Consider the following 57,671-nt stretch of genomic DNA (forward strand, 5'->3'; position numbering starts at 1 on the left):
CCCGTTGCGGGCGTTCAAGGTGAGCGGGTGGGTAGTGCTATGTCGCAAAAAGACCTGGAAACTTAATTTACGGACTAGTAAGTTCTAGGTTCATATATTTTCAGATATAACGGTTCACACCCTTGCACATAAACGGTGATCTACGCTTACTGTACCACAACCCGCAAATCAGAGCAAATTTTCGATTCTCATCATAGCAACTGCACCACCACATCCGCCCCGGCCTGCGCTTGCGGGCGGTGGCTGATCAATAATGTCGTGCGCCCCTGTTGGAGTGTGGCCAGCGCCGCTAGAACCTCGCGTTCAGCCACTGCGTCGAGGTGGGCGGTGGGTTCGTCGAGAATCAGGATGGGCGCGTCTTTGAGCAAAGCCCGCGCAATCGCCAGCCGTTGGCGTTCGCCCCCACTCAGGCGCATCCCGCGCTCCCCTAGCCAGGTCGCATAGCCCTCCGGCAACCGCGCAACTACCTGGTCGAACCCGGCCTGCTGACATGCCCGATCTAGCTCGGCGCGGCTGGCGTCGGGCCGCGCAAGGCGCAGGTTCGCCTCGACTGTCCCGTTAAACAGGTGGGTCTGTTGGGCCACAACGCCGATCATCTGGCGCACATCCTCGCTACGGTAGCTGCGTAGGTCGTGGCCACCAATGCAGATACTCCCCTGGTAGCCCTCCCAGAAGCGCAGCAGCAGGTTGGCCAGCGTGCTCTTCCCGGCTCCGCTCGGCCCGACAATCAGCATGCGTTGGCCCGTGGCTACCCGCCCCGACACCCCCTGGAGTACCGGACGCGGCGCGCCGGGGTAGCTGAAACTCAGGTTGCTGAACTCGATGCTGCTATCGAGTGGCGGCGGCGATTCGTCTGGCTCGTGGCTGATCTGGGGCGCTGTAGCGCGGATTTCAACCAGCCGCCGCCACGCCGCTCGGCTCACTTCGAGGCTTTGCAGGGCTGGCCCTAGCGGGATGAGTGCCTCGAAGCTGGCGAGGGCGCTGAGTGCGATCAACCCCAACATGACCCCATCTATCTGGCCGCTGCGTACCAGTGGGATGGCGAGGATGAGCATCGCTACCGCTGCCCCCTGGCCCAGCATGGCAAATAGGCCGTTGCTCAGGCCGCGTAGCTGCGCCAGTCGTTCCTGCGCTTGCGCGAGCACCGCACCCTGCGTGGCGACCCGCTGGCTAAGGGTGGCTTCGGCCCCCAACGCGAGCAGGTCGGGCAGCCCCTGGATCGCCTCGACCATGGTGGTGAGCAGTCCCGCCCGTTGCTCGACGACCACCCGCGCCGCGTTGCGGCTGAACTGGCGAATGAGTAGGGGCAGCATGAGGCCCGCCAGCAGTTGCAGGATGAGCAGTGCAAGGGCAAGGCCGGGGTCAAAGAAGGCCAGCAACCCGCAACTCAGCCCCATCACCAGCAGCGCCACTAACGGCGGTGCAACCACGCGCAGGTAGAATTGCTCCAGCGTCTCGACATCGCCCACGGCGCGCGCCAGCAGATCGCCGCCTTGGTGATCAATTAGCCCGGCGGGGGCGCGTGGCTCGATCATGGCGAAGAACCAAGTGCGTAGGCGCGCCAGCAGGTGGAACGTGGCGCGGTGGGCGACGTAGCGTTCGGCGTAGCGGAAGAGGCCGCGTGCAATGCCGAAGAAGCGCACGCCGACTATCGCCACGCTCAGGACGGCAATGCTGGGCATCAGCGCAGCCATAGCAATGAGGTAGGCGGAGGTGGCGATCAGGCCGATGCTGCTGCCGACGGTGGCGAAGCCGAGTAGGATGGCGAGAGCGAAGGGGATGGCGCTACGCCATGTGGGCTGTTCCTCCCCTGCCCCATGTGGTGGTATGTGTAGGGGCGCGTCGCGACGCGCCCTCTGGCGCGATGATCGTGTCTGCGCATCGCTGGAAGCCACGGGGGGCGCGTCGTGACGCGCCCCTACATGTTCCTGAACTTGATGCATGTGGAGGTGAGAGCCGATCACCTCCACATGATCGGCAACCCGCAGCAGTTGCGGGCTATGCGCAATGATCAGGGCGCTCCGGCCTTGGAGCAGCGCTGGTAGCGCCTGCTGTAACGCCGCTTCACTGGCGCGATCCAGATGTGCGCTGGCCTCATCCAGAATCAGCAGATCGGCTTGCTTGAGCAGGGCACGCGCTATCGCCAGACGTTGGCGCTGGCCCCCCGAAAGCCGCGCCCCCCCGGCCCCTATCGGAGTCTGGTAGCCCTGTGGCAACTCGACAATAAAGTCGTGCGCCCCGGCCTCCCGCGCTACCCGTTCGACCTCGGCGTCACTGGCATTGGGCCGCGCCAAGCGGATGTTCTCGGCCACGCTGCCGGCAAAGAGCGCCGGGTGCTGGCTCACCCAGGCCACCCGTTGCCGCCACGCCCGCCCATCGAGGTCAGATAGGGGGACGCCATCAACCCGGATCTCGCCTACATCCGGCTGGAGAAAGTCCAGCAAGAGCCAGGTGAGGGTACTCTTGCCCGCCCCGTTTGGCCCGCTGAGGCCAACGATATGCCCCGCTGGAAGATCGAGGCTCACTCCGCGCAACGCTGGCCGCGTGCCTTCGGCGTAGGCGTAGTGCAGGTTGCGGATGCTGATCGCCACGCCCTGCCCGACCTGCTGCGGGCAAGGTTCAATCGCCTGTTGCGGCGCTTCAGCCTCCAACAACGGCCCGATCCGCCCCAACGCCTCTTTGCCCGCCATGGCTGCGTGGTGGCGCTGGCCGAGCAGGCGCAGTGGCAAATAGAACTCCGGGGCCAGAATGAGCAACGTCAGCGCCGGGATAAACTCCATCCGCCCAGTCAAGAGGCGCAGCGCGATCTCGACGGCCAGAATCGCAGTGCCCAAGCTGGCCACTAACTCCAGAATCAGCGCCGAGAGGAAGGCGACCCGCAGCACCTCCATGGTGAGATCACCAAAACGGCGGCTGATCGCGGCGACTGCCTCCAGTTGCTCGCGGCTACGCCCAAAGAGTTTGAGTGTTGTTATACCTTGCAGTGTGTCGAGAAAGTGGGCACTCATGCGCCCCAGATCGGCCCAGCGCTGCGCTGTTTGGGCCTGAGCGTGGCTGCCGATTAGCCACATAAATACCGGGATGATCGGTGCGGTGAGCAGCAGCACCAGCCCGGAGAGCGGGTCGAGCGGGAAGACATAGACCAGAATGATCAGTGGGGCCAACCCGGCCAGGATGGTCTGGGGCAGATACTGGCTCAGGTACTCATCGAGCGCCTCGATCCCTTCTACCATCGTGGTGGCCAATTCGCCACTGCGCTCGACATCCAACGCCGCTGGGCCACGCGCCAGTAGCGCCGCCACCAACCGCGCCCGCAGTTCCAACTTGACCCGACTGGCCAGCCGTTGGCTACTCGCCTCGCCCAGCCAGGTCAGCCCGGCGCGCAGCAGTGCCAGCCCGCCAACCCCGGCGAGTGGCCCCGTCACATCACTGAGGCTGGCCTGCCCCAGAAAGACCACCCCGATCACATACGCCAGGAGCGCCGCAAGACCCACCGCCGTTACCGCCGAAAGGGCACCGGCAACGACGGTGAGCCAAAACCAGGGGATTCTATTGACAGAGTGGCGGAGGTTAGGTATCAATCTACTCTAGTATATTTGGTTTTGACGCAAAGGCGCAGTTGATGCAAAGGCACTTTTGGTTTTGACGCAAAGGCGCAGTTGATGCAAAGGCACTTTTGGTTTTGACGCAAAGGCGCAGAGGCGCAAAGATTTTTATATATTTTGCGTCGTTGCGTCGTTGCGTCGTTGCGTCGTTGCGTCGTTGCGTCGTTGCGTCGTTGCGTCGTTGCGTCGTTGCGTCGTTGACCTAATACGTCAACTCGCTCTTGATACTGACCCGATGGCGGAAGACCCAATAGCTCCATGCCTGATAGCCCAAGACAATCGGCAAGAAGATCAGCGCCACAAACGACATGATCGTGAGTGTCTTGGGGCTAGACGACGCATTGTAGATCGTCAGGCTCCACTCCGGGTTGAGGTTAGAGACCAACACACGGGGGAAGAGCAGCATAAAGATCGTGATCACCGAAAGGCCAATATTGAGTGAGGTCATCACGAAGCCCCAACCGAGGCGCTTGGTGTTGACAAAATAGGCCGCGCCGAAGAGTGAGAGCAGCGAAGCCATCGGCACAAAGCCGGGGTCAACCCCCAGATGCTCAATTGCATCGGTGAAGAAGTAGGTGGCAATGATGAACGCCACTACGATCACCGTCGCCACCGGGCCAACCCGCAGCGTCATCTTCATCGCCCGCTCACGCAACGCATCGGTAGTCTTGAGATCAAGATAGACCGCGCCATGGAGCGTAAAGAGCGTGAAACTCGCCAGACCACCCAGGAGTGCATAGGGGTTGAGCAGATCGAAGAAGGTGCCGACATAGTTCATCTCGGCATCAATCTTCACCCCATAGACCATGTTCGCAATCGCGACTCCCCAGAGCAGCGCCGGTACCGCACTCCCAAAGAAGATCGCCCAATCCCATACCATCCGCCAACGCGGATTCTCGTCCTTGCTGCGGTATTCAAAGGCAACAGCCCGCACGATCAGGCCCAGCAGCAACAGGAAGAGCGCCATATAAAAGCCACTGAAGAGCGTGGCATACCAGTGGGGGAAGGCGGCAAAGATCGCACCACCAGCGGTCAGCAACCAGACCTCATTCCCATCCCACACCGGGCCAATCGTATTGATGATCACCCGCCGTTCGGTGTCATTCTTACCCAAAAAGGGCAACAGAATACCCACCCCGTAATCGAAGCCCTCCAGGATAAAGAAGCCGACAAAGAGAACCGTGATCAAGATGAACCAGAGGATATTGAGATCCATGGAGCGACTCCTTATCCAGCATGCACCGTGGCGGTCTCACCCGGCACCCGCGTCGCGTACTTGAGCATGAGGTAGGCGGTAGCCGCCATCAGCACGAGGTAGACCAGCGTAAAGCCGATCAGGGTGATGAGCACCATCCCCGTACTGACTGTCGGTGAGACCGCATCTTCGGTGCGTAACACACCATAGACGATCCAGGGCTGGCGACCCATCTCGGTGAAGATCCAGCCGGTGGCATTGGCAAGGTAGGGCAAGCCGAGCGCTGGCACCAGCAGCGCCAGCATGCGCGGCGATTGTATTTTGTCACGTGCCAACATATAGAGCGCCATCGCCGCCAACCCCAGCATCAAGGTACCGGCCCCGACCATCCCTCGGAATGACCAGTAGTTCAAAAAGACACTCGGTATATAGTTGCCGGGGCCATAGGTTGCCTCAGATTCGGCCTGAAGATCCTTGATCCCACGCACTTCACCCTCAAAGCGATTGAAGGTGAGAAAACTGAGCATCCCCGGAATCTTGATCGCAAACAGATCGCGCTGCTCAGCCTCACTCGCCACCGTAAAGAGCGAGAGCGCCGCCGGATCTTCACTCTCCCAGAGCGCCTCAGCCGCTGCCATCTTCATGGGTTGCACCTTGATGATGTACTGCGACTGGGCGTGCCCGGCCAAAACTACCCCCAGTGTCGAGACGATGCCGATCAGCGTGCCGATCTGGAACGAACGGCGAAACAACTCCTTCGCCTCATCTGCCAACGGGCGACGCAGGTGGTAGGCACTGATCCCCAGCACAAAGAAGGCGGCGGTAGAGATCGCCGCAAACATCGTGTGTGGCCACTGCACCCACAAGTGCCCATTGGTGAGCAGAGCACTGAAACTCTCCATCTCGGCGCGCCCATTGTTGATCACATAGCCCACCGGCTGGTGCATGAAGGAGTTAGCGGCCAGAATCCAGAAGGACGAGATCGTGCTGCCAATCGCCAATAACCAGATACTCACCAAGTGTTGCAATTTAGTGAGCTTCTCCCAGCCAAAAAGCCAGAGGCCCAAGAAAGTCGATTCGAGGAAGAAAGCCATCAACGCCTCAATCGCCAACGGTGCCCCGAAGATATCACCCACAAAGCGCGAGTAGTCCGACCAGTTCATACCAAACTGGAACTCCTGCACAATGCCAGTGGCCACACCAATCGCAAAATTGATCACCAGCAACTTGCCCCAAAACTTGGTCATCGTCTTGTAGAGCGGGTTGCCGGTACGCACATAGATCGTCTCCATAATGGCGACGATGAGCGCCAGACCGATTGAGAGCGGGACGAAGAAGAAGTGGTAGACCGTGGTGATGGCAAATTGCCAACGGGCAAGGATCAGTGCATCCATACAACCAACTCCACACCCCGCTACCGAATGGAACAACGGGGTATAAGCCATGACAAACCGACATCCCTTTGAATGTGACTTCTCTCACAGGCTAGACTATACCAGATAACGAGCATCTTCAAGTTGAAATTATATTACCGTAGAGTCACAATATCTTGCGACTCTACGGTTTGGGGCGTAGCCCCAAGCCCCATGTTTGGTTGATTTTTGGCCGCTTCGCCGCCAAAAATCAACCAAACAAGATCTTCGGAGGCGGCAAGCCGCCCCCGATCCCCCACCGGCGGTAGCATAAGCCCGACTTTTGGTATAATAGCTCAGAATATACATGGCGACCCGCTAGATGGCTCGCCGGAGAGGACAGTTATGACCAAGCCCATAGTGGCCCTGGTTGGCCGCCCCAATGTGGGCAAGTCAACCTTTTTTAACCGGCTGATCGGCGAGCGCCGGGCAATTGTTGAGGATATGCCGGGTACCACCCGTGACCGGATCTACGGTGACACCTTCTGGAACGGGCGCGATTTTATGGTGGTGGATACGGCAGGGTTGCTCTTTGGTGGCGATGACCCCAGTTTGCCAGCAGCCGAGATGAGTCGCCGTACTCGTGAACAGGCCAATGTGGCGATTAGTGAAGCCGACGCGGTCATCTTTATGGTGGATGGCCGCGAGGGTATGACCGCCGCTGATAACGAGGTCGCCGAAGTGTTGCGCGGTACCTCCAAACCAGTAGTGTTGGCGGTCAATAAGTGCGACAGTGTCGAGCGCAATCTGGATGCGGTGGAGTTCTATGCGCTCAACTTGGGCGAACCCATCCCGATGAGTGCCTTCCACAGCCTGGGTACGGGTGATGTGCTGGATCGGCTGGTGGAGGCATTCCCACCCTACCAAGCTCCTGAGGATACCGAACATCATCTGCATATCGCTATCGTCGGGCGGCCCAACGTCGGCAAGTCGTCACTGCTCAACAAACTGCTCGGCCAAGAGCGCAGCGTTGTCAGTGCGGTACCCGGTACCACCCGCGATAGTATTGACACCGAGATCACCTTCTATGGCGAGCGGGTGACGCTGATTGACACGGCGGGGATTCGCCGTTCCGGGCGCATTGAACAGGGTATCGAGAAGTATTCGGTGATGCGTACTCTCCGTGCGATTGAGCGCTGTGATGTGGCGCTGCTGCTGATTGATGCCGAAGAGGGTATCACCGCGCAGGATACCCACATTGCCGGGATGGTGCTTGATGCCAAGAAGGGCATCGCCCTGCTCGTCAACAAGTGGGATGTGATCGAGAAAGATAACGAGACCTACCAAGAGTATGAAGATCAGGTGCGCAACGCCTTCAAGTTTATTGATTACGCCCCGATCCTGTTCATCTCGGCGCTGAGTGGCCAGCGGCTCAATCGGGTTGTCCAGTTGGCGCAGGAGATCTATGATCAGCGCCAGAAGCGCGTGCCCACCGGCGAACTCAACAACTTCCTGCGTCAAGCGGTGCTCGATCAACCACCGATGGCGGTGCGTAAAGGTGCCCACCTACGCCTCTACTACGCCGTGCAACCCCAGATCGATCCGCCAGTCTTCCTCTTCTTTGCCAACGATGGCGATCTGGTTCATTGGTCATACGGGCGCTACTTGGAGAACCGCCTGCGCGAGCAGTACGGCTTCGGCGGAACCCCGATTGTGATCGTCTTCCGCTCGCGTGAGGAGAAGGCCGAACCGGCCAAGCGCGGGCGAAGGAAGAAGCAGGAGGATTGAGTAGGGGCGAAGCATCGCCCCCACTAATGATGGGTATTCCCCGATCTCATACTGGGGCGATGCTTCGCCCCTACACGCCCCAAACAAAGATACCGCCATGGAATGGCTTGAACCCACACAGCACGATCCGGCCCCATTCCGCCACGCGGTCGCAACGCGCAGTGCCTATCGCCCGTTGTATGTGAAGATCAAACTTACCTTCGCATGCAACCTGCGCTGCGCGATGTGTCGCCACTGGCGCGAGGAACGCCCGCCGCCCTTGCCCCACACCCACTGGCAATACGTCATTGATGATCTGGCTGCGCTGGGCTGCCGCAAACTTCACTTCTCCGGCGGCGAGCCACTCCTGGCTCCCTACCTCCCCGATCTGATCGCCCAGGCCACCCGCCTGGGTCTTCGCGTCACCCTCACCACCAACGGCACGCTCGTGGAGAAGTCGCTGGCCCGCCATTTGGTCGAGGCCGGATTGCGCGGAGTGAACATCTCACTCGACGCGCCCATCCGCAAGATCCACGACCGGCTGCGCGGGGTGCCGGGGGCATGGAAGGCGACGCTGCGCGGGGTGCGCCAGTTGGTGCGCGCCGCCCCACGCGGTAAACTCGCCATCCGCCTGAATACGGTGGTCAGTCGCGGCAACTACCGCAGCCTGCTGGGGTTGCCCGATCTTGCCGCCAACCTGGGAGTCGCGGCCATCAACCTGATTGCGGTGGATGCCCAGGATAGCCCCGGCCTTGCGCTGCGCAGCCGCGATCTGCGCGATTATAACGCACGCATCGCGCCACATCTGGCCCAGCGGGGCATGGAACTGGGCCTCATTCAACATCCCGATCAGGTCTATGTCTTTGGCAATGAACATGCCGATCCCGCCCACGCGCTCAACGGCCACTATGCACGTGGCTTCTACCAGCACCACCCCTGCTATGCCCCATGGGTACATAGCCTGATTGACTTTAATGGCCGCGTCTACCTCTGCTGCATGACCCGCGAGAGCATGCACGCAGTCGGCGATCTGACGCAGCAACGCTTCAGCGACATCTGGCAGGGCGCGGGCTATGCCCAAGCCCGCCAGATGATGCACCCGCCCGCCTTGCCACAATGCCAGTGTTGCGATAACTTTATCGCCATCAATCAGGCATTGCAGCCGGTCTTCTAACTCACATCCGAGAAATCCTCACCGCGATCATCCTCGCTCACTTGGTCAAAGTAGTCTAAATTACTACTTGAGTAGTAGTAAGATTCGGCATAGCTGCTAGAATGGTTCGGATCGGCGCAACGCGCACAGATTGGCCCCGCAGGTTCAATACGCAGATGTTGATCACAGAATGGTTGCCCACACATCCGACATGTACCAATCGCGGGAAGATCGCAGCGGTGCGGGGTCAGTACACCCACCGGCTGAACGCAGCGTTGCCCCAGCGCCGAGGTGGCCCCGGTATAGGCAGGCGGCGCAGCGGCTTCGGCTTGCAGGGCGGCTCCACATGAGATACAAAAGCGGCTCCCCGCTGGGAGCGCACGGCCACAGACAGGGCAGGGTTTCTCCACGGGTTAGCTCCTTGGTTAGATGATGACACGGTGAATCGTTGTTGGCAATGACGTATGCCTATGTGTTAGCTGAGCGTGTCGAAGCTAACACCCCTCCGGGATGATCGAGGAACTATTATGCCATACCATTTGGCCCTCCTCAGCGACACCTTCCCCCCCGATCCGGGCGGGTTGGCCATCTCCGCCGCCCGACTGGCCCACGGCATCGCCGCCCACGGCCACCAGGTCGAGGTCTTTGCCCCCACGCCCCACCTGCCTCCCGGCGAGGTGCGCGGGTTTCGTCAGGATGCCGTGCAGGTGTGGCGCTTCGGGGCACAGCGCAAGCCCGATGCGACCCTGGCCGAGTGGTTCGATCTGCTGCTCACCCGCCATGCCGAGACGCCCTTCGACCTCTTCCATGCCTACTTTATGGCCCGCAGCGGCTTTGTGGCGGTCTACGCGGGGCGCTCGGTGGGGGTGCCAAGTATTGTCAGCGCCCGTGGCAATGATCTGGATCGCGCCGTCTTTGATCCGGGTAAGGCGGCGCATATCCGTTACGCACTCGAATATGCCGAGCGGGTGACGGCCAACACGCAGCAGTTGGTGGCGCGGGCGAGGGCGCTGGCTCCGACCCGTTCGATCCACCTCATTCCCAATGGAGTCGAGAACGACATCTTCACCCCTGGCCGCACCGATGCCGCGCTCGCCCAACGCTTCGGGTTGAAGACCGGACAACCGGTGCTGGCCTTTGTCGGCGAGGCGCGCGCCAAAAAGGGGCTGGCGCTGCTGCTCCTGGCCTTCCGCGAACTCGCCCACCGCCGCCCGCTCAGCCTCTGGCTGCTCGGTGGGGTACGTTCTGGCCCCGACCACGATCTGGTGGCGCTCTTCCAACGCCAAAACCCCGATCTGGATCTGGTGGTGACGCCCGCCCGCGAGCATCAACAGATGCCCGCCTGCTACCGCCTGATCGATCTGCTCGTTCTGCCCTCACTGCACGATGGGCTACCCAACGCACTACTAGAGGGCATGGCCACCGCTCGCCCCATCGTCGCCAGCCACGCCGGGGGCATCCCCGACGCCTTGCGCCACGAACAGAACGGCCTGCTCGTACCGCCCGGCCAAATCGAACCGCTCATCGCCGCCATCGAGCGCATGCTGGATGATAGCGTGTTGCGTGTACGCCTCGGCAGCGCCGCACGAGCGACGGTCATCCACGAGTTTACCCCGACAGCCGAGATCGCCACCAATCTGGAGCTTTACCATGATCTCTGCGCAGATCGCGCCTAGCTATGCGACGGCGGCCCCATCACCACAGGCGACATGGGAACATGCACGGGCGCTTATCTTCCGCTATGGGTGGAACAGCGTCGCCTACCAGATCCTCAACCCCGGCATTCAACACTGGTTCGCGCCCAATGGCGATGCCGTAATCGGCTATGTCAATGCGGCGGGCTACCGGATTGTCGCAGGCGCACCGATTGCCCGCGCCGAAGATCTCGCCGGAGTCGCCAGCACCTTCAGCACCGAGGCGCACCGGGCGGGTCAGCGGGTCTGCTACTTTGGTGTCCAGGATCACTTTGTTGCCGCCATGGCCGATCAGCCGCCCATGGCGCGCCTGCTCCTCGGCGGCCAACCCGTCTGGAATCCCCACGGGTGGCCAGAGATCCTAGCCCACAAGGCATCGCTACGCGCCCAACTCGCCCGCGCCCGCAACAAGCAGGTGACGATCAGCCCCTGGCCAACCGAAAAGGCCAGTGCACATACCGAGCTACGCCGTTGTCTTGCCGAGTGGCTCCAGGATCGCCACCTGCCCCCGATGCACTTCCTGGTCGAACCCGACACCTTCGGCCACCTGCATGACCGCTACGTCTGGGTGGCATGCCGCGAGCAACAGATCGTCGGCTTTCTGGTTGCCTCGCCCATCCCGCAACGACGCGGCTGGTTGGTGGAGCAACTGGTGCGCTGCCACGCCGCCCCCAACGGCACCGCCGAACTGCTGGTGGATGCCGCCATGCGCCACTTCGCCGCCAGCGATGTAGAGTATGTCACGCTAGGTCTCTCACCGCTCGCCTGCCGCACCCCCTGGGCGGTCACCCCCCAACCGGCATGGATCAGCGCGATGCTGGCCATGATGCGCGCCTACGGGCAACGCTTCTACAACTTCAGCGGCTTAGATGCCTTCAAGGCCAAGCTCCAACCCCATCTGTGGGAGCCGGTCTACGCGCTGAGTAACGAGCGCCGCTTCTCACCGCGAACCTTCTACGCGATCATCGGGGCCTTCGGTGGCACCTCGCCGCTACGCTACCTGAGCCGGGCGCTGTGGCGGGTGATACGGGAGAGAGTAAGGGCAATAACGCAACGGTCAAGCTGATACGCCCCTTCTGAAACCATGTCTAATGCATAACCTAAAAGGATGACATGCTAATAGGCTTAACCCATACAGTCTGTATCACAAGCCTTCGAGTGCTGATCAACCGCACCTCAATGTGCGCCATGCGGTCGCTCGCACGCGGGATGCCGCACAGGATGCGGAGGTGCCCAACGGCTGGAGTTTGGCCAACGAGGAGCCGCGTGCGCTGACCAGCGGGATGCACGAGATTACACTCCCAGGCAACCGGAGCCGATGATTGGTAGGCCAGATCGATCACATACCCCCCCGCCTGGAGCGGGTTGGGCGGGCGAACCGCCAGCCACGCTACACCGCGCTGTAACGTCAGATCATCCAGGGTGAGCGGGCGCAGTGGCGGGAGAAACCAGCTACTCAACCCCAGCACGAGCAGCACCAGCCCCACCCACGCCCCCACTAGTAGCTCGCGCTGGCGGCGCAGCAGCGCGCGGCCACTGAGCGCCAGAGTTACCAGGAAGGCCAGCGCGATCCAGTTGGTAGAGGAGTGGCTAAAGCTCGCCAGATCGCGGAACGAGGGCAACCAACGCGCACGCTGCCAACTACTCAGATCGAAGAAGTCGGCATAGGGGTTGCTCTCTATCCAGGCAGCGGCAGAGCGCAGCGGCGTGGTGTAAGTGTAGCTGGTGGGGATGAGCAACTTCGCCAGCACAATCCCCTGCACGGCGAAGAGCAGCAGCAGCGCCACCACCCCTAGCCATGCACGTTGGCGCTCCACGAGCAGCCGGATCATACTCACCAACGGCAAGACCCACACCAGCGCCAGCGCCCAGAAGAAGCGCCCCGCAAACGAAGCCCCGCCATACCAGTTGGTATGCGCCGCACTCGGCAACAACAGCGCCAAGTAGATCGCCGCCGCAACCAGCGCCAAGCGCCAGTTGCTGGCCACAAACGGTGCCAGTCCTACCACCCCCACCAAGAAGAGCGGCACATGCATGAACAGCCCCTGCATGCGATCCAGGTGCAACCCCAGCGCCACCATCACCACCCCACGCACATCCTGGGCCGCATCCCCGGACTGGTACGGGCCTAACGGGGTGCCAAAGGCGTGCTGGTTGAAGACCCCCAGTGCCAGCAACGAGACGAGCAGCATAATCGGCGCTCGCCAATCGCGCCGCCTCAGACTCCACAGCGCCAAGATGAGCGCAGGCAGCCCGAATTTGAGGTGTAGCCAGGGCAGCAGGGCGAGCAGGAACGGGGCGAACGGGAACGCCGACCAGAGTAGCGTGAACAGGATCAACCCGGCCAGCAGATCGGGGTAGATCTGGGTGCTCCCCAGCAAAAAGGGCGGGCTGAGGCTAACCAGCAGCGCGATCAGCAAGGGCCATGGCGTGTCGGGAAGTTGGGTCTGCGCGTAGGCATAGACACTGAACGGGAGCAGCGCGAGCAGCAGCACCATTCCAATTTTAGCACCGAGTACGCCACCGAGCGTGTACGCTGGCAACAACAGCACCGGCAAGCCCAACCCATGGATGCTGTAGCCATTCAGACTGTGCGTATCATCCCCAAACTGGCGCCCCGGCGGCATCGCCCGCAACACCGGCGTGTCAATCTGATGGTTGTTCACCACCAACACATCCCCATCACGCAGCAGCGAGTCGCTGGTGAGCAGGTAGTGTGGCTCATCGCCGGTGATCTGGTTGAGGGATTGTTGCTGCCATGTCAGGATGATCAGCAGGGCAATAATAGTCGGTAAAATCAGGATGAATAGAGGGTGTTTATATTGCATATTTTCATTATCGGTGCATTGATAAACAACAAAAGTAGCCACATACTAACCACATTGAGTTAAATATCTACTCTACTGTGAAGCGAACCCTCCTATAATCAAATCTGGAATTCTATCGCATATAGATGTCACACAGGCACATTATGTCACTTCCGCCTGGAACCCTCGTAAACCAGCGTTACGAGATTGTGCGACAGGTTGGACAAGGTGGGATGGGCGCGGTCTACGAAGCCCGCGATACTCGCCTAGGACACCCGGTTGCCCTCAAGCAGACTCTGGTTACCGATGCCCAATACGCCCACGCCTTTGAGCGTGAAGCGCGCCTGCTGGCTTTCCTGCAACACCCCAATCTGCCACGGGTCACCGACCACTTCCACGATCAAACTGGCCAATTTTTGGTGATGAGCTTTATTCCCGGTGAGGATCTGGCGAGTCTGTTGCATCAACGCAACGGCCCCTTCCCACTGGATATGGTGCTGGGCTGGGCCGATCATCTGCTTGACGCACTTGACTACCTGCACACCCAATCACCGCCGGTGTTGCATCGCGATATTAAGCCCCAAAACCTGAAACTGAACCCGCGTGGTCAACTCATTCTGCTCGATTTTGGGCTGGCCAAGGGAGCCTTGTGGCAGACCCGTGTCACCAGTGGTGGCAGTGTGATGGGCTATACGCCCGCCTATGCGCCCATGGAGCAGATCCAGGCGAGTGGCACCGATGAACGCAGTGATCTCTATGCGGCGGCTGCAACACTCTACCACCTGCTCGTGGGTAGCCCGCCGCCAAGTGCGCTCGAACGCGCCGCTGCACTGATGAAGGGCCAGCCTGACCCGCTGCTGCCAGTCTATCACCATGTGCCAGGGATTCCGGTAGCGATTGGTGATCTGCTCCACCAGGCCATGCACCCCGACCCTGATCAGCGCCCAGCCACGGCGGCAACGATGCGCTCAGCCCTACGTCAGAGCAACCCGCACCAACCTAGCCCAACACCGAGTGGCCCACTCAATGCGGTAGGCACGCCAACCATTGCCGCCGCCACCGTCCAACCCCGTCTGGCGAACCCGCCACCCATCCCGGTGATCGCGACAGGCGCACCACCAGCAAGCCCTGCCACAAAGCCACGTTTGCCGATCAAGCTGCGTACCAAACATCTGCGCTGGGGGCTGCCACTCATCGCCATCCTCATCGCCGTCATCACCATCCTCGTGCTCAATATACCCTCCGGTGAGCTTGAACACACCTTAGAGGGTCATACCCGTACCGTTGAGAGTGTAGCCTTCTCGCCCGATAGTACCCTCGTAGCCTCTGCGGCCTGGAATGACCCCATCCATCTGTGGCGGGTGAGCGACGGGGAGTTGGTGCGTGAGTTCAATACAGGTGATCCTGGCGGATTCAATCACATCGCCTTTTCTTCCAATGGGCAGACTATTGCCGGAACCTCCGGTGCATATGTCTATCTCTGGCGGGTACGTGATGGCGAACTCCTCTACAGCTTGCACCACAGTTATGTGGGGTTTCTCTTCATAACTTCCGATCTGCAAGTTAAGAGTATCGCCTTCTCTCCCGATGGAGAACTGCTGGCGGTCGGTTGTAACCAGGGCATCTGGTTTTGGCGCACGAGCGATGGATCCCAAACCACCCGCCTCGCTAATACAGAGGAGGAGAGTGTCTCGTTCTCAAGCGTGGCTTTCTCACCCGATAGCAAACTTCTCGCTGGAGCCGATTCAAACAATGTGATTAGAGTGTGGCGGCGTGAGGATAATCGCCAGATTGAAGCACTGAGCGTCCATACCAAATCAATCTACCGTGTCATCTTCTCACCTGATGGCCGTCTGCTGGCGAGTGCCTCCGCCGATGGTACCATCCGCATCTGGGAGGTGAGTGATCCACAGTATCTGGTGGTCAGCCACCCCCTGCTCCAGACGATCAGCCCCAACATTGGTCCAATCTATGATATCGCCTTCGCACCCGATAGCCAGACTCTGGCCTCGGTGGGCGATGATGGTCTGGTGCGCTTTTGGGATGTGCGTACTGGAGATGCCCTGGCCCAATTCAAGGGTCATCAGTCGAATGGCGCATCCAAGTTCACCCGTGCCGTCGCCTTTGCGTCCAATGGTCGCAGGGTTGCCTCAAGTGGAAGCGATAATACGGTGCGCCTGTGGCGCTATAACCCGTAGGAGTATGCATGTTTGTACCAGGAACACTGATCAACCAGCGCTATGAGATTGTGCGGCAGGTTGGACAGGGCGGGATGGGGGCAGTCTATGAGGCCACTGATACCCGGCTTGGGCATCGCGTGGCAATCAAGCAGACGCTGGTGAACGACCCCCAATACGCGCATGCCTTTGAGCGCGAAGCCCGTCTGCTGGCCTTTCTGCAACATCCAGGTTTACCACGTGTCACCGACCACTTTAGCGATGCTGATGGTCAATTTCTGGTCATGGATTTTATTATTGGCCAGGATCTCGCCGATCTGTTCCAGCAACAGGCTGGGGCATTCCCGGTGGCGACGGTGCTGGATTGGGCTGATCAACTGCTTGATGCCCTCGACTACCTGCACAGCCAATCACCACCAGTGATTCACCGTGATATTAAGCCCCAGAACCTCAAACTGAATCCGCGTGGCCAACTCATCCTGCTCGATTTTGGGCTGGCCAAGGGAGCCTTGTGGCAGACCCGCATCACCAGCGGGGGCAGTGTGATGGGCTATACCCCGGCTTATGCACCGATGGAGCAGATCCAGGCGAGTGGCACCGATGAACGCAGCGATCTCTATGCGGTTGGCGCGACGCTCTACCACCTGCTCGTGGGTAGCCCGCCGCCAAGTGCGCTCGACCGCGCTTCCGCACTGATGAAGGGCCAAGCCGATCCTCTCGTGCCCGCCCATCAGATCAACCCGGCGATCCCGGTGGCGGTGAGTGAGGCACTCCACCAGGCCATGCACCCAGACCCCAATCAGCGCCCGGCCAGCGCCGTGATCATGCGGGCGGCGCTGCAAGCAGCGTCCCGCCAGCAACCCAGCCGCTTACCGAGTGGCCAACTCTATACCGTCAGTCCACCCGCTGCTCATGTAGATGCGCGTGCGGCTATGCCTACGCCAATCGCCAATGTGGCAACCGTGGGCCAACCAACCATCCTCGCTCCACCACCCCCACTCAATCCTGCTGATTGGCCGATACAGATGCGCAGCCGCTGGACGCTCTACCACGTCGGTATCTTTGCGGTGATGGCAGCAATTCTGAGTTATGAGGTCTGCTCGTGGACCACCTTCTACCTCTCAATGCTGGTATCACTCCTAATGGTATACTCCCTGGTTGATCTTTGGCCTGTGGGAGGTAATTGGAACACCCAGTGAATGGTGGATTGCAACTCCCTTCCTCGCAGCCATGGGCTTGGGTTGGGCACAATCACTCATGCTGGCCGAAAGGGTGCAGCGATCCTCAAACCTCATCGGTGCCTACATCTTCATCAGCGTGATCGCGAGTGTGCCCCTCTTCGTGATCATCTTCCCAATAGGGTTCGCCTCAGGTGAAGGCTTCTTCACCTGTACCCAATTCTTTGCACTATTCACCACAGCCAAACCAGCCCAACTGGGTGGGCTGGTCATTTCAACTATTCGCGGATTGATCGGAGGTAGCCTAGTTGGCCTGATGGTCGGGGGCTTTCTGAACGGCGTCTTCAAACGGCTCTTCTTCCCCCGGCCACCCAAACAACCCAAGGCCACCCGCTAACGCTCACTCCACATACTGCGGCTCGGCCACACGCTGGCTGCTGCGCAGCCCATTGAGCGTCGCTGCGGGTTGCAGCGCGGTCTGCAAGACCTGATCGAGCGTATCAACTGGCACAAAGGTCATTTCGTCAAAGACCTCGCGGGGCAGATCGTCCAGATCGGCCTCGTTGCGGCGTGGCAGGATGATCGTGCGGATACCGGCACGATGCGCCCCCAGCGCCTTCTCCTTGATCCCACCAATCGGGAGCACCCGCCCGCGCAGCGAGATCTCGCCCGTCATCGCCACGTCATCGCGCACCAGCCGCCCGGTGGCCGCCGACGCCAACGCGGTCGCCATCGTGATCCCGGCGGAGGGGCCATCCTTGGGCACCGCGCCCGCCGGCACATGGATGTGGATGGCGTGATGATCGAAGAAGGCCGGATCGATCCCCAACTCGCGCGCCCGCGAACGCACATAGGTCAGCGCGGCTTCGGCACTCTCACGCATCACCTCGCCCAACTGGCCAGTGATTTTCAGTTCGCGGCTGCCCTCCATCACCACCGCCTCGACAAAGATGATGTCGCCGCCCACCGGTGTCCAGACCAACCCCGTCGCCACACCGGGCTGATCAATGCGCTCCTTGGCTTCGTTGAAGAAGCGCTGGCGTCCCAAGGCCGTGCGCACAAAGGCCGGATCAACCAGAAGTGCATGATCACTGACCTCGCTCTGCTCAGCCAAACGACGGGTCACTTTACGCAGCACGCCACCAATATGGCGCTCCAGGTTGCGCACCCCCGCCTCGCGGGTATAGTCACCGATGATGGTACGCAGCGCCGCCTCGTTCACCTCCGCTTCGCTGGGGCGCAGCCCGTTGGCGCGCAACTGGCGCGGCACTAGGTGGGTCTGCGCGATCTGCACCTTCTCGTCCTCGATGTACCCAGAGAGCTCGATCACCTCCATGCGGTCGCGTAGCGCCGGGGGCACATTGTCCCAACTGTTCGCCGTGGCAATAAAGAGCACCTGGGAGAGATCAAAGGGCAGATTCAGGTAGTGATCGGTGAAGGTGTTGTTCTGCTCTGGATCGAGCACCTCCAACAAGGCCGAGGCCGGATCACCACGATAATCGTTACCCAGTTTATCAATCTCATCAAGCAGAATGACCGGATCGGAGCTACCCGCCCGGCGCAGTTCTTGGATCAAGCGCCCCGGCTGCGAACCGATGTAGGTACGCCGGAAGCCGCGCAATTCGGCCTCATCGCGCACCCCGCCGAGGCTCATACGCACGAAGTTGCGCCCCAGCGCACGGGCAATGCTCTGCCCCAGACTCGTCTTGCCCACCCCAGGCGGCCCCACAAAGGCCAGGATCGGCTCGCGTCCGGCGCGCCCGCTATCCTCGCCGAGTGCGGCACGCCGCTGCTTGACCGCCAGATACTCCAGGATGCGCTCCTTGATCTGGGTCAGCCCATAGTGATCCTCGTCCAACACCTGACGCGCAAAGGCGATATCAATTGGCGAACCGGTGGGTTTATTCCAGGGCAACTCGGCCAGCCACTCCAGATAGGTACGCACCATCTGGTATTCGGGCGAACTCTCATTCAAGCGTTGCAAGCGACTCAACTCGCGGTCAGCCTCTTTGCGCACCACATCAGACATCTGCGTCCGGGCCAACTTGGCGCGCAGGTCATCCAGATCGCTAACCTCCTCTTCCTCCTCGCCCAACTCCTTCTGGATGGCACGGATCTGCTGACGCAGGAAGAAATCACGCTGCTGCTTAGCTGCGTTCTCTTGCACCTCGTGGCGAATACGGTTCTGCACCTCCAGCAGCGCCAACTGGACACGGTAAAAATCGCGCACCTTGGTTAGCCGCGCTACCAGGTCGAAGGTTTCGAGCAGATCTTGGCGCTCGGCGAAGGTATAATCGGGCGAGTAGCCGGTATTATCGGCGAGGTGGCCGGGGTCTTCGATGGCGCGCACAACATTACGCACCTCCTGGCTCACCCCTGGCCGCAACTCCAACACCGCATCAACCACCGCCCGCGTCTCCAAAATCAGCGCATCGAGTTCGGGCGATGGCAGCACCTGATCTGGGCGCAGTTGAAAACTGAAGCGCCAAGGATGATCGGGGTCAAGCGCATCACCAATCTCGGCCCGGATCATGCCGCGCACCACAATGCCGTTGGTTCCATTCGGCAACATCCCCGACTGCTCAATGCGGGCCACCACGCCAATATCAAAGATCTGCGCCCGCAAGGGAATATCAGAATCGGGATCACTCTCTGGGCGACGAGCCACCAGCAACAAGCGCCGATCCCCCTTCAGCGCCGCATCCACAGTGGGCAGCATGGCCTCATCCACCGCTAGGCTGACCACGGTATGCGGAAAGACCACGACGCCCTCTAGTGCGAGCAGCGGCAGGCTGAACGTGGGCCTGGGCGTGGCTTCATAGGAGTGGATTGGATCGCTCATGGTGCTGCTCCATCTATTACAATTGCGGAATAGTTATTCCGTCGTATAAAGAATTATGAAACCGCAACTTTTGTTTGTCAATGGCAAAACAATGATTCTAAGATTCCTCTTACATGAAGTTTAGGGCTACCGCCCTAAAACCCATGGTTGGGGCTACGCCCCAAACCTGCTTTTTTCTCATAAGTTGGCGGCTTCGCCGCCAACTTACGAGAAGAAAAAATCTTCGGGGGAGGCAAAGCATCCTCCGAACCCCACCGGAGGTAAACCCAACAAGTTGTGCTACACTATGGTTATACAGCATCAAAGGGAGGGGTGGTACTATGACAATGATCACCTATGATGAGATACTAACAGTCGCCCGCTGCCTACCACTGACAGATCGGTTACGCCTTGTTAGCACGCTCGCGGATGAGGCTATTGGCGAGATCGCCATACCGTCCATCCCTCCAATGTCATCTACTCAATCTATTGCTGCACGGGAGGAAATACGGGCCGCATTCGCTGCGCTTCCTACTCCACGCCGATCCTTAGGTGAACAGCTAGAAGCAGACCGTCAAGAGCGGGATCATGCGCTAGTAGGGCGTACCCTGGAGGACGGTAATGTGGACGCTTGATGCTAGTGTGATCGTGCGAAGTTTTGACCCACTTGATGCTGAATATGCTATTGTCGTGGAGTTTCTTAATCGCCTCGAACACGATGCGCTTCCTATTATCGTACCGCGCCTCGTGCTACCTGAAATCGCCGGGGCAGTGCGTCGCCTCCTCCGTGATCCTATCCGCGCACGACTCGCCGTAACTGTCTGGGCGACATTACCCCACGTACAAATTGTGACGTTGAGTGATTCACTTCTCGATGAAGCAGCAGAGATTGCGGCGGATCGTGCGCTACAGTGAAGCTCTACATTTTCTATCAGATATCTCATACCTATGAATAACCAACCCCTCCCCGCCCACGACTGGAAACTCTGGATCTACACCAACTACGACTGCAATCTGCGCTGTACGTATTGTGTCGCCCGTTCGACCCCCGAAACTCCCCGCCGGGCGATTGGGCTAGAAAACATCCAACGTCTGGTTGATGAGGCGGTGGAACTGGGCTTTAGTGATCTCTTCTTGACCGGCGGTGAGCCGCTGATTTTGGATGAGATCTACGCGATGATTGACTATGCCACGCCGCGCATCCGCACGACTCTGCTCACCAATGCGATGCTGTTGCACGGAAAGCGCATGGAGCGTTTGGTAGAATGTGCCAGCCCCAACCTGATCGTGCAGGTGAGCCTGGATGGAGCCTGTGCCGAGGATCACGACGCCTACCGGGGCGCGGGCACTTGGGCCAAGACGGTCGCCGGGATTGAAGCGCTCCTTGAGCGCGGCTTCCATGTGCGGCTCTCGACCACCGAAACCCCCGCCAATACCGCGCACCTCGCCGACATCTGCGCCTTCCACGAGCGGTTGGGCATCCCCGAATCTGATCACTTCGTGCGCCCCATGGCGCGGCGCGGCTTTGCCGATTCTGGAGTCGAGGTCTCAATGCTCAACCTCGCCCCGGAACTGACGGTGGATGTGGATGGTATCTTCTGGCACCCGCTCTCTACCGATAAGGATATGCAGGTAATCAAGTGTATAGATTCACTGGCAAAAGCCGTGGATCTGGTCAAAAAGCAACTCGACACCATCGCCCGCACCGGCCAAGCCCCACTGATGACCTTTACCTGAGGGTAGCGCCGCCGCCCCCGTGTGGGGCAACCAGAAATAGCAGCACGCCTATGCAGCCCAACGCACTCTTTGTCGTCGCTAAGCGTCCGCTTGCTGGGCACACCAAGACGCGGTTATACCCACCGCTTAGCCCACAGACGGCGGTACTGTTATATGAAGGGTTTCTGCGCGATACGCTGGAGTTGATGCGGCAGGTTCCGGGTGTCCGCCATGGGATTGCCTACCTGCCCCATGATGCCGAGGACTATTTCCGCAACCTCGCCCCAGATATGGATCTCATTCCGCAGCGAGGTACTAACCTTGGCGAACGCCTCGACAACTTGTTGAGTGATGCACTCAATACGGGAACGAAATGTGCCGTTGTGATCAATAGCGATAGCCCGACCCTCCCGCTTACCTACCTGCACCTCGCCTTCGACCACCTCAACGCCGGATCGGATCTGGTGCTTGGCCCCTGTGATGATGGTGGCTACTATCTGATTGGGCTACGCCAACCCCACCCGCGCCTGCTGCGTGAGGTGACGATGAGTACCCCCACGGTATTACGCGATACCCTGGCCATTGCCGATGAACTCGGTCTACACAGTACGCTCCTGCCTATTTGGTACGATGTAGACACTGTTGCAGAGCTGGCACGCCTACAACGCGAGTTGGCTAATACTGATCCCGCGATTGCTCCACATACGCGGCGTTGTTTGAAGGTGTAGAGGCGAAGCATTGCCACCAGGGAATGGGCAAAGTCACCTCCGGTGGAGGTTCGGGGGCGGCGAAGCCGCCCCCGAAGATCTTTTTTGTTGTGTTTTGGCGGCTTCGCCGCCAAAACACAACAAAAACTGAGGTTTGGGCACAGCCCCGGCGAAGCCGCCAACAATGGTTGCCCGCAACTACGGTTAGCGGTACAATGGCGCGATACATCTATTGAGGAGCGCGCATGTTGACCTATGACGATCTGGTGAGTGGGCTTGAGGATGCCTGGCGAGCGGTGGGGTTGCACGAGCATACCTTCATTGAGAGCGTCATTCCGATGACGCATGACCGCAGCTTTAAGGTCGAACTCTTCCCTGAACACGATGAACCACTCACCACTGAGAATATTCCACCTTGGCTTGAACTGGGTTTTACTTGGACCGCCGTGCATCAACTGATCTGTGAGGGGCGACCACTGCCGACCGAATCTCTCGATCTGATGTGGTCGTATACGGCAACCTTGGGGAATAATCTGGAACGCAGCGATACTGAACTGGTGCGAATGTTTCAACGCGCCGTCCATAGCGCCTTTGCCCGCTACTACCCCACCGAGGCCATGGAGATGGAACCTGTCTCGGTTGAGGTACGGCGGCTCTACCAGAATGATGGGCAGAAGCTGCAACTGGAGTCGATCCAGTTGGTGAGTATCACCGTCTCGGATCTCTTTGAGCAGTGGACCGAGCGCGATCTGACGGGGCTGCGCACGATTCTGCTGATCGAGATGCAGTTGGCAAGTGCGATCATCGCCAATCTGAGCGACATGTTCACGCCGCGTGGTCGTGGAGGTTATCGCTCAGTAGACGCAGCCTAATCAGCGCCGATCCCCCGCCGCTAACTCCTGGCGTCGGTACTTGCAGTGGTCACAATAGAGAATGCGGTAGCCCGCCACGTTAGCGCGTTGGAGCGGGCGACCGCAGTTGGGGCAGGTGGCATTCAGCACCGCGCCAGCCCCGGTGACCATCGGTGGGGTGGGGGTGGAGGGTGCAAGCGGGGGCGTGGCTGGCCCCAACTGAATCCGGGCGCTCATCTGCTCAACCAACCGGGCATAATCGAGCGCTCCACGCGAGCGCGGGTCAAACTCGTAGATAGTCTTCCCCTGCGCGGTACACTCGGAGAGCCGGACATTGACCCGAATCGGATCAAGCACCAGATCGCCATAACGCTCGCGGAGGGTATCGAGCAACTCAACTGATTGACGGGTACGTGTATCGTAGAGGGTGGGCACAATGGCACGCAGAGCGGCGGTGTTGCCCTTGATACGCTTGAGTTGCTGGATCAGCACTTCCAGTCCCTTCAGGGCGAAGGGTTCGACGGTCGTAGGCACGAGGATGTCGGTGGCAGCATTGATCGCATTGACATTCAGCACCGTAAGCGAACCACCCGAATCGATCAGAATCACATCATAGTGTGAGCGCAACGGCATGAGCGCCTTATCGAGCACCCGCGCCCAGTCAGGGCGACGGGAGATTTCGGGTTGGGCGGTCAGCAGGCTGGCATCAGCGGCAATCAGATCGAGGTTGGGGCGCGCCGGGCTAATACAATCGCTCAGTTTGGCACCATCCACCAACACATCATACAGGGTACGACGCGGCTGAACCCCCAAAGCCATGGAGAGATTCCCTTGGGCATCGGTATCCACCAGCAGCACCCGTGAGCCACGCAGGGCAAACCCCGCACTCAGATTGACGACAGTGGTTGTTTTACCGATGCCGCCTTTCAGGTTGGTAACTGCAATGACGCGGCCCATAGGGGTTCCTTGTTTGGTGAGATTAACAGATCTCAGCCGCCTCGATCTTGTCGAGTACAAAAGTACGAATATTCTGGCGCAGTTCACAATAGGCGCGCAGACAGATCCCATACGGCTCGTTCGTCAGGTAGATCGGGCGCACGGTGCGGGTCAGACTTTCGGGGCTACTCCGTGAGCGGTAACGGATCGTGAGCGCCCGACCTTCAGCCAACGCACGCGCAATCAGCGGCGGGGCATTGGGTTCGACCACTCCAGGGGCAAGTCCCCGTTCAAGGCGCAGCGCATCATGCAAAGTCACCACCCCCAACTCCGCCATAGTCACCTGAAGGTGCTGGAAGACGCCACGCAGCGCCAACACATCGGCCAGCGCACGGTGGGTGGGGCGGGGCAACCCAAAATATTCGGCCAGTGCCGCCAAACTGTACGAAGGTCGGCGCAGTAAGCGTCGGGCCAGCACCAGCGTATCGAGGGTGAAGCACGCCAGCGGCGGACGCCCAATCCGGGCCAGTTCGGCATTCAAGAAGGCCATGTCGAAGGGTAGGTTGTGGGCAATCAGCACCGCCCCGTGGGCCATCCGCTGCACACGCCCAGCAACACTCTGAAAGCGCGGAGCTAGGCGCAACTCAGCATCATGAAAGCCATTCACCGCCGCAGCTTGAGGATCGAGCAGGCGGTCGGGGCGCAACGGGCTACCCAGGTAGTCCTCGACAAGTGCGCCGCGCACCCGTAACAGCGCCACTTCACACACCCGATGGCCAGCCCGGAGATCCAGGCCGGTCGTCTCCAGGTCAAAAAAGACCAGCGGGAGATCATGGAGCGCACCAGAGATCGCAATCGGCAAACGTGGCCTCCTGAGTACGTGTTCACACATGTTGACGCAAAGACGCCAAGGCGCAAAGTTTTGAATAGCATGACTAATCGCAACCTTTGCGCCTTCGCGCCTTCGCGTAAGAATTAGGGTGCCACCGGCACCTTCGCGGCCACATCAGCGGGGATACCAAGCAGACGTGCAGGCACCCAGCCGCTATTCCCGCGCACCGTCTCGATCTCGTACCAATCGGCTGCGGCGGTCTTCTGCTTGAGATTGACGACTTCATTCAGATTAACTTGGTCCACCGGGTTACTCGTAGTGTTGGCCTCGGCATAGACCGTACCATCAGCAAAGACGGAGACAATCGTTGCCACGGGCACCTGGGCCTTCAGTTCAGCCGAAATACTCAGCAGCGAGGCACTGATCCAGCCATCTTTTTGCTGACCATCATCGGTATTGATGAAACTGATCCGGTACCATTCGCCGTTGGGGGTCTGTTCGATGATCCGCACTTGGTTGCCAGCATCAACCCCACCCACACGATTATTGGGCATCACAAAGGGCAGTGCACGGACATTCCCACCATTTGCAATGGTTGCTTCTGTTCCAACCAAGGTAACAAGGGTCGGGGTTATCTCCGGGGTCGCCGTCTCTTCCGTGGTAACAAACGGGGTTGAGGTCGGTTCCAATGTTGGAGTCGGTTCAAGTTCTCCGGCACCAAAGATATCAGGCGCATAGCTTGCCGGAATACCGAGCGGCCACTCAGCACTCACCTCGCCACCACTGGTCGTCGCACGCACCATATAGACCACCCCATTAAGCAGTGGATCAGCGCCCTCCAGCTTCGTTGCCTTAATATCAATCCGCCCCGCATTGACCCGCCCGATGCTCAGGTCAGGATCAAAATAGGCCACTGGAGCGCCATCAGCGAGCAACTCCACGCTGACTTCGGTCGTATCCGGCAAGCCGGTAGTTGTCCCCACCACACTCAGCGTAATCGGTGTCACGCGGATAATATCGGCCTTGGTAAGCGTGAGCGAGATCGGCTCAGGCGTTGGCGACGGGAGTGGCGGAGGCGGGGGCAGTTGGTTGCCACCCAAAAGAGTCAGAATCAGAACGAGCAGACCCAGCACCACCAAAATCGGCACCAGAATGAGGAGAATCTTACCCGCCAGCGAGAGTTTCGCAAAACGATCCCGCCAGCCAGTTGGCTCTTCATCCAGAGGCAATGAGGTATAATCCACGGTTCCCCCCAAGGTTGGTGTTACACTGACCGATTCATCGAGAGACGGTTGTCCACGCCGCAAACGACGGGCAAGAATCACGACGACCACCAACGCGATCACGCCGGCAACGATCAAGATGATCGCGATTATCGGGTTGAGGCGACTGAGCAGGTCTTGCATGCCAGCGAGATTCCTTATTCAGAGATGGCCCGGTCACAACACTATCTACCATATAATATGACAACGAGAGGCGCTTTGCAAGCGGATAGATCGGCGAAAGCGCCATAGGGGTGTAACTGGTTTAGAGGGTGTGTGCTATAATTTGACACTTAAGCTTCCCGGAAGCTTGGGTATCATAATTTTAGCCTACCTCTCCTGTTGTTGTGATTGAATATGAGGTTGCTATGCCTGAGCATATTCTCGTGGCTGTGGCGTGGCCCTATGCCAACGGCCCACGTCATGTTGGCCACGTTGCCGGATTTGGAGTGCCATCCGATATTTTTGCCCGTTTTCAGCGCATGCGCGGCAACCATGTCTTGATGGTGAGTGGGACGGACGAACATGGAACGCCGATCACGTTAGCCGCCGACAAAGAGGGTGTTACCCCGCGTGACATTGCTGATCGATATAACGAGGTAATCGGTGATGATCTGCGTAACCTGGGCCTGAGCTACGACACCTTCACCCGTACAACTACTCAAAACCACTACCTTGTCACGCAGGATCTCTTCCAGACGCTCTACCACAAGGGCTACATTCTGCGCCAAGAGACGCTAGGGGCCTTCTCGGCGACAACCGGGCGCACGCTGCCGGATCGTTATGTCGAGGGCACCTGCCCGATCTGTGGCTACAAGGATGCGCGTGGCGATCAGTGTGATCAGTGTGGCAACCAACTCGATCCGATTGACCTGATTGAGCCACGTTCCAAAGTTGATGGCAGCACCCCGATCTTCAAAAAGACTGAGCACTTTTTGCTTGATCTGCCCGCCTTTGGTGAACAATTGCGCACCTGGATCGAGGCGCAAGATCACTGGCGTCCGAATGTGCGCAGCTTCTCACTCAACTTTATTAAGGATCTCAAGCCGCGCTCAATCACCCGCGATCTGGACTGGGGCGTGCCAATTCCGCTACCTGAATATGCAGATCGCGACGATAAGCGCATCTATGTCTGGTTTGATGCCGTGATCGGCTACCTCTCGGCGAGTATCGAGTGGGCCGAAAATCGCGGGACGCCGGAGGCATGGCGCGAGTGGTGGCAGAGTCCGCAGGCGCGCCACTACTACTTCATGGGTAAGGATAACATCGTCTTCCATACCGTCATCTGGCCGGGGATGCTGCTGGGCTATGGCGCAGGTGGCTCCTATGGCGACGGGCGCGCCAAGTTGGAGTTGCCCTACAACGTTGTGTCGAGTGAGTTTCTGACTATGGAGGGCAAGAAGTTCTCCAGTTCACGCGGGGTCGTGATTTATGTCAACGAGGTTCTAAGCCGCTACGATGCCGACGCGCTGCGCTACTTCCTCTCCATCGCGGGGCCAGAGAACCAGGACACCGACTTCACCTGGGCCGAGTTTGTGCGCCGCAACAATGACGAACTCGTGGCAACGTGGGGTAATTTGGTCAACCGCGCACTAACCAATGTCTACAAGAATTTTGGCAGCGTACCGCAGCCGGGCGAACTGAGCAGCACCGATCAGGATCTGATCGCCCAGGTTGAAGCGGGGGTCGCGGTCGTTGGTGAGGCACTCGATGCGGCGCGCTTCAAGGCAGCGCTGAGCGAGGCCATGCGGCTGGCAGGTCAGGTGAATATCTACCTGAGCGACCAGGAGCCGTGGAAGGTGATCAAGGTGGATCGTGAGCGAGCGGCGACGATCTGGTATACCACGTTGCGCTGCGTAGACACGCTGAAGATCCTCTTCACGCCCTTCCTACCCTTCAGCAGCCAGCGCCTGCACGAGTACCTGGGGTATGAGGGCTACATCGCCGGGCCGCTGGAATTCCGCGACTATACCGAGCCAAACGGACGCAGCCACCGCGTCCTCACCGGCGACTACGAGTCCTGGGTGGGGCGCTGGGAGGTCAGTGCGCTGCCGGTGGGCCAGGCGCTGCGTGAACCCAAGCCACTCTTCAAGAAACTGGACGAGAAGGTGATTGAGGAAGAGTTAGCGCGCCTTGCATAGCACCTACGCATTGTAACTGGTCACAGTTCTCCTAGCATTCCGGTTTTGACGCAAAGACGCCAAGGCGCAAAGCCTTCACTATAGGCTCGATCACAACCTTTGCGCCTTGGCGTCAAAACGGGTATTCTGTTTACCCCAAGTATGAACAATCTCTCTTGCGTAATTATCTGACATATATACAATAGAGATACGCAAAATCTTCTAACCATAGAAAGGCAGAGCCATGCAGTACCCTGTGGAGCTTGCACTCGAAGATTACCTGACCGTGATCTTCTCAGGCATTGGGCTGATCCTGCTCACCAAGATGGTATTCGAGATGGATCGCACCTTGGGGCGAATGGCGCTGATCGGCAGCATCCTGACCATTTCGGGTGGTGCGCTGAAGGCGACAGGCAAACTGGTCATGTCAATGGATGGGCCAGACCTTCCCTACCTGAACTTAGGTCTCTTCCCATTGATCGCACCGGGATTCACGCTGGTGGGTTGGTCACTCTTCCAGGTACGCAAGATCATGCAGGGCAGGCCGGTTTCGCGCCAGCCATGGCTGGTTCCAGCGATTGTGTTGGGGGTCTTCGCACTGGGATCGGGAGCACTCTTCACAGTAGGTGGGCCGTGGCGCGTGCCACTAATCCTGCTCAGCAGCGTGGCCAACATCAGCCTGCTGGTCATGTTGGCGATTGCGGCATGGAAACGCGATATGAAGATGGCCAGCGTCTTCTACATCACCACCCTAGTCGTAGTGCTCGTCATGTCGCAGATGGCCCAAATCAAGTTCGACAACTTGGGGGTGATCTGGTTTGAGCAACTCAGCCAGACTTTCGCGCAGGCGCTCTTCGCGTTTGCCTCGTGGAAGTACGGACATGCAGCAGTAGTGAGCTACCGCAGTAGCCCAGCCTTGCAGATGGCGTAGGACAAGACGTATGGGGCGCGTCGTGACGCGCCCCTACGCGGTATTCCATAAAGCGAATGACTATGCGGCGAAGCCGCTCCCGAAGATCTTTTTTGTTGGTGTTTGGCGGCTTCGCCGCCAAACACCAACAAAAATTGGAACTTGGGGCGTAGCCCTAATGACTTTGCACATGCCCTGGGGAGAGGGGGGTATATCTATAACATCCGTCTTAAGAATGATCTTCCTCTCCGCCGGATAGCCACCTCAACACTAGCCCATTGACCCGTGTATTGCTGACAGATTGTGGGTATGCTACGCCTAGCCACAAGAGAGAGTGCAATACGTGGGAGAGACAGATGGGCACGACCCCAAGTGTAACCGAACGCCACCGTGAGTATGAGGTACGCCGTCGCGAACGGGCAATAACGCTGGCCCGCGAGGCAGATTACATGTACCAGAAGGTGCAGCGTATGGCGTTACTACGCCACTTCTGGTGTCGCCTGCGAGGCAAACCGCACGATCTACCCAAGGGCGAAGAGCTATTGGCGCATGCAATCCCCTTAGCCGTGGCGGTGAGTGGGGTGGTTCATATTCCGCTGCGCCAGATCATTGGCAGCGAGGATCGCGGCGAAGATTTCGACTGCACCTTTGCGCCGCTGCAACGCCATACCCGCGAGCGCTGGTGCCGGGTTGCGCTGGCGTGGTTGGAGGGTACCGCCCTAGAGCCGGTTCAACTGATACAGGTAGGTAACTTCTACTTCGTGCGCGACGGGCACCACCGCGTGTCGGTGGCGCGGGCCTTTGGCGCGGTGACGCTGGAGGCGGTGGTGGTGCGGTGTTTTGCGGTGGCCACGTCGGTGCAGTGGGTGGGTGTGGTGGAGTAGGGAGCCATGTCATACCTTCAGTAGCGTGCTTTTGGTATACTAGATACCACCCTACCGTGACTATTGGTGAGTATCTATGTCTGATGCCGAGCTTGAAATTGCCATTCGCCACCATGGAGATGGCTATGCTGCCGATGTACGTTTTAGCTCGCCAACCCATGATGTACTACCCGCCACGAATATACACCTGATTTTCGATCTGGATATGTTGCGCTCCTTAAGTCTCGATCCAGATAGCTATGGCGAGGCGCTCAGTGCGACGCTCTTCGCCGATCAGCGGCTGCGAGCCGCATGGCAGCAGGCACGCGCCGTCGCGCAGCAGATGGGTGTTCTGCGCTTTCGGCTGCGTCTCGATATGAGTGCTCCCGAACTGCACGCCCTCGCCTGGGAGTTGCTGCGTGATCCGGAACAGCATGCGCCATTGGCGCTGAGTGAGCAGGTGCGGTTTTCGCGCTACCTGGAGAGTACTGACTTCTCACCGCTGCATATTCCGCTGCGACCTGCGTTGCGTGCCTTGGTGGTGGTGTCCAACCCCAGCGACTTGGGGCGCTTCCAACTAACCGAGATAGATGTAGAGGGTGAAGTTGCCCGCGCCCAAGCAGCCCTGGGGGATATACCGACAACCATTGTTGGTGCGCATCCGGCAGCCCAACACGGGCATGCAACTCTAGCAGCGATCACGGCTGCGTTACGTGACGGCCCGCAATTGGTGTTGCTGATCGCTCACGGTACGCTGGTCAAAGATGAGGCGTATCTCTGGTTGGAAGACGAGGGCGGTAGGGCTGATCGGGTGAGTGGAACGGTCTTTGTTGAAGCACTGGCACAGTTGCCGTGTCGTCCGCTGTTGCTGGTATTGGCGGCGTGCCAGAGTGGTGGGAATAGCAATGTCAATACCTTGGCCGCATTGGGGCCTCGTCTGGCTCGCGCTGGAGTTGCTGGAGTACTGGCCTTCCAGGGCTATCTGCCGGTGAGGAGCCTGCGCCGCCTGTTACCGCCGCTCTTTGGTGAGTTGCGCCGCGATGGGCGGATTGACCGGGCGTTGGCGGCGGCACGCGGGGCACTGCGCCAGCATGCGGAGTGGTGGTTGCCGGTGCTCTGGTTGCGGGTACGTGATGGGCAACTCTGGTACATGGAGCCGCCACCAGCACCCGCCGCACCGATGATCGCAACAGACCCGCTACCACTGGAAGCGCCGGAGGGGACGATGCACACCGAATCGCGCTTCTATGTGGAGCGCCAGCCCGCCGACCGCGTCGCCCTCACGAGTGCGCACGCCCAGTACGGTAGCACCCTGACGATCAAGGGGCCGCGTCAGGTGGGGAAGAGTTCGTTACTCATTCGGGTGATGGCGGCGGCAGGGCAAGCGGGCAAGCATGTGGCCTACCTCGATTTCCAGCAGTTTGATGAGGCGGCACGGGCTGATGCCGATACCTTCTTTCTCCAGTTTGTACGCTGGTTGGGTGATGAGCTAGGATTGGCTGAACTGCGCACGGCTGATTGGCCGCTGGCGTTGGGTACGATGCAGCGCTGCACGCGCTATGTCGAACGTACCCTCTTGCCCGCGCTGGATGGGCCACTGCTGCTGGCAATGGATGAGGTGGACAGTATTCTCGACTGCCCCTTCCGCACCGATTTCTTCGCCATGCTGCGGGTCTGGCACAACAACCGAGCCATGCCCAACCGACCGATCTGGCGCAAACTTGATCTGGCGCTGGTAACATCAACCGAGCCATACCAGTTGGTCGAGAATCTAAACCAGTCGCCCTTCAATGTGGGTGAGGTGATCGAGCTAAGCGACTTTGATGCAAATCAGGTTACGCAACTCAACGCACTCCACGGCCAACCGTTCGTAGTGAATGATGCAGCACGGATCTATGAGCTACTGAACGGACATCCCTACCTCACCCGCCGGGCGCTCTATCTGGTCGCCGATGGGCGTCTCAGCACCGCCGAATTGTTCGCGCAGGCGGACAGTGAGAACGGCCCCTTTGGTGAGCACCTGCGCCGCCACCAGCAGCGCCTAACCAAGCGCCCCGATCTGGCTCAGGTCTTCCGGCAGATTCTGCTCACCCAGCGCACTAGTGATGATCAGGCATTCTGGCGCTTGCGCGGGGCAGGGTTGGTGCGGCGGGATGGGGAGCGCAGTCTGGCGCGCTGCCGCCTCTACGCCGACTACTTCACGGAGCGGTTACGATGAGTCCCACAAACATCTACACCGTTGGCGGTACGGTTCAGGCCGGGCAGGGTATCTACATCCCGCGTCGGGCCGATGATGAACTACTGGGACTGTGTCGGGCGGGCACCTTCGCCTACATCCTCACCGCCCGCCAGATGGGCAAGTCGAGCCTGATGGTACGCACAGCCGAGCGGCTGGAGCAAGAGGGGACACGCACGGCCCTGATTGATCTGACCAAATTGGGAGCCAAGGCGAGTGCTGAACAGTGGTACCTCGGTTTTCTGGTCGAACTGGCCGACCAGCTTGGCCTCGCCAGCGACGTACTCGACTGGTGGCAAGCGCAGGCCCACTTGCCGATGGCCCAGCGGATGAGCCTCTTTTGTAGCACAGTGGTACTGGCCGAAATGACTGAGCCGGTGGTAATCTTTGTTGATGAGATTGATAGCACCCTCAGCCTCGACTTCACCGACGACTTCTTTGCCGCCATTCGCGCCCTCTACAACGCCCGTGCGGGCGACGAACAGATACGCCGCCTCACCTTCGTACTGATCGGTGTCGCTACCCCCGGCGACCTGATCCGTGACCCGAAGCGTACCCCGTTTAACATTGGTGTCCGGGTTGACCTAGAGGATTTTAGCCCCCAAGAGGCTGCACCCCTGGCCGCCGGGTTGAACCTACCTGCCGACGAGGCTACGCGGGTATTAGGCGATATACTGCGCTGGACGAATGGACACCCCTACCTGACCCAGCGGCTCTGTCGGGCGCTGAGTACCCACGAGCGGGAGAGTTGGGACGCAGCGGCGCTTGAGGCCACGGTGAGCGCAACCTTCTTTGGCGAAGAGAGCGAACGCGACCACAACCTACAATTTGTGCGCGACATGCTGGTCGAGCGTAGTCCAGATCGCATCGGCGTGCTCAAGCTCTACCAAACCATTCGGCTTGGGCGGCGACCAGTACCGGACGAGGAGCAATCGCTAAACCACGCCCACCTCAAGCTGAGCGGCATCGTGCGGCGCAGCGAGCGCCACCTCCAGGTACGCAACCAGATCTATGCTACCGTCTTCAACCCCACCTGGATCAAGCAGCACTGGCCGCTCAGTTGGTGGCAGGGCATCCCGGTGGGGGTGCGGATTGCCGGGGGGCTGGCGCTCATCTCACTGATCGTACTATCCGTCGTCACCAGCCTGCTATTTCAGGCACTACACACCGCCGATGAACGCCTACGCATCTCCAACGCCCAGCGGCTCGCCTTCGCCGCACAAAGCCTGCCAGAAGAAAAGCAAGAACCGGCTCTGCAACTAGCCTACTACGCATATAGACTCGACCAGAATAGTATTACCGAGCAAGTGCTCCATGACCTCGTTAATCAGCGATCATGGGGACCCACTGTCCTCTCTGGACACACATCTTCTGTCAATAGCGCGGTCTTCAGCCCTGATGGTATCCGCATTCTCACTGCATCAGATGATGGCACAGCACGGCTGTGGGATGCCCAGGGCCAAATAGCAACCCTCTCTGGACACACGAGTAGTGTCTGGAGTGCCGTCTTCAGCCCCGATGGAACGCGCATCCTCACTGCATCAGCAGATAGTACAGCGCGGCTGTGGGATGATCAAGGCCAACTTCTGGCAACCCTCTCTGGACACACAAGTAGTGTCTGGAGCGCAGTCTTCAGCCCCGATGGAACGCGCATTCTCACTGCATCAGATGATGGCACGGCGCGGCTGTGGGATGCCCAAGGTCAACCACTAGCAACCCTAGAGGGACACACAGGTGGTATCAGGAGCGCCGTCTTCAACCCTGATGGTACCCACATCCTCACTGCATCATATGATCGCACGGCACGGCTGTGGGGTGTTCAGGGCCAACCACTAGCAACCCTAGAGGGACACACAGGTAGTATCAGGAGCGCGGTTTTCAGCCCCGATGGCACTCGCATCCTCACAGCCTCAGCAGATGGCACGGCACGGCTGTGGGATACCCAAGGACAATCACTGGTGACCCTCTCTGGACACACTGATGCTGTCTGGAGCGCGGTCTTCAGCCCGGATCAAACCCGCATCCTTACTGCATCACGAGATGATACGGCACGGCTGTGGGATGCCCAGGGCCAACCACTAGCGACCCTCTCTGGTCACACGGAGCAGGTCAATAGCGCGGTTTTCAGCCCCGACGGCACCCACATCCTCACTGCATCAGATGATGGCACGGCACGGCTGTGGGTTGCGATAGAAAAGCCGTTGGCTACTCTCGACAATTATCCATCTGGTATCGAAAGCGCGGTCTTCAGCCCGGATCAAACCCACATCCTCACCACCTCACGTAATCACACAGCGCAGGTATGGAATACACAGGGTAAACTTCTCACAACCCTAGATGGAACTACGAGCGCAATCTTTAGCCCCGACGGCACTCGCATCCTTACCGCCTCGGATGATCGCACGGCGCGGCTGTGGGATAATCAAGGCCGTTTGCTGACAACTCTCTCCGGTCATACAGATTCGGTTAATAGCGCAATCTTTAGCCCCAACGGCACTCGCATCCTTACCGCCTCGGATGATCGCACGGTGCGGCTGTGGGATAATCAAGGCCAACTGATGATGACACTTCCTGGCCATACGAACTGGTTCAAAAGCGCCGTCTTCAGCCCCGATGGTACCCGCATCCTTACCACATTAGGAGATGATAAGACGGCGCATCTGTGGGACACGACAGGAAAGCCACTGGCTACGCTGACTGGTCACATGGCTCCTATCAATAGCGCAGTCTTCAGCCCAGATGGGCGGCACATCCTCACCCTATCTTTCGACAACACGGTACGCCTGTGGGATACAACAGGAAAGCCACTGGCTACACTGACTGGTCACACGGCTCCTATCAATAGCACAGTCTTCAGTCCAGGTGGGATTCTCATCCTTACTACATCATCCGATAACAGAGTGTACCTATGGAACACGACAGGAAAACTACTAGCTATACTGGTCGGGCACACAGGTGATATCAACAGCGCAATCTTCAGTCCCGACAGCACCCTCATCCTCACCGCCTCTGATGATCGCACAGCGCGGCTATGGGATGCAACAGGAAAACCACTAGCTACGCTGGCTGGACACGCATCTTCTGTCAATAGTGCGGTCTTCAACCTCGATGGGCGGCGCATCCTCACTGCCTCGAATGATGGCACGGCACGCCAGTATTTTGTCTACCCGGAGGATCTGCTAAATGCGGCGGCATGCCGGATCGGGCGCGACCTGACGAGTGCGGAGATTGCCCTATACAACGTCCCCGATCTGCCGCCCATCCCCCTGGAGGAACGGGTGTGTCCAACGCTGGGGGAGCCGTAGCATTTCATCAAACGTTAGCTACGGAAATTCGGCACGGTGGCTGAGCTTGTCGAAGCCACCCGCTGTCTTCGACAGGCTCAGCCAGCGAAGATGCCCGCTGGCGGTAGCTGAGCTTGCCGAAGCCACCGGCGGGTCGTTGAAGGTAGCACCGGCTTCCAGCCGGTCGGTGGCGCATCGTGACCGGCTGGAAGCCGGTGCTACCCTGTGCGGATGTAGGGGCGCGTCGTGACGCGCCCACGGGATGCACCGCTATGGTGGGGCACACGGGCCGGGCGCGTCACGACGCGCTCCTACGCGGTATTCTTGAAATGGAGTTTAGGGCACCCCTACATCCTCTGCGTTCCTCTGTGTCCTCTGCGGTCAAAAACTAGGGCGCATCACGATGCGCCCCTACTCCACCGTCACGCTCTTGGCCAGGTTGCGCGGCTGGTCCACGTCGCAGCCGCGCCGTACCGCCACTTCGTAGGCCAGCAGTTGCAATGGGATGACGGTGAGGATAGGCTGGAGCAGCGGGAGGGTGCTGGGTACGGTGATCACATGGCTGGCTTTTTCGGCCAGCAGGTGATCGCCTTCACTGCCAATCGCGATGACTTGGCCACCACGCGCCTTGACCTGCTCGATGTTGCTGAGCATCTTTTCGTAGATGCCGTCTCGCGGGGCGATGCAGATGACCGGCATGCGCTCGTCAATGAGGGCGACGGGGCCGTGTTTCATCTCGCCGGCGGGGTAGCCTTCGGCGTGGATGTAGCTGATCTCTTTGAGTTTGAGTGCGCCTTCGAGGGCAATCGGGTAGTTGGCTTGCCGCCCCAGAAAGAGTGCGTTGGTGGCGTGGTGGTAGCGGTCTGCGAGGTGGGCGCAGATGGGGGCGGCGGTTTCGAGTACGTGCGCCACTTTGCCGGGTAGTTCGATCAGCGCTTGGAGGTGCGGGCGGATCTGGTTGGGGGTGAGGGTGCCGCGTGCCTGACCGAGATAGAGTGCGAAGAGGTAGCTGGCCGCCAGCATTGAGGTGAAGGCTTTGGTTGAAGCAACGCCGATCTCTGGGCCAGCATGCAGGTAGAGCGGCCCGCCGTCGGCGACACGCGCCGCTTGGCTGCCAATCGCGTTGACCAGCGCGATGCTGGGGACGCCTTGGGTGCGCGCTTCTTCCATCGCCGCGAGGGTGTCCACCGTCTCGCCACTCTGGGTGATCGCCAGCAGCAGCGCATCGGCACCGAGCACCGGCTCGCGGTAGCGAAATTCGCTGGCATAGTCCACTTCGACCCGCACGCGGGCGAGGTGTTCGATCATGAATTTGGCCATCAGGCCAGCATGCCATGCCGTGCCACATGCTGTGGCGTAGATGCGCTCAATCCGGCGCAGCGCGTTGGTGTCGAGTTTCAGATCATCAAGGAAGACCTGGCCCGCCTCCTGATCGATCCGCCCGCGCAGCACATCGGTGAGGGCACGCGGCTGCTCGGCGATCTCCTTCTGCATAAAATGTTTGAAGTCGCCTTTGGCCGCTGCGACCGGGTCCCAACTGATGTTGGTGATCGGACGGGTGACGGGTGTGCCATCGAGGCGGCTGATGCGGGCACCCTCGCGGGTGATCACGGCCAGATCGCGGTCTTCGAGGAAGATCAGATCGCGGGTGTAGTCGAGGATAGCGGGGATGTCAGAGGCGATGAAGGTCTCGTCTTCGCCCAAGCCGATCACCACGCCGCCAGCATTGCCGAGGCGCGCCGCGACAAGTGTGGCGGGTTCGTGGATGCAGAGCGCGACGACCGCATTGCCCCCGCGCAGATCGGCCATGGTGCGGCGCACGGCAGTTTCGAGCGAACCCGTCTGCTGGTAGTAGAGCCCGACGAGATGCGCGATCACCTCGGTGTCGGTCTGGGAGAGAAAGGTGTGGCCCGCCTCCATCAGACGACCCTTGAGTTCCAGGTAGTTCTCAACAATTCCGTTTTGGATGACGACAATCTCGCCGCTGGCGTCGCGGTGGGGGTGGGCGTTGATCTCGGTGACGCCGCCGTGGGTGGCCCAGCGCGTATGGCCCATGCCAACCGTGCCAGCCGCAGGTTCGCTGGCTAAGCGGGTGATCAGGTTGGCCAGTTTGCCCACGCTGCGCCGCAGTTGCAGCCCCTCGGTACCCAGGATGGCGATACCCGCCGAATCATAGCCGCGATACTCTAGCCGTTGCAAGCCACCAACAACCACGTCAGTGGCGTTGCGTTGGCCAATATATCCAACAATACCGCACATAAGGGGTTTGCTCCTGTGTCTGTTTGAAGTGGCGGGATTATAGCATAGTGGTGTCCTATGTTAGCTGAAAGCGGGGTGATACAAAGCATAGAGAGATTTGTTGGGGCGTAGCCCCAAACCCCAATTTTTAAGGAGGGCATAGCCCTCGGTGGTACACCATATCAACCGCAGAGGACACAGAGGTACGCAGAGGGATGGGTTTCACGCTACCTATAATTCTTCCTCTGCGTTCCTCTGCGTCCTCTGCGGTCAAAAAACAGGGCGCAAGAGGACGCTTAACCGAACACCTATGCGGCTTGCCGCCCCCGAACCTCCAAAAACTTGCGCATCCATACCTGCGTGGGCTACAATCGAGACTGGTACCGCACACGGCGAAAGGATCTATGATGACCAATACTCCCCACACATTCCCAGACACCTTGCCGGGCCAGCACGCCAGTGCCCTGGTAGCGCGTGACAATCAGGTCATGGTGCCGATGGGCCGGGTCTACCCGTTGGTGATTGATCACGCTCAAGGCTGCGAGGTCTGGGATGTGGATGGCAACCGCTTCCTGGATGCCACCGCCGGGATCGCCGTACTCGCCGCTGGCCACTGCCACCCGCGCTTGATTGCGGTGGCGCAGCAGCAACTCACCCGCTTTACGCACATGGCGGGCACCGACTTCTATAATGAGCCGATGATCCGCGCCGCTGAGAAGCTGGCCGCCCTGATGCCCCAGGGGCCAGCATGGCGGGTCTTCTTCACCAATAGTGGCACCGAGGCTATCGAGGCGAGTATCAAACTGGCCCGTTATGCGACTGGTCGCCAGAATATTATCGCCTTCTACAGCGCGTTTCATGGCCGCAGCTATGGCAGCCTCTCACTCACCGCCTCGAAGCCCCGCCAGCGGCGCGGCTTCTTCCCGCTGCTGCCCGGCACCTTCCACGCCTTCTACGCCAACCCGCAGCGCCCCCCGCTCAAGAGTGATCCGGCTAAAGTGACCGAGACGTGCCTCAGTTTTATTGAACAGACGCTCTTCCAGACCACCTGCCCGCCCGATTCGGTGGCCGCGATTGTGGTCGAGCCGATCCAGGGCGAGGGCGGCTATGTCGTTCCAGCCCCTGGCTTTCTAGCGGGCTTGCGCCAGATCTGCGACCAACATGGCATCATGCTGATTGCCGACGAGGTGCAGAGCGGGGTGGGCCGCACCGGCAAGATGTGGGGGGTTGAGCATGAAGGTGTCGTGCCGGACATTATCGCCTCGGCGAAGGGGCTGGGCGGCGGTTTGCCGCTAGGTGCGATGATCGCCCGCAGTGAGGTTGCGATGCAGTGGCAGCCCGGTTCACATGGCAACACCTACGGCGGCAACGGGCTTACCTGCGCAGTGGCGCACGAGTTGCTCACCATGGTTGAAGAGGAGTTGATGGACAACGCGGCCCATGTCGGGGCGCACCTGATGGCGCGGCTTCAGGAGGTGGCCAGCCACTTCCCACAGATCAGCGTGGTGCGCGGGCGCGGCCTGATGATCGGAGCCGAGTTTGTTGATCCGGCCAGCGGCAACCCGAATGGGAAGCTCGCCGATGCGGTGATGGAGATGTGTTTCCGCAAGGGGTTGCTGGTGCTCACCTGTGGGGCCTCGACCATCCGGTTCTGCCCGCCGCTCACCATGAGTATGGCCGAGGCGGATGAGGTGGCCGAGCGCTTTGCGGTGGCAGTGCGGAACATCCTGTAGGGGCGAAGCATCGCCCCAGTGCGCACTGGGAATTTCATCTGTCGTTGGAGGGGCGATGCTTCGCCCCTACTCGACCCCAACATGCTATAATCAGCCGTATGGGTGTGATCTGGTTGTTGGCTGGATTAGGGGTGCTGTGGCTCCTCTATTGGATCATCATTATTGGTGAAGGTACCTACCTGGGGCCATGGGCGGTACGGCTGGTCTATCGTTGGGGGGCGCGGCACTATGATGCGATCCGCACCGCCACCCATACCCAGGATGAACATCTGTTGTTGCCGCTGTTGCGTGCAGCACTAGAAGGACGTAGCGCCCCGCAGGTTCTCGACGTTGCCACTGGTACCGGGCGTGTGCCGCTCCTACTCGCGTCTGATCGTGGGTTTACCGGCAACATCATTGGGCTCGATCTCACCGCACAGATGCTCGATCTGGCCCACCAGAAACAGGCCCAGATGTGTCCAGCGGCAGCAATCCACTGGCAACAAGGTGAAGCGACCCACCTCGCGTGGCCCGATAATCAGTTCGATCTGGTGTGTTGTTTAGAAGCACTCGAATACTTCCCCCAGCCGCGCCAAGCACTGGCCGAAATGGTACGCGTGTTGCGGCCAGGCGGGAGTCTCATCATCAGCAAGTGGACCGATGGTTGGGCACGATTGTTGCCCGGTCGGGCGTTGAATCAGAAGGCCATGTACCAACAACTCGACAACCTGGGCCTGGAATCAATCCGGATTACTCCCTGGCAAAGCGGAGCCTATGAACTGGTGCGGGCGATCAAAGACCCGCATGCAGCAGAATAAACCCAATGGCAGACGCAACCCCCACATCTAGCCCGCTGCTCTTCGGACGCTACCGCGTGCGTGAGCAGGTGGGTGAAACCCGGCTCACAGTGGTCTACGCGGCAACCGATGAACGCCTGAGTCGGCAGGTTCTGCTACACCTGCTACGCAAGGAGTTGGCTGGCCAGGAGCGCCCGCGTGAGCGCTTTCTGAGCGAGATCAGCCAGAGTGCGCGCCGTTCACACCAAGCGCTCCTGGAGGTTTTTGATAGTGGTGAAGGCGCTAACCGCCCCTATATGATCAGCGAATATGTGAGCGGGCGGCCCTTGCGTGGGTTGGGCGTGCTGACGGTCGAGCAGGCACTGCTCTACATGCGCCAGATCGCCGGGGCGATTGCGGCCTGTCAGGCCCAGGCTGATGCCAGCCAACCGCAAGGGTTCTACCACCCGCCGATCAGCAGCAGCAATATTCTGCTAGTGGATGAAGGCCGGGTGAAGTTGGTGGAGAGTTGGCTGCTGCCCAGTAGCGAGATCCTGGCCGACCAAGCCGCTTACCGTGCGCCAGAACTGAGCGAAGGCCAACCGGCCAGCCAGGCCAGCGCGGTCTATAGTATGGGGCTGTTGCTCTACGAGTTGCTCACCGGGAGCCGCGCAGTAAGTGGCAGTGATGCGCGTGAGATCGCCCTGGCCCACCTCAGCCTGCACCTGCCCCCGCTCAGCCATGCGCGACCGAGCCTCTACCTGCCCAAGGCCGAGGAGTTGCTGGCCCGCGCCACCACCCGCATCCCCGATCAGCGCTATCGCAACGCAACCGAATTTGCTGCCGCGCTCGATGGACTATGGCGCGATCTAGGGGCCAGTACCCAGCGCTTGGTTGCACCGAATGCCCAACCAGCCAGCCCCGCAGCGCCGGTGCAACGCATTGCCACCGCCCCCTTGCGCCTGCCCGATGCAGTGGCACCCATCATCAAGCCGCGCATGCAGGCCATCCGCAGCGGGATCACCAACCTGAACCTGGGGGCCAGCATGCGGCGTGGCCCCAGCGTTGCAACTGCCGGGGTACGCCAACAGAGCCTCGTGCGTAGTATGATGGGATGGATCGTCATGCTGAGCCTCTTGCTCGTCGTGGGAATTGGTAGTTACATCGGCGTGAACGCCCTGATCAATCAGATGAACGGCATCTCACGGCCCAACCTGCCGAGCATGCCGGGGCTACCCAGCGCCGACACCAACCAAGGGCCATTGAGTTGGTTCGGCCAGTTTATCCAGCGCGACGAGATCTATATCGTCAATCTGGCCGAGGGGCTAAATATGCGTAGTGAACCCAACGTTCATGATGCGGGCAATATTGTCATCGTGGTTCCAAACGGTACCCCCGTGACCAAACTGGAGGGGCCATTGATGCAGGATAACATCCCTTGGCTACGCGGCTCAACCGAAGTCGCTGGTCAGCGCTATGAAGGCTGGATGTCGCTCAACTATCTGCGTCTGGAGCCATAAACGCTACGGAGGGTGGCGTGACCAAAGAGGATATTTCCAACCATGTTATCTATGCCGAGCGGGTGCGGTTGCGCCCCTGGCAACGACGAGACACATTGGCACAGGAGCTATGGCCACGGTATACGGAACCATTCAGTTCGCTCTGGAATATCGCTCGGAGCAACTACAGTGACTCTCAGCGGCGGCAGAGTTGGAGTACGCAACGCTACGCATGGGCGATTGAGGATGGGTATCAACGCCTCATCGGGCGCATTTCGCTACGCGAGATTGACCTGCACGAATCCAGTGCCCGCCTCGGCATCTCGCTCTCACCCCATTATGTCAGCCAGGGCTATGGTACCGAGGCTCTCGCAGCCTTCCTTGATGCCTTCTTTGGGCCGTTGGACTATCAGGCGCTACACCTTGATGTCGCCGCGTTCAATATTCGCGCTGTACGTTGCTACGAACGCCTCGGATTCAAATATGTCTTCAGTGAATGGCGCGGTACAGGCCGTGACGCCAGTCTGCGCCTCCTCGATGATCCGCGCTACCAGGGGTATCAAGCCTACTTTCGGCGCGGACGCTATGAAACGACGGTTGAATTTTACGAGATGACCCTGGAGCGGGACACATGGTACGCCCGCCCATAACGGCTGTAAGGAGCGTTCAATGTCACTCATCGCCGGAAACCTCGCCGTTGTGCAGCGCCTGTTGGACAGCAAAGAGATGGTATGGGGAGTGTTTGCCGGAGCCGCCGCGCACCTCTACGGCAACCGCCGCCCGATTCAGGATGTGGATATTGTGATCATGCCGGGCCAAATGTCGGCTGTGGTGCAACTCTTCCAGAGTAGTGGCAAGGCGGTACAGTTCGATGGCCAACGCATCATCTGGCGAGGCATCAAGATCTTCGATGATCTCTCGCTACGCCGCGAGGGGGTACACCATCCGCTAAACCTTGACGCGCCCATGCAGGCTCGGATGCGCAAGATGTCACTGCTGGGAGCGCCGGTACCGGTAGTCGCCCCCGAAGATGTGGTGGTTCACAAACTATTACTGGATCGCGGCAGCACCTTCGGCAAGTTTGATGTGGTTGATGTGGAGGGTATTCTGCGCCGCCAGACCTTGGATGTGGAGTATGTGCGTGAGCGAATGCGGTTGATGCAGGCCGAGGAGCGCTTGATCGGGCGGTTGCGAGAATTGGGAGTGGCGATCTAAAAAACGCGGCGGCAACGGGTATCACATACCCATCGCCGCCGCGATTCTTGAGCAGAGCCTATCCGCGAGTATGCGAAGGAGCCGCTGGCAACAGGGCGAGATGGCGCGCGCGCTTGATCGCAATCGAGAGGCGGCGCTGCATCTTAGCGGTAACACCTGTGCGGCGGCGGGGCAGAATCTTGCCCTGGGCGGTGACATACTTCTGAAGGCGCTTGATGTCCTTGTAGTCGGGAAGGATACCAAGCTTGGTGAACTCACACTCACGGCGGCGACCACGTGGGCGGTTGCCACCAGCGCCACCGGCGAACCGGGTTCGATTATTGCGCTCCACAGAGACTCCTTTTATACCGACGGGCGCGGCAGCCCGCCAAAAATGGCACACATTGGCGTATAGTATACCATAGGTTTGCGGTTGTTTTGGCGGGGGTTCGGGGGCGGCTTCGCCGCCCCCGAAGATCTTTATTTATTGTTTTTTGGCGGCTTCGCCGCCAAAAAACAATAAAAATTGGAGTTTGGGGTGTAGCCCCAAGGACTTTGCACATGCCCGCCTCCCCACCGGAGGTGGATAAAAGCCTACCCAAGGGTAGGCCGCCGGGTATGCCAATCGGTCGTGCGCTGGTAGGCATCACCGGCACGCAGCAGCGTGGCCTCATCGAAGGGTCGCCCGATGAGTTGCAGGCCCACCGGCAGATTCTCACTGAACCCGCACGGCACTACCAACCCCGGCACACCAGCGAGGTTGATCGGCAGTGTACAGACATCGCTCAAGTACATCGCCAGCGGGTCGTCGGTCTTTTGGCCAATGGGGAAAGCGATGGTGGGCGAGGTCGGTGCGGCGAGCATATCCACCTGGGTGAAGGCTTGCTCGAAGTCACGCTTGATCAGCGTGCGCACCTGCTGTGCGCGCTTGTAGTAGGCATCGTAATACCCGGCGGAGAGGGCATACGTGCCGAGCATAATGCGGCGGCGCACCTCAGCCCCGAAGCGGTGGCCACGAGTCAGTTCGATCTGATCCCACATACTCTCGCCGGCTTCACGCGGGCCATAGCGCACCCCATCGAAGCGCGCCAGATTGGCGCTGGCCTCAGCCGGAGCGATGATATAGTAGGTGGGTAGCGCGTACTTGGTGTAGGGCAACGAGACGGGAATGATCTGCGCACCGAGGTCGCGGAGTACCTCGATAGCAGTGCGGGTAGCCTGCTCAACCCCCGGCTCCATACCTTCAACAAAATATTCGCTGGGCACCCCCACCCGCAAGCCACGCAGATCGCCACTGAGGGCGGCGCTATAATCGGGGACGGGCAGGTCGGCGCTGGTACCATCACGCGGATCGTGACCGGCGAGAGCTTGGAGCATGAGCGCCAAATCGGCGGCTGTCCAGGCCATGGGGCCGATCTGATCAAGCGAGGAGCCATAGGCGATCAGGCCATAGCGACTGACACGCCCGTAGGTGGGCTTGAGGCCACTGATACCGCAGAGAGCAGCGGGTTGGCGAATCGAACCGCCGGTATCGGTGCCGAGCGTGCCGAGCGCCTGACCAGCGGCCACGGCTGCGGCGCTGCCCCCGCTACTGCCACCGGGCACGCGGGAGAGATCCCAGGGGTTACTGGTCGTCTGATAGGCGCTGGCCTCGGTACTCGAACCCATTGCAAACTCATCACAGTTGAGTTTACCGAGCATCAGCGCACCGGAAGCATTGAGGCGCTCGATCACCGTCGCGTTGTAGGGCGGCACGAAATCTTCGAGGATACGCGAACCACAGGTGGTACGTACCCCCTCGGTGCAGATAACGTCCTTAATCGCCAGCGGAATACCATGGAGTGGGCCATTGTCCGCAGCGCCACGGGTTGCATCGGCGGCACGCGCCTGAGCCAGCGCCGTCTCGGCGGTAACAGTGAGGAACGCCTTGACACTCGGCTCGGTATGTTCGATACGAGCCAGCAGAGCCTCGGTAAGCGCGAGTGAAGTCAAATCGCCCGCATCAAGCGCAGCGCGGGCGCTGGTAATCGTCAGAGAGCTAAGGTCGGTCATGCAGATTCTCCCGGCGGGGTACGCCCGCAGACGCGGGCACAAGCGGTTCTATTGTACCAAAAAACCGCCGCTCCTGAGATATGGCTAGAGGACGTAATTGTTCACGATTGGGGTAAAGAAACCCCCTTATCGCCAGGTTCCCCGATCATCCCGTAGGAGCGAAGCATCGCCCTCCATAGAGCAGGGGAACTCAAACGAGTTTGGAGGGCGATGCTTCGCCCCTACTTGATTTCTTGTCAACAAACATGTACAGTGAGGCTGTACACTTCAGAGACCAGTGGAATGGGATATGACTATTCAAACAACCTACACCCAAGCTCGATCACAGCTTGCCGCATTGCTTGAGCAGGTAACCAACGACCGCGAGATCGTCATCATCCAGCGTCGTGGAGGTGAGGATGTGGCGCTGATTGCCGCCGATGAATTAGTCGGCTTGCTCGAAACCGTTCATCTCCTACGCTCGCCAGCCAACGCCGAACGGCTTTTGAACACCCTAGGGCGGGTTCGTCAGCGGGTTGGCGCTCCCCAGTCAATCGAACAACTACGGCACGAGGTTCAAATTGATGCCGACGCCTGATCCACATCCTACACCACCAATTCAACGCGATGCGGTCTTTCAGTCTGAATTTCGCGAGGACTTACGGTATTGGGTTGAGACAGATCGGCGCACTGCGCTCAAGATATTTACCCTGATTGAAGCGATTCTGCGTGACCCGTTCACTGGGGTTGGCAAACCTGAACCACTGAAATATCTGGGTACAGGAGTCTGGTCACGCCGCATCACCCAGGAGCATCGGCTGGTATATGTCGTCAGCAATACCCGGATTGACTTTGTGCAGGCTCGCTATCACTACTAGAGGGAGGAGTCTCTATGTCTACCCAGGAAGCCATAGATTATGCTTATAGTGTAGCAGCGGCCGGTGCAGGCGCATCGTGTATCGTGAAGTTTTCCAATCCACTTCCGATCTCAGATATTCTTTCGCAAGTCTTGACGATGAAAGTAATATCTGACAATATCGCATCAATCTATGGCTTCAAGTCGGTTCCGGGATTAACGGGATTTACAATGAAGCTCATTGGTGCAGGGGGTGGTGTGAAATTGGCGAGCGAAGTGATGATGCCGATCCCCATCATCGGGCTAGGTGCAAGCACTGTTGCTGCGTTTTGCATCCAGATGGCAGCAAGTATCGCATTCATCATCATATTCGAGTTACGAAAAAAAGGCACCCTGCCGAATGATTATCTGAAACGGGCAAGCCCGATGGAGATCGCGTACCTCATCCGCCTCGCGGTTGAAGCTGGCGGGGAGATTGCGCTGGGGAAAGATCAGGTTGAGGCCATCAGCGCGGCGGTAGCGAAGTTTGAAGATGCGGTTGTGTAGTGTGATCAGAGCCTACCCATGACACGTATCGGGCGTACTTGTTTTCAAAGGAGATTTCATGCGCTACACGGCAATCGCGCATAGTCTGGTGGCCCGCCACCCCAACCCAGTGGGGGTCGTGGAGTTCTATGGTGGTCAGTTCTTTGGCCAGTTCCCGGCCACGAGTTATGATGCCTTACTGGAGCGGGTCTTTACGGCGGGGTATACGATTATCGCTGTGCCGTATGCCTTCAGTTTTGATCATATCAGTGTAGCCGAGGATCTCCTAGTTGAACGCGATCTGGTTCGTCAGCAACTCCCCGAACTGGATGGGGTGCCCCATTTTTGGGTTGGTCATAGCCTAGGGTGTAAGTATATTGCGCTACTCGAAGCCTATACCGATGTGGCGAGTGGCCTCTTCCTTCCGCCCCAGCGCAATCCGGCCCAAGCCCGACGCGGTATCATTGATGAACCCTCGATCCTGATGGCACCCGATATTGGCGATACCGCTTCGGCATTGCCCGTGCCATGGCTCGGCCATCTGCTCGACTCGCTCGGTCTGGGGGTGCGCCCGACCCGTGCCGAGACCCAGCGTTTGATTGTTGAGGATGATCTCTTCAATCTGACTGGGCTGATCTCCTTCTGTGATGATACGGTGGCTGGTCATGCAGGTGGTGATCCCGCAGAGAGTGATGTAGCCTGGTTGATCAGTGTCCTCGACGGGCAACATGGGCATAAGCTCATCCACCGCGAGTTGCCGGGGGCACATATGGTTCCGGTAGGAGTACGCCTCGCCGATATTGTGGTACGGGTTGATCCCACATTGGAGATTGGGCCAGCCGAGCCACCTTCGGAACTCGAACGTGCGGTGGTGGAGATGCTGAACGCACTCGACCAGCGCCGCCAGCGGGTGATTGCGCAGCGTAAAGCGGGGAGGAATCGGGCACATTCGGGATCATGATCCGACCTGAAGTGGATGCGCGGCAATCACTGCATCCAGATCGAGTGGGCCGTAGAGGTGCGGGAAGAGTATTCCCGGTTCGCCCTCTTCGTAGCGTAGCTCTACGCTAAGCCGGGCCGGATCAATCTGCAACAGAACCAGATCGTCGCGCCCGGCAAAGAAGCGAGCGGCGGTACCTTCAACCTGTTCTTGCGTTGAACAGTGGATGAAACCCTCCTGGTGGAGGCTATCGGTGATGTAGATGCCGGTCGCCAGTGAGACGTCCCAGTCGGCGCGGGTGGCGATATGGTAGATCATGGGGTATCCTCCTTCTTTTTGATGCGAAGGCGCGAAGATGACACATGATAAAGTATCATCGCTGATCGTATGCTACGTCCACTGATTGTCCTCATTCTGAGTGGGGCGAGTTTCCTGGCTGCGCAGGGCACCGGGTTGCGCATCTTCTTCCACCTGAGCTATGTGCTGCTAGGCTTACTTGGGCTATCAATTGTGTGGGCTTGGCTCAATCTGCGCGGGCTGAGTGTGGAGCGAGAACCGCTGACCCTGCGGGCGCATGTGGGTGAGTTTGCCCGCGAGCGGATCACGATTCGGAACCGCTGGTGGTTGCCCAAGCTCTGGATCGAGTTGCTCGATCAGTCGGAGTTGCCCCAGCATGGCGTCGGTTTCGTCACCTCGTTGGGGATTGGCCAGCAGGGGCGCTGGATTGCGCGCACCCTGTGTACGCTGCGCGGGCGCTACCGGCTTGGCCCAGCCACCCTGGTGAGTGGCGATCCGTTTGGGATTGTGCGGATGACCCGTCAGGTTGCCACCAGCAATGAGATCCTGGTCTACCCGCAGATGGTGGATCTGCCGGGGTTCCAGTTACCGAGTGCCGATCTGCCGGGTGGGCAGGCGACGCGGGCACGCACGTTTCATGTGACGCCCAACGTCTCTACGGTACGCGAATATGTGCCGGGTGACAGCTTCAACCGTATTCATTGGCGCAGTACGGCGCGTACCGGCCAGTTGATGGTGAAGGAATTTGAGCTTGATCCCTCGGCGGATGTCTATATTGTGCTGGATATGCAGGAGCGCACGGTGGTGCGCGACATGCGGGCGCGGCGGCAGCGTGGGGGAGGCGATGTGCGCAATCAGGCACCCTGGTGGCGGCGTAGCCCCAGCGAGCAGCCCGGTGCGCCGATTGTGGCGGCGAGCAGCGAGGAGTATGCGGTGATGACGGCGGCTTCGCTGGCGCGGACGCTGTTGGCGCAGAACCGCATCGTGGGCATGATCGCCTGGGGCCAACACCGCGAGATCATCCCGGCTGAGCGGGAGTCGCGCCAACTCTTTAAGATTCTCGAAGCCCTGGCGGTACTACGTGCCCACGGCTCACAGAGTCTGGCCGAGGTCTTGATTGCGGAAAGCCAACGCTTTGGGCGTAATTCGACCCTGTTGATCATCACCTCGGCGCTTGATGAGCGCTGGGTTGTCGCACTTCAGCAACACCTGATGCGCGGGGTACGGGCAGCGGTGATCTTTGTGGACCCGCAAAGCTTTGGGGGCATGCAAGACGTTAACCCCATCTTGCGGCGGGTAGCCGAACTGAACCTCCCGCTCTACCGGGTGCGCCAGGGCGAGTCGTTGGCGCTGGCGTTGGGAATGCCACTACAACCTGAGAGTGTGCGATAGCTGGTATAATTCCCTCCATTCCGCAGACAATGCTTCATATGGAGAGCGAGTTATGGCGACGCAACCGGAACGCCTGAAGATGGGGCGTACCCTGAAGATCGGTTCGTTTCATATTGGTTCGGCCTTCACCGACATTCTGCTCTCGGCGGTTTGGAACCGCATCCTGATCAGTAATCTCGGCCTACCGGCTGGGCCGGTGGCGATTCTGGCGGCACTGCGCTACCTGTTGGCCCCGCTGAGCATCTGGGCCGGGGATCGCTCGGACAGAAAGCCGATCTTTGGCAAGTATCGCCTGCCCTATATCTGGGGTGGCCGGGCAATGATGGCGTTAGGGTTGCTGCTCATTCCGCCCTCGACGCTCTTGCTGGCTGAAGATCCGAGTTCGATCATGGGTTGGGGGTTAGCGACGCTCTGTTTTGTGGTGTGTGGGGCGGGGACGCTGATTTCGGGCAGCCCCTTCTTGGCCCTGTTGCGCGACAGTGCGCCAGTGAGTAAGCGCGGACAGGCGCTGAGTATCGCCCAGATCATGCTGCTCTTCGCCTTTTCGATGGCTCCGGCACTCTATGGGCTGTTGATGAAGAACTATGACCAAGCCAGTCTGTGGCGAGCGGTGCTGATCGGCGTGGGCTTGGCGGTACCCTTCTGGTTCTTCTCGCTGCTGGGTGAAGATCGCTACACCCCGGAGGCTAATCCACAAGAAGAACAACCCTCGTCGCGGGTTGTTCTGGGGATGATCTGGGCCGATCCGCGTGCGCGCGCCTTCTTTGTCTTCCTCTCACTCGGAATGATCAGCGTCTTTGCCCAAGACGCGATACTTGAGCCATTCGGCGGCGATGTCTTTGGGCTGGATGTGGGAGCCACCACCCGCTGGAACGCCTTCTGGGGCTTGGCGGTGCTGGTCTCGATGGTTGGCGGCACGATTATTACCCGTAAACATGCCCCCCACGAGCAGGTGGGAACAACCCTGATTGGGTTAGGGGCGACGATGGTCGCGATGGTGTTGTTGGGGGTGGTGGCGATCTTCAAGATCCAGGCGGCAATGATACCGACCCTGATCATCTTTGGCTTGGGCTTTGGTATCCAGACGGTCGGCACGATCAGCCTGCTGATGGCGATGACCTCGGATCGTCACGCGGGAGCCTATCTCGGCTTCTGGTCGCTGGCGCAACTCGTCTTCCGTGGGGTGGGTATGGGCTTAGGTGGGATTATCCGCGACATGGTGTTGGCAGCCACCAACTCGCACACCATCGCCTACGGCAGCGTCTTTTTACTCGAAGCGGTGGGGTTGGTGGGCTGCATCATGCTGCTCATGCGGATTGACGTGGTTGGGTTTGCACGCGGGGCGTTGCCGAGCACCCATGATCGTATCGCGGCCTTGGCGGATTAGGGATGTAGCGTAGAGACGCAATATCTTGCGTCTCTATATTTTTATATCTCCGCCTTGATCAGCGGCACCTCTTCGCCCCAGACGCGCACCAAGGGCGGCCCGACCGTCTCAGGGTCCCCGGTAGTGGCGAAGCGGAGCGTACCACCATCGGGGTCTATCGCGTAGACCTCGACAATGCGGGAGACCTGTTCAGCCACGGCGGAGCCAGTATCAATGATCTCGATCTCTGGCCCGGCAAGTTCGGCAATCAGCGGGCGGAGGAAGGGAAAGTGGGTACAGCCGAGCACCACCGCGTCCACGCCCTGGGAGCGGAGTGGTTCGAGGTAGCCCGTGAGGGCAGCGCGCACATCGGGGCCATTCAGATCACCTGCCTCGACATAGCCCACCAAGTCGGGGCTGGGCATGGTGAAGATTTGTGCCCGCGAGGCAAAGCGGCGCACGAGGTTCATGAAGCGCTCGCCATGCAAAGTTCCACTGGTCGCCAAGACCCCTACCCGCCCGTTGCGGCTAGCGGTAATCGCCGGTTTGAGACCTGGCTCCAAGCCGATCACCGGCACCGGCAACTCGGCCCGTAACTGATCGGCTGCGGCGGAGGTGGCCGTATTACAGGCGATGACAACCAGATCAGCCCCTTGCTGAACCAGCCAATTGGCACATGCCTGTGCCCGCACGCGCACCTCGGCAGCCGGACGTGGCCCATACGGGCAGTAGGCACTATCTGCGAGGTAGAGAAGATCGTGATCAGGAAGACGCTCACGGATCGCCCGCAGCACCGAAAGGCCGCCGAGGCCCGAATCGAAGACGCCGATCATCGTTGATCCTTATGTAGTGGAAGATCGAACGTATCTCACCATCCACCTTGTTATGTGCGCTGACACGCCGCCACAAAACCGGCAAAGAGTTGGCGCCAACGCGGCTCTGCATTGGCCCAGAGGTGTTCGGGGTGGCACTGCACCGCAACCACAAACTGCTCGCCGGTACCTTCGACTGCCTCGATCACGCCATCGTGAGCGTGGCCAACAACTCGTAAACCGAGGGCAACATCCTTGATTGCCTGGTGGTGCATGGTGTTCGCCATCACCTCCTCGACACCGAGGTGTTGCGCGAGCCAACTGCCAGGACTCAGGCTGATGCTGTGGGTGAGAATATCATACTGGTGCAGTTTGATATTCACCCGGTGATCGAAGGCATTTTCGTACTGTGCGCCGAGATCTTGGTAGAGCGAGCCGCCAAAGGCGACATTGATCACCTGAATACCGCGACAGATACCAAGTAGTGGTTTCTGATCCTCGCGAGACCAGCGGGCCAGTGCGATCTCGACGACATCGCGCTGAGGATCGACCGCACCCAGATCGGGGTGGGGTTCTTCGTGGTAACGCGCCGGGTCAACGTCATCGCCGCCGGGGAGCAAGATACCATCACAGCAACGATAGAGGCCGCGAACAACTTCAAGGTCATCGCTAAGCGGGATGAGTACGGGCACCCCACCGGCAGCTTCGAGGGCGTGCAGGTAGGCTGGGCGAACGGCCATCAGCGCCGATCCGCGCTCATCCTGGCTATTCATGCAGGAGATACCAATCAGGGGTCGAGACATAGGATGGTAATCCAAAGTACGATTGTCGTAGGGAGATTATAGCATAGAGCAGACTCGTAGCGTGTCTACACAGAGGGACTCTTACATGTTCTATATGCGGTCGTATGCTGCCAGATGGTTATCAATTGACCAAATAAATACTCGGCGTGATCGATGAAGTAAGCACTGATGCTCAAATTCCTTAATGATCAAGAGATCGCCAATCCCAACACCTTGCATTGCGTAATTCGGAAAGGTATTGAGGTAGTCATGCATCTGCTGAAGATCAAGCACAGGCGTGGGTATCCAGGGTGCAGTGCCATCAAGCGCCTGCTGTACTTGTGTGACAAACCGTTGCGCAACTGCGCGTCGCATGCCTCCATCACCTTGTTGGGCAATATGATTACCAGTCTCGATAATCGCTGTCACTGGTAAGAGCAGAGTCATTTGAGACTGAATATACTGCCTGAGTTGTGCTAATACAGCATCACGTTGTTGATTACGATTAGGTACATCTAGTACGTTACAAAAAATGCTAGTATCTACCAAGCAGATACTCATGTCTCATTCTTTCTAGAATCAAGGGTATCTAGCCATGCGAAATTACGAGCGAGACGCTCTTCGGCTGTCTGCCGACTCTTGAGGAAGTGATCGAGTGTTCCCCGTGTTACAAGATCACCAAGTGAACCCTGTGCGATCAACGCGGGGTAGGTCGTAAGATCTTCGAGCCGAGTTAGGCGACTATCTCCCTCATCAGGATCACGATAAGAACAGACAACATTGGGAATGGCGTCAAGAGGGAGTGCGTCGAGAAGGGCAGGATTATGTGTGGTCAACAATATATTGAGTCGTCGTTCATGCGCAACGTGCTGGATATGTTCAAGAAGCATTTGGGCACGACTTGGATGTACCCCATTGTCAATCTCTTCGATCACAACGAGCGAACCTTCGGGCGCAGAGAGTAACGCAGCAGCAATGGCGAGTACACGCAACGTTCCATCAGAAAGCAGTGGTGCATCACGAACTTCCTGATGCCCGCCGAAGGTCTCGGTAAGTTGTACCATGACCTCATTGCGGGAAGTCTCGATAAAGGTAATTGCACGAATATCCTGCTCCGGTAATGCCCGAATGAAATCAAGTATCTGGTCGTGGCAATGATGTCGGTGTACAAGATCATAGAGGACGCTAGAGACATTAGAGCCATCATCGTTCAGGCGTATATCAACGATAAAACTGTAACCGCGCATGCGACGTGGATGCGGATCGAGAAAGAGAATTTGTTCGAGTAGCGTTTGGTAGGTCTTGGTTATGCTAGGAATGAGTTGTTGAGCCTGGATGTGTTCGCTACCGAAACGTGCCGGGGTAATCAATTGGGTAAAGACTGCCTGTTGGTCGGTTGCGACGATGCGCGGTTTCTTTCCTCCGCGTGCGAAGTTGTTATAGGAGACTTGAAGGTCGTGGCTATACAGATCAGTTGTGGGTTCAACTCGATAGAGTGGAAAGCGATCTTGAGAACTAGCAATTTGTTCGGCATGGATGCGCATATCCATCTCACCTATCGCGATGCTGAGTTCAAGGGTGTCCCATTCAGCAACAAGAGGAGTAGACACCGTGCAACCCAAGGTGAAGCTAGAGGATTCCTGATAGCTCAGATTCTGTATCCCTCCGCGAATAGCATAATCCTCGCTCTGAACACTCTTCAGAATCTCGCTGAGCCGTCGTCCCTGGGCTAACCATGCAAGGAAGCGTAGCCCCTCAATCGCGTTGCTCTTGCCCGATGCGTTGGCACCGATCAGCAGGGTTAGTGGAGCAAGGGGCAGCGTTGCATTGCGGTAGCTTTTAAAGTTCCCAAGATGAAATGATTCAATCATAGGTACACCTTACTCAGATCTGCGCTCATGTCCACTACAGGATAGCACCACGTATTAGTCACGACAAGCACTGCGATTGTGCCAAAGTCGTGTAGCACAAACTCTTCGGTACGTCATTGTTACACCCTGATCTTGTCGAAGGGTGTATCAACGACGTACCGAAGAGTGTACAGTGTACGACGTTAAGAAGCCGCCAATACCAAATCCGAGCGATACCCGATCAGGTAGTGGTGTCCGTCGGCGACGGCGACATCGGCGATGAGGTAGCGCCCCGGAGCGTAGCCGATCACCTCGGCGAAGATCGCGTCGGTGGCGCTGCGCCACGCCACGGCAGCATCGAGATCTTCGGCTTGGAGCGCGGTCCAGTCGGCGGGGATCTCGATGGCGATGTGGGCTGCGCCCTCTGGTTCGCGTAGCCGCGTTAGCCCGGCGTTGAGGATGGCACAGTCGGGGAAGCGCGCCAAACTACGGTCACGGCGTGGGCCTTCGAGCATCCCCGTTTGCCCCCAGGCGGTATTGGGCATCCAGGCAATACCGAAACGCGAGGCACTCACGCGGTTGAGTTGGTTCTTGAAGGGGTAGTAGGCCGGGTAGAACTCGCCCGCTACGGCGCGCAGTTTGTGGAAGTTGAGCGTGGCATTCGCAAACTGGAGCGGGTCGGCAGTCCAGTGGATGACCTCGATGCCCTTGGCGAGCGCATCACTGGCCTGGGCACGCTTGAGCGTCGCGGCCAGCCCGGCACGGCGCAGCCCCGGATCTACCCCCATCACCTGCGACTCGATGCTGAGTGAGGTGTCCACACCGGCCCGTTCTAGCCCTTCCAATCCACCAAAACGGTAGAAACCGAGCAGAAAGCCGACCACCCGGCTACCGACCCGTGCCACGAGCGAGGTCGCGGGGCCAAACTCAGCACTGTGAAGATCGTCGGGGTAAAGCCCGCCCGGCCCCGCGCCCCAGATCTGCATGTGCATAGCGCGAATCGCGGCCACTTCGTCTGGGCCGGGTGCGCCGATACTGAACTCGCCGATGCGGTGATCGGTTGAGCGGTAGCTACGCGCCCGGCTGGGGTGGTGCAAGGTGATTGTCGGTGAGATGTGGTGGTGCCCCAGGATCTCGCTGAGGCGCGGGGTGAGGTGGGCCGGTTCGGCGACATCAGTGTCGGTGCGGGCCAGGGTGTAGCGCAGCGTGTAGCTCGTGCGGCTGCCTTCGGTTCCACGCGGGAAGAGCAGCGCCGCCCCACGTAGGCCGCGCTCATCGCGCAAGCGTAGCACGCGCCCACCCATCTTGACGAAGGTGGTCTGAACAAAATGATCGGGTAACAGTTCGGGGTTGTGCGGCGCACCCAGGTGTTGCCAGAGGCTGGACAGTTCGTTCGGCCAAGTTGGCGCATGATGATCGATGAGATCTACATGCCAGCTTGCACGCGGAGAAAGATCTTGTCGTATCATATACAGTGCCTCCAAATTGTTCATTTGCACACGCCGAATCCACACCGGGGTTGCTCAGCGTTGAACAATCGCGCAGCACTGCCCTCTAAGCATAGCATATCTTTGTGAAAAGAGGAGTACCACATGTCGGAGACTCTGCCCGCCCATCTCGTCGGCTTTCCCTTCATTCATTGGCTTGAGGTGCGTTTCCGCGATCTTGATGTCCTCGGCCATGTCAATAACTCGGTCTATGCGACCTACCTGGAGTCGACGCGGATCGAGTTCTATCACCACCTGACCGGGTTGCCATTAGAGAAGCTGAACATCATTCTGGCCGAGTTGACGATCAAGTATAAGGCTCCAGCCTTCTACAAGGACAAATTGGGCGTGGGGATCAAGGTGGCTTCGTTTGGGAGCAAGAGCTTTGGGATGGAGTATGCGATTGTGCGCCCCGCCGATGATGTGGTGGTGGCGAGCGCACGCAGTGTGCTGGTGATGTATGACTACACCCTCAATAAGACGGTGCATATTCCCGATGCGTTTAAGCAGCGCGTGGAGGAAGTGCAAGGGCCGGTGGGGAAGCATTAGATATCTGGTACAATCGCAGCGCTGCTACGCTCTGGGCGGGCAGAGGGGTAGCTGTTCATATTTCTTGGTTTTGACGCAAAGACGCCAAGTCGCAAAGCTTTCGAGGTAGACCCTCATCAAATCCTTTGCGTCTTTGCGCCTTGGCGTCAACACGAAGATGCTGTCTAGCCCAAGTGTGAACCGTTACTGTAGAGGGTTTCTTTTAGGACAGAAGTAATCGCATGGCTCTCTCTCACCGCACCCCGGCGCGCACGCGGCTGCCGGGTTGGCTCACACCGCATGTGGCGCTGGTGGCGCTGCTCATCGCTGCGAGTAGCGCCCTGATCGCGGGGGCGGCGTTTAAGTATTCGCGCTGGGGCCAGGGGTTCGATATGGTGGATTTCCACCTGCCGGTCTGGGGTACCCTGCACGGCAAGTTCCTGCTGGTCTCGCGCTACAACTTCACCGATACGTTTATGGGTTTGGATGTGGCGCTCGGTTTCTTGCCCGCGCTGCCCTTCTATGCGCTCGTTCCTTCGGCCTATACGCTGATTGTGCTGCAAGCGGTGTTGATGGTCTCGGCGGCCATCCCGGTCTTTCTGATCGCCCGTGAACGGATCGGCAATCCGTGGGCCGGGGTGGCCTTCGCGGCGGCCTATCTGCTCTACCCAACCACCCAGTTCATGACGCTGGCTGGCCCGTTTCAGCCGCGTATTCCGGGCTTGGTGCTCTTCTTCTGGGCCTTCTTCTTTTTGATCCGTAAGCAGCTTTGGCCCTATCTGATCTGTCTCTTTTTGGCCATGCTCGCGCGTAGTGATGCGGCGCTGGTGGTGGTGGCGTTTGGGATGGTGGCGGCGCTGCGCCGCGAACGCTGGCCCTTTGCGGTCTTGCCACTCATGGTGGGGTTGCTCTACTTTTATGCTGCGCTGACCTACATTACGCCGCGTTTCTATGATCCCAGTTTCCAACCCGCGCAGGTCGCATTGCCCTTCGACCTGAACCGTGACTATAACGATCTCTGGCCGTGTGGCTTGAGTCCGCAGGCGTGTTACTACATTCATTTGGGCGGTAGTTTGCCGGAGATTGCCAAGAATATCCTCACCCATCCGGTGGAGATCTTCTTTTTTGTCTTTCAACCGGCGAAACTGGTCTACTTGGCGCTGATGTTGGGGACGCTGCTCTTTCTGCCGCTCTTCGCGCCGCGTGAGTTGTTGCTGGTCGCGCCGATCTTTGCGATCAACCTGCTCTCGGATCGGGTCTACCAGTATGTGATTACCGAGCAGTATCAGATCCTCGCTATCCCCGGCGTGGTGATCGCGGCGATCTATGGTGGCGCGTGGCTGTGGGAGCACCCGTGGCTGCGCCGGTTTGATGGGAAGTGGCTCTTGCTGGGGATGCTGCTGGTGATCGGGTTGCTCAACATCCCACTCAAAAACCCGGTCATTTCGGCCTTCCGCAACCCGGAGTCGGCGGTGCGCGTGGCGATTATGGAGCGCATGAAGGCCGAAATTCCGCCCGATGCGGTGGTGGCGGCAACCTCGTTCTTGGGGCCGCATCTGCTCCCGCGTGAGGAACTCTACTATATCCCTGGTGGCAAAATGCACCACCAGATTGATGAGGCTGAGTATGCCTTCATTGATACGCGGGCGAGTGCGATCCAGGGGCGTGGGATTGTGGAAGCGTTGCAGAATGATCCGCGCTGGCAGTTGCTTGATGTTGAGGATGATCTGTTACTCTTCCGACGAATAGAGTAGGGCGGGAGGTCGTGTATGGACTATGAGGCGCTTTCTGAACTTGAGCAGGCAATCGAGCCGTGGCTCCAGCATATGACGTGGCGGCGCGATTATGGCCGTTGGCGTGAGCGGCGTATCAATCAGGAACTCTACCAGGACGAGCGGCTGGCGATGCTGAGCGGGGTGG

48 protein-coding genes (1 of these 48 running past the window's edge) are annotated in these 57,671 nt (G+C 59.2%); 30 read left to right on the forward strand and 18 right to left on the reverse strand.

Going from position 1 to position 57,671, the window contains the following annotated elements; genetic code table 11:
- Nucleotides 1-191: 191 nt before the first annotated feature.
- From cydD to EKD03_RS10415, 3 genes are all read right to left on the reverse strand, one after another.
- Nucleotides 192-3,581: a thiol reductant ABC exporter subunit CydD gene (gene cydD / locus EKD03_RS10405; protein ID WP_129630298.1), complete on the reverse strand. Its 3,390-nt coding sequence runs from the start codon at nt 3,579-3,581 to the stop codon at nt 192-194.
- Between the two features lie 226 nt (nt 3,582-3,807).
- Nucleotides 3,808-4,821 carry a cytochrome d ubiquinol oxidase subunit II gene (cydB, locus tag EKD03_RS10410; protein ID WP_129630300.1) on the reverse strand — a complete coding sequence of 338 codons (1,014 nt, stop codon included), beginning with the start codon at nt 4,819-4,821 and terminating at the stop codon, nt 3,808-3,810.
- Nucleotides 4,822-4,832: 11 nt separating this feature from the next.
- Entirely contained in the window at nt 4,833-6,194 is a 1,362-nt protein-coding gene (locus EKD03_RS10415) for a cytochrome ubiquinol oxidase subunit I (RefSeq protein ID WP_129630302.1), read from the reverse strand.
- A 363-nt stretch (nt 6,195-6,557) separates the two neighbouring features.
- Here EKD03_RS10415 and der point away from each other — a divergent pair, with 363 nt between their 5' ends.
- Both der and EKD03_RS10425 read left to right on the forward strand, forming a co-directional pair.
- Nucleotides 6,558-7,940: a ribosome biogenesis GTPase Der gene (gene der, locus EKD03_RS10420; protein ID WP_129630304.1), complete on the forward strand. Its 1,383-nt coding sequence runs from the start codon at nt 6,558-6,560 to the stop codon at nt 7,938-7,940.
- A 97-nt stretch (nt 7,941-8,037) separates the two neighbouring features.
- Complete coding sequence (locus EKD03_RS10425; protein WP_129630306.1) at nt 8,038-9,093, forward strand: radical SAM/SPASM domain-containing protein; 1,056 nt, start codon at nt 8,038-8,040, stop codon at nt 9,091-9,093.
- Here the strand turns inward: EKD03_RS10425 and EKD03_RS10430 are convergent.
- The gene (locus EKD03_RS10430; RefSeq protein WP_129630308.1) at nt 9,090-9,482 is read right to left on the reverse strand and encodes a zinc-ribbon domain-containing protein; all 393 of its coding nucleotides are present in this window, start codon (nt 9,480-9,482) and stop codon (nt 9,090-9,092) included. The genes EKD03_RS10425 and EKD03_RS10430 overlap by 4 nt on opposite strands.
- Nucleotides 9,483-9,599: 117 nt before the next feature.
- Between EKD03_RS10430 and EKD03_RS10435 the strand changes: the two genes are divergently transcribed.
- A complete protein-coding gene (locus EKD03_RS10435; protein ID WP_129630310.1) occupies nt 9,600-10,748 on the forward strand; it encodes a glycosyltransferase in 1,149 nt (382 codons plus the stop codon).
- Nucleotides 10,723-11,832: a DUF2156 domain-containing protein gene (locus EKD03_RS10440; RefSeq protein ID WP_161569238.1), complete on the forward strand. Its 1,110-nt coding sequence runs from the start codon at nt 10,723-10,725 to the stop codon at nt 11,830-11,832. Before EKD03_RS10435 ends, EKD03_RS10440 begins: the two co-directional genes overlap by 26 nt.
- Before the next feature lie 34 nt (nt 11,833-11,866).
- Here the strand turns inward: EKD03_RS10440 and EKD03_RS10445 are convergent, their stop codons facing one another.
- Nucleotides 11,867-13,594: a hypothetical protein gene (locus EKD03_RS10445; protein WP_129630314.1), complete on the reverse strand. Its 1,728-nt coding sequence runs from the start codon at nt 13,592-13,594 to the stop codon at nt 11,867-11,869.
- A 143-nt stretch (nt 13,595-13,737) separates the two neighbouring features.
- On the opposite strand from EKD03_RS10445, the gene EKD03_RS10450 reads away from it, so the two are divergent.
- From EKD03_RS10450 to EKD03_RS10460, 3 genes are all read left to right on the forward strand, one after another.
- Nucleotides 13,738-15,771 (forward strand): protein kinase domain-containing protein, encoded by a 2,034-nt coding sequence (locus EKD03_RS10450; RefSeq protein ID WP_129630316.1) that lies wholly within the window; start codon nt 13,738-13,740, stop codon nt 15,769-15,771.
- A gap of 8 nt (nt 15,772-15,779) precedes the next feature.
- Nucleotides 15,780-16,949: a serine/threonine protein kinase gene (locus EKD03_RS10455; protein ID WP_129630318.1), complete on the forward strand. Its 1,170-nt coding sequence runs from the start codon at nt 15,780-15,782 to the stop codon at nt 16,947-16,949.
- Nucleotides 16,950-17,022: 73 nt separating this feature from the next.
- Nucleotides 17,023-17,325: a hypothetical protein gene (locus tag EKD03_RS10460; protein ID WP_129630320.1), complete on the forward strand. Its 303-nt coding sequence runs from the start codon at nt 17,023-17,025 to the stop codon at nt 17,323-17,325.
- 3 nt (nt 17,326-17,328) lie between these two features.
- Here the strand turns inward: EKD03_RS10460 and lon are convergent, their stop codons facing one another.
- Nucleotides 17,329-19,770 (reverse strand): endopeptidase La, encoded by a 2,442-nt coding sequence (gene lon, locus EKD03_RS10465; RefSeq protein WP_129630322.1) that lies wholly within the window; start codon nt 19,768-19,770, stop codon nt 17,329-17,331.
- Between the two features lie 600 nt (nt 19,771-20,370).
- Here lon and EKD03_RS10470 point away from each other — a divergent pair.
- From EKD03_RS10470 to EKD03_RS10485, 4 genes are all read left to right on the forward strand, one after another.
- Entirely contained in the window at nt 20,371-20,664 is a 294-nt protein-coding gene (locus tag EKD03_RS10470) for a type II toxin-antitoxin system VapC family toxin (RefSeq protein WP_129630324.1), read from the forward strand.
- A 33-nt stretch (nt 20,665-20,697) separates the two neighbouring features.
- Nucleotides 20,698-21,486 carry a radical SAM protein gene (locus EKD03_RS10475; protein ID WP_129630326.1) on the forward strand — a complete coding sequence of 263 codons (789 nt, stop codon included), beginning with the start codon at nt 20,698-20,700 and terminating at the stop codon, nt 21,484-21,486.
- A 50-nt stretch (nt 21,487-21,536) separates the two neighbouring features.
- Nucleotides 21,537-22,193, forward strand: a complete 657-nt coding sequence (locus EKD03_RS10480) for a TIGR04282 family arsenosugar biosynthesis glycosyltransferase (RefSeq protein ID WP_129630328.1) — start codon at nt 21,537-21,539, stop codon at nt 22,191-22,193.
- Between the two features lie 224 nt (nt 22,194-22,417).
- Nucleotides 22,418-23,044, forward strand: coding sequence for a hypothetical protein (locus EKD03_RS10485; RefSeq protein ID WP_129630330.1), 627 nt, complete (start codon nt 22,418-22,420; stop codon nt 23,042-23,044).
- Here the strand turns inward: EKD03_RS10485 and EKD03_RS10490 are convergent, their stop codons facing one another.
- The 3 genes from EKD03_RS10490 to EKD03_RS10500 all read right to left on the reverse strand — a co-directional run bounded on the left by EKD03_RS10490 (nt 23,045) and on the right by EKD03_RS10500 (nt 26,197).
- Nucleotides 23,045-23,980 (reverse strand): ParA family protein, encoded by a 936-nt coding sequence (locus EKD03_RS10490; protein WP_129630332.1) that lies wholly within the window; start codon nt 23,978-23,980, stop codon nt 23,045-23,047. It abuts the gene before it with no gap.
- 22 nt (nt 23,981-24,002) lie between these two features.
- On the reverse strand, nt 24,003-24,821 hold the full coding sequence (locus tag EKD03_RS10495; protein WP_129630334.1) for an exonuclease domain-containing protein: 819 nt from the start codon (nt 24,819-24,821) through the stop codon (nt 24,003-24,005).
- Between the two features lie 113 nt (nt 24,822-24,934).
- A complete protein-coding gene (locus EKD03_RS10500) occupies nt 24,935-26,197 on the reverse strand; it encodes an SH3 domain-containing protein (RefSeq protein WP_129630336.1) in 1,263 nt (420 codons plus the stop codon).
- Between the two features lie 224 nt (nt 26,198-26,421).
- Between EKD03_RS10500 and metG the strand changes: the two genes are divergently transcribed.
- The 5 genes from metG to EKD03_RS10525 all read left to right on the forward strand — a co-directional run bounded on the left by metG (nt 26,422) and on the right by EKD03_RS10525 (nt 35,487).
- Nucleotides 26,422-28,194 carry a methionine--tRNA ligase gene (metG, locus tag EKD03_RS10505; protein ID WP_129630338.1) on the forward strand — a complete coding sequence of 591 codons (1,773 nt, stop codon included), beginning with the start codon at nt 26,422-26,424 and terminating at the stop codon, nt 28,192-28,194.
- A 223-nt stretch (nt 28,195-28,417) separates the two neighbouring features.
- Nucleotides 28,418-29,104: a hypothetical protein gene (locus EKD03_RS10510; protein ID WP_129630340.1), complete on the forward strand. Its 687-nt coding sequence runs from the start codon at nt 28,418-28,420 to the stop codon at nt 29,102-29,104.
- Between the two features lie 335 nt (nt 29,105-29,439).
- Nucleotides 29,440-29,967, forward strand: coding sequence for a hypothetical protein (locus EKD03_RS10515; protein ID WP_129630342.1), 528 nt, complete (start codon nt 29,440-29,442; stop codon nt 29,965-29,967).
- A 76-nt stretch (nt 29,968-30,043) separates the two neighbouring features.
- Nucleotides 30,044-32,164 (forward strand): AAA-like domain-containing protein, encoded by a 2,121-nt coding sequence (locus EKD03_RS10520; protein WP_129630344.1) that lies wholly within the window; start codon nt 30,044-30,046, stop codon nt 32,162-32,164.
- Entirely contained in the window at nt 32,161-35,487 is a 3,327-nt protein-coding gene (locus tag EKD03_RS10525; RefSeq protein ID WP_129630346.1) for an AAA-like domain-containing protein, read from the forward strand. Before EKD03_RS10520 ends, EKD03_RS10525 begins: the two co-directional genes overlap by 4 nt.
- 390 nt (nt 35,488-35,877) lie before the next feature.
- Here EKD03_RS10525 and glmS read toward each other — a convergent pair whose 3' ends face one another.
- Nucleotides 35,878-37,725 carry a glutamine--fructose-6-phosphate transaminase (isomerizing) gene (gene glmS, locus EKD03_RS10530; protein WP_129630348.1) on the reverse strand — a complete coding sequence of 616 codons (1,848 nt, stop codon included), beginning with the start codon at nt 37,723-37,725 and terminating at the stop codon, nt 35,878-35,880.
- Nucleotides 37,726-38,108: 383 nt separating this feature from the next.
- Between glmS and EKD03_RS10540 the strand changes: the two genes are divergently transcribed.
- The 5 genes from EKD03_RS10540 (at nt 38,109) to EKD03_RS10560 (ending at nt 42,906) form a co-directional block, all read left to right on the forward strand.
- Complete coding sequence (locus EKD03_RS10540; RefSeq protein ID WP_129630352.1) at nt 38,109-39,437, forward strand: acetyl ornithine aminotransferase family protein; 1,329 nt, start codon at nt 38,109-38,111, stop codon at nt 39,435-39,437.
- A gap of 98 nt (nt 39,438-39,535) precedes the next feature.
- Nucleotides 39,536-40,234 (forward strand): class I SAM-dependent methyltransferase, encoded by a 699-nt coding sequence (locus tag EKD03_RS10545; protein ID WP_129630354.1) that lies wholly within the window; start codon nt 39,536-39,538, stop codon nt 40,232-40,234.
- Between the two features lie 5 nt (nt 40,235-40,239).
- Nucleotides 40,240-41,712, forward strand: a complete 1,473-nt coding sequence (locus EKD03_RS10550) for a serine/threonine protein kinase (RefSeq protein ID WP_129630356.1) — start codon at nt 40,240-40,242, stop codon at nt 41,710-41,712.
- Between the two features lie 17 nt (nt 41,713-41,729).
- Nucleotides 41,730-42,341: a GNAT family N-acetyltransferase gene (locus EKD03_RS10555; RefSeq protein WP_129630358.1), complete on the forward strand. Its 612-nt coding sequence runs from the start codon at nt 41,730-41,732 to the stop codon at nt 42,339-42,341.
- A gap of 19 nt (nt 42,342-42,360) precedes the next feature.
- Nucleotides 42,361-42,906: a nucleotidyltransferase family protein gene (locus EKD03_RS10560; RefSeq protein ID WP_129630360.1), complete on the forward strand. Its 546-nt coding sequence runs from the start codon at nt 42,361-42,363 to the stop codon at nt 42,904-42,906.
- A 58-nt stretch (nt 42,907-42,964) separates the two neighbouring features.
- Here the strand turns inward: EKD03_RS10560 and rpsR are convergent, their stop codons facing one another.
- A complete protein-coding gene (gene rpsR, locus EKD03_RS10565; RefSeq protein ID WP_129630362.1) occupies nt 42,965-43,237 on the reverse strand; it encodes a 30S ribosomal protein S18 in 273 nt (90 codons plus the stop codon).
- 242 nt (nt 43,238-43,479) lie between these two features.
- A complete protein-coding gene (gene gatA / locus EKD03_RS10570; protein WP_129630364.1) occupies nt 43,480-44,937 on the reverse strand; it encodes an Asp-tRNA(Asn)/Glu-tRNA(Gln) amidotransferase subunit GatA in 1,458 nt (485 codons plus the stop codon).
- A gap of 289 nt (nt 44,938-45,226) precedes the next feature.
- On the opposite strand from gatA, the gene EKD03_RS10575 reads away from it, so the two are divergent.
- From EKD03_RS10575 to EKD03_RS10590, 4 genes are read left to right on the forward strand one after another with little or no spacing between them, the layout of a single operon-like run.
- Nucleotides 45,227-45,514, forward strand: a complete 288-nt coding sequence (locus EKD03_RS10575) for a type II toxin-antitoxin system Phd/YefM family antitoxin (protein WP_129630366.1) — start codon at nt 45,227-45,229, stop codon at nt 45,512-45,514.
- On the forward strand, nt 45,501-45,794 hold the full coding sequence (locus EKD03_RS10580) for a Txe/YoeB family addiction module toxin (protein ID WP_129630368.1): 294 nt from the start codon (nt 45,501-45,503) through the stop codon (nt 45,792-45,794). The genes EKD03_RS10575 and EKD03_RS10580 overlap by 14 nt, the downstream gene beginning before the upstream one ends.
- Before the next feature lie 14 nt (nt 45,795-45,808).
- On the forward strand, nt 45,809-46,318 hold the full coding sequence (locus tag EKD03_RS10585) for a hypothetical protein (RefSeq protein ID WP_129630370.1): 510 nt from the start codon (nt 45,809-45,811) through the stop codon (nt 46,316-46,318).
- Between the two features lie 58 nt (nt 46,319-46,376).
- Entirely contained in the window at nt 46,377-47,258 is an 882-nt protein-coding gene (locus tag EKD03_RS10590; RefSeq protein ID WP_129630372.1) for a DUF1350 family protein, read from the forward strand.
- On the opposite strand, the gene EKD03_RS10595 is transcribed toward EKD03_RS10590, so the two are convergent.
- The gene (locus EKD03_RS10595; protein WP_129630374.1) at nt 47,253-47,555 is read right to left on the reverse strand and encodes a DUF952 domain-containing protein; all 303 of its coding nucleotides are present in this window, start codon (nt 47,553-47,555) and stop codon (nt 47,253-47,255) included. The genes EKD03_RS10590 and EKD03_RS10595 overlap by 6 nt on opposite strands.
- A 69-nt stretch (nt 47,556-47,624) precedes the next feature.
- Here EKD03_RS10595 and EKD03_RS10600 point away from each other — a divergent pair, with 69 nt between their 5' ends.
- Both EKD03_RS10600 and EKD03_RS10605 read left to right on the forward strand, forming a co-directional pair.
- Nucleotides 47,625-48,926 carry a DUF58 domain-containing protein gene (locus EKD03_RS10600; protein WP_129630376.1) on the forward strand — a complete coding sequence of 434 codons (1,302 nt, stop codon included), beginning with the start codon at nt 47,625-47,627 and terminating at the stop codon, nt 48,924-48,926.
- A 52-nt stretch (nt 48,927-48,978) separates the two neighbouring features.
- Nucleotides 48,979-50,313, forward strand: coding sequence for a BCD family MFS transporter (locus EKD03_RS10605; protein WP_129630378.1), 1,335 nt, complete (start codon nt 48,979-48,981; stop codon nt 50,311-50,313).
- 41 nt (nt 50,314-50,354) lie between these two features.
- Here EKD03_RS10605 and murI read toward each other — a convergent pair whose 3' ends face one another.
- From murI to EKD03_RS10630, 5 genes are all read right to left on the reverse strand, one after another.
- Complete coding sequence (murI, locus tag EKD03_RS10610; RefSeq protein WP_129630380.1) at nt 50,355-51,125, reverse strand: glutamate racemase; 771 nt, start codon at nt 51,123-51,125, stop codon at nt 50,355-50,357.
- 50 nt (nt 51,126-51,175) lie between these two features.
- Nucleotides 51,176-51,907 (reverse strand): gamma-glutamyl-gamma-aminobutyrate hydrolase family protein, encoded by a 732-nt coding sequence (locus EKD03_RS10615; RefSeq protein WP_129630382.1) that lies wholly within the window; start codon nt 51,905-51,907, stop codon nt 51,176-51,178.
- A gap of 90 nt (nt 51,908-51,997) precedes the next feature.
- Nucleotides 51,998-52,447, reverse strand: coding sequence for a hypothetical protein (locus EKD03_RS10620; protein ID WP_129630384.1), 450 nt, complete (start codon nt 52,445-52,447; stop codon nt 51,998-52,000).
- Nucleotides 52,444-53,757, reverse strand: coding sequence for an AAA family ATPase (locus tag EKD03_RS10625; RefSeq protein WP_129630386.1), 1,314 nt, complete (start codon nt 53,755-53,757; stop codon nt 52,444-52,446). Before EKD03_RS10625 ends, EKD03_RS10620 begins: the two co-directional genes overlap by 4 nt.
- A gap of 182 nt (nt 53,758-53,939) precedes the next feature.
- Nucleotides 53,940-55,205, reverse strand: coding sequence for a GNAT family N-acetyltransferase (locus tag EKD03_RS10630; RefSeq protein WP_129630388.1), 1,266 nt, complete (start codon nt 55,203-55,205; stop codon nt 53,940-53,942).
- A gap of 123 nt (nt 55,206-55,328) precedes the next feature.
- Between EKD03_RS10630 and EKD03_RS10635 the strand changes: the two genes are divergently transcribed.
- From EKD03_RS10635 to EKD03_RS10645, 3 genes are all read left to right on the forward strand, one after another.
- Nucleotides 55,329-55,772 carry an acyl-CoA thioesterase gene (locus EKD03_RS10635; RefSeq protein ID WP_129630390.1) on the forward strand — a complete coding sequence of 148 codons (444 nt, stop codon included), beginning with the start codon at nt 55,329-55,331 and terminating at the stop codon, nt 55,770-55,772.
- A gap of 221 nt (nt 55,773-55,993) precedes the next feature.
- Nucleotides 55,994-57,505 (forward strand): DUF2079 domain-containing protein, encoded by a 1,512-nt coding sequence (locus EKD03_RS10640; protein ID WP_129630392.1) that lies wholly within the window; start codon nt 55,994-55,996, stop codon nt 57,503-57,505.
- A gap of 15 nt (nt 57,506-57,520) precedes the next feature.
- Nucleotides 57,521-57,671: the beginning of a class I SAM-dependent methyltransferase gene (locus tag EKD03_RS10645; RefSeq protein ID WP_129630394.1), read on the forward strand. 695 nt of this gene lie beyond the right edge of the window; 151 of the gene's 846 nt are visible here — the first part of the coding sequence; its start codon is at nt 57,521-57,523; its stop codon lies off the right edge, out of view.

This window comes from Candidatus Oscillochloris fontis (genome assembly GCF_004138135.1).
GTDB lineage: Bacteria > Chloroflexota > Chloroflexia > Chloroflexales > Chloroflexaceae > Oscillochloris > Oscillochloris fontis.

Bases quoted from the DNA above. Each gene is read 5' to 3' on its own strand.
- EKD03_RS10615 (WP_129630382.1), bottom strand. From the start codon at position 51,907: ATGTCTCGACCCCTGATTGGTATCTCCTGCATGAATAGCCAGGATGAG.
- EKD03_RS10560 (WP_129630360.1), top strand. From the start codon at position 42,361: ATGTCACTCATCGCCGGAAACCTCGCCGTTGTGCAGCGCCTGTTGGAC.
- der (WP_129630304.1), top strand. From the start codon at position 6,558: ATGACCAAGCCCATAGTGGCCCTGGTTGGCCGCCCCAATGTGGGCAAG.
- EKD03_RS10585 (WP_129630370.1), top strand. From the start codon at position 45,809: ATGTCTACCCAGGAAGCCATAGATTATGCTTATAGTGTAGCAGCGGCC.
- EKD03_RS10625 (WP_129630386.1), bottom strand. From the start codon at position 53,757: ATGATTGAATCATTTCATCTTGGGAACTTTAAAAGCTACCGCAATGCA.
- EKD03_RS10575 (WP_129630366.1), top strand. From the start codon at position 45,227: ATGACTATTCAAACAACCTACACCCAAGCTCGATCACAGCTTGCCGCA.
- EKD03_RS10445 (WP_129630314.1), bottom strand. From the start codon at position 13,594: ATGCAATATAAACACCCTCTATTCATCCTGATTTTACCGACTATTATT.
- EKD03_RS10590 (WP_129630372.1), top strand. From the start codon at position 46,377: ATGCGCTACACGGCAATCGCGCATAGTCTGGTGGCCCGCCACCCCAAC.
- EKD03_RS10515 (WP_129630342.1), top strand. From the start codon at position 29,440: ATGGGCACGACCCCAAGTGTAACCGAACGCCACCGTGAGTATGAGGTA.
- EKD03_RS10605 (WP_129630378.1), top strand. From the start codon at position 48,979: ATGGCGACGCAACCGGAACGCCTGAAGATGGGGCGTACCCTGAAGATC.
- EKD03_RS10500 (WP_129630336.1), bottom strand. From the start codon at position 26,197: ATGCAAGACCTGCTCAGTCGCCTCAACCCGATAATCGCGATCATCTTG.
- EKD03_RS10635 (WP_129630390.1), top strand. From the start codon at position 55,329: ATGTCGGAGACTCTGCCCGCCCATCTCGTCGGCTTTCCCTTCATTCAT.
- EKD03_RS10415 (WP_129630302.1), bottom strand. From the start codon at position 6,194: ATGGATGCACTGATCCTTGCCCGTTGGCAATTTGCCATCACCACGGTC.
- EKD03_RS10540 (WP_129630352.1), top strand. From the start codon at position 38,109: ATGATGACCAATACTCCCCACACATTCCCAGACACCTTGCCGGGCCAG.
- EKD03_RS10520 (WP_129630344.1), top strand. From the start codon at position 30,044: ATGTCTGATGCCGAGCTTGAAATTGCCATTCGCCACCATGGAGATGGC.
- EKD03_RS10630 (WP_129630388.1), bottom strand. From the start codon at position 55,205: ATGATACGACAAGATCTTTCTCCGCGTGCAAGCTGGCATGTAGATCTC.
- lon (WP_129630322.1), bottom strand. From the start codon at position 19,770: ATGAGCGATCCAATCCACTCCTATGAAGCCACGCCCAGGCCCACGTTC.
- EKD03_RS10545 (WP_129630354.1), top strand. From the start codon at position 39,536: ATGGGTGTGATCTGGTTGTTGGCTGGATTAGGGGTGCTGTGGCTCCTC.
- glmS (WP_129630348.1), bottom strand. From the start codon at position 37,725: ATGTGCGGTATTGTTGGATATATTGGCCAACGCAACGCCACTGACGTG.
- EKD03_RS10550 (WP_129630356.1), top strand. From the start codon at position 40,240: ATGGCAGACGCAACCCCCACATCTAGCCCGCTGCTCTTCGGACGCTAC.
- EKD03_RS10580 (WP_129630368.1), top strand. From the start codon at position 45,501: ATGCCGACGCCTGATCCACATCCTACACCACCAATTCAACGCGATGCG.
- EKD03_RS10440 (WP_161569238.1), top strand. From the start codon at position 10,723: ATGATCTCTGCGCAGATCGCGCCTAGCTATGCGACGGCGGCCCCATCA.
- metG (WP_129630338.1), top strand. From the start codon at position 26,422: ATGCCTGAGCATATTCTCGTGGCTGTGGCGTGGCCCTATGCCAACGGC.
- EKD03_RS10480 (WP_129630328.1), top strand. From the start codon at position 21,537: ATGCAGCCCAACGCACTCTTTGTCGTCGCTAAGCGTCCGCTTGCTGGG.
- EKD03_RS10450 (WP_129630316.1), top strand. From the start codon at position 13,738: ATGTCACTTCCGCCTGGAACCCTCGTAAACCAGCGTTACGAGATTGTG.
- EKD03_RS10510 (WP_129630340.1), top strand. From the start codon at position 28,418: ATGCAGTACCCTGTGGAGCTTGCACTCGAAGATTACCTGACCGTGATC.
- EKD03_RS10435 (WP_129630310.1), top strand. From the start codon at position 9,600: ATGCCATACCATTTGGCCCTCCTCAGCGACACCTTCCCCCCCGATCCG.
- gatA (WP_129630364.1), bottom strand. From the start codon at position 44,937: ATGACCGACCTTAGCTCTCTGACGATTACCAGCGCCCGCGCTGCGCTT.
- EKD03_RS10425 (WP_129630306.1), top strand. From the start codon at position 8,038: ATGGAATGGCTTGAACCCACACAGCACGATCCGGCCCCATTCCGCCAC.
- cydB (WP_129630300.1), bottom strand. From the start codon at position 4,821: ATGGATCTCAATATCCTCTGGTTCATCTTGATCACGGTTCTCTTTGTC.
- EKD03_RS10640 (WP_129630392.1), top strand. From the start codon at position 55,994: ATGGCTCTCTCTCACCGCACCCCGGCGCGCACGCGGCTGCCGGGTTGG.
- EKD03_RS10470 (WP_129630324.1), top strand. From the start codon at position 20,371: ATGTGGACGCTTGATGCTAGTGTGATCGTGCGAAGTTTTGACCCACTT.
- murI (WP_129630380.1), bottom strand. From the start codon at position 51,125: ATGATCGGCGTCTTCGATTCGGGCCTCGGCGGCCTTTCGGTGCTGCGG.
- EKD03_RS10490 (WP_129630332.1), bottom strand. From the start codon at position 23,980: ATGGGCCGCGTCATTGCAGTTACCAACCTGAAAGGCGGCATCGGTAAA.
- EKD03_RS10485 (WP_129630330.1), top strand. From the start codon at position 22,418: ATGTTGACCTATGACGATCTGGTGAGTGGGCTTGAGGATGCCTGGCGA.
- EKD03_RS10595 (WP_129630374.1), bottom strand. From the start codon at position 47,555: ATGATCTACCATATCGCCACCCGCGCCGACTGGGACGTCTCACTGGCG.
- EKD03_RS10620 (WP_129630384.1), bottom strand. From the start codon at position 52,447: ATGAGTATCTGCTTGGTAGATACTAGCATTTTTTGTAACGTACTAGAT.
- EKD03_RS10600 (WP_129630376.1), top strand. From the start codon at position 47,625: ATGCTACGTCCACTGATTGTCCTCATTCTGAGTGGGGCGAGTTTCCTG.
- EKD03_RS10455 (WP_129630318.1), top strand. From the start codon at position 15,780: ATGTTTGTACCAGGAACACTGATCAACCAGCGCTATGAGATTGTGCGG.
- EKD03_RS10525 (WP_129630346.1), top strand. From the start codon at position 32,161: ATGAGTCCCACAAACATCTACACCGTTGGCGGTACGGTTCAGGCCGGG.
- EKD03_RS10475 (WP_129630326.1), top strand. From the start codon at position 20,698: ATGAATAACCAACCCCTCCCCGCCCACGACTGGAAACTCTGGATCTAC.